At 71.1% G+C, this 55872-nt stretch carries 58 protein-coding genes, 1 pseudogene and 1 riboswitch (1 of these 60 only partly in view); of the genes and pseudogenes, 46 read left to right on the top strand and 13 right to left on the bottom strand.

Translation table 11 applies throughout. The annotated features are described in order from the left end of the window. From gnd to FK530_RS22235, 3 genes are all read left to right on the top strand, one after another. Positions 1-917, top strand: the 3' portion of a protein-coding gene (gene gnd, locus FK530_RS22245; protein WP_146489152.1) for an NADP-dependent phosphogluconate dehydrogenase. Its footprint begins 526 nt before the window's first position; 917 of the gene's 1443 nt are visible here — the last part of the coding sequence; the start codon falls outside the window, past its left edge; its stop codon occupies positions 915-917. Between the two features lie 140 nt (positions 918-1057). Then, positions 1058-1438, top strand: a complete 381-nt coding sequence (locus tag FK530_RS22240) for a hypothetical protein (protein WP_146489151.1) — start codon at positions 1058-1060, stop codon at positions 1436-1438. Next, positions 1429-2016, top strand: coding sequence for a DUF3558 domain-containing protein (locus tag FK530_RS22235; protein ID WP_146489150.1), 588 nt, complete (start codon positions 1429-1431; stop codon positions 2014-2016). The genes FK530_RS22240 and FK530_RS22235 overlap by 10 nt, the downstream gene beginning before the upstream one ends. A 7-nt stretch (positions 2017-2023) precedes the next feature. On the opposite strand, the gene FK530_RS22230 is transcribed toward FK530_RS22235, so the two are convergent. Then, positions 2024-2668, bottom strand: coding sequence for a TetR/AcrR family transcriptional regulator (locus FK530_RS22230; protein WP_146489149.1), 645 nt, complete (start codon positions 2666-2668; stop codon positions 2024-2026). 135 nt (positions 2669-2803) lie between these two features. On the opposite strand from FK530_RS22230, the gene FK530_RS22225 reads away from it, so the two are divergent. The 21 genes and pseudogenes from FK530_RS22225 (at position 2804) to FK530_RS22125 (ending at position 21329) form a co-directional block, all read left to right on the top strand. Further along, on the top strand, positions 2804-4348 hold the full coding sequence (locus FK530_RS22225) for an amino acid permease (RefSeq protein ID WP_146489148.1): 1545 nt from the start codon (positions 2804-2806) through the stop codon (positions 4346-4348). A 1-nt stretch (position 4349) separates the two neighbouring features. Beyond that, positions 4350-5192: an urea amidolyase associated protein UAAP1 gene (locus FK530_RS22220; RefSeq protein ID WP_146489147.1), complete on the top strand. Its 843-nt coding sequence runs from the start codon at positions 4350-4352 to the stop codon at positions 5190-5192. Positions 5193-5216: 24 nt separating this feature from the next. After that, positions 5217-5816: an urea amidolyase associated protein UAAP2 gene (locus tag FK530_RS22215; RefSeq protein ID WP_146489146.1), complete on the top strand. Its 600-nt coding sequence runs from the start codon at positions 5217-5219 to the stop codon at positions 5814-5816. After that, on the top strand, positions 5813-7804 hold the full coding sequence (locus tag FK530_RS22210) for a 5-oxoprolinase/urea amidolyase family protein (RefSeq protein WP_146489145.1): 1992 nt from the start codon (positions 5813-5815) through the stop codon (positions 7802-7804). Before FK530_RS22215 ends, FK530_RS22210 begins: the two co-directional genes overlap by 4 nt. Next, positions 7801-9447 (top strand): allophanate hydrolase, encoded by a 1647-nt coding sequence (gene atzF, locus FK530_RS22205; RefSeq protein WP_146489144.1) that lies wholly within the window; start codon positions 7801-7803, stop codon positions 9445-9447. Before FK530_RS22210 ends, atzF begins: the two co-directional genes overlap by 4 nt. Before the next feature lie 155 nt (positions 9448-9602). Continuing rightward, complete coding sequence (locus tag FK530_RS22200; RefSeq protein ID WP_231706753.1) at positions 9603-10628, top strand: Bug family tripartite tricarboxylate transporter substrate binding protein; 1026 nt, start codon at positions 9603-9605, stop codon at positions 10626-10628. Beyond that, entirely contained in the window at positions 10625-11137 is a 513-nt protein-coding gene (locus FK530_RS22195; RefSeq protein ID WP_146489143.1) for a tripartite tricarboxylate transporter TctB family protein, read from the top strand. Before FK530_RS22200 ends, FK530_RS22195 begins: the two co-directional genes overlap by 4 nt. Positions 11138-11139: 2 nt before the next feature. After that, positions 11140-12648 (top strand): tripartite tricarboxylate transporter permease, encoded by a 1509-nt coding sequence (locus tag FK530_RS22190; RefSeq protein ID WP_146489142.1) that lies wholly within the window; start codon positions 11140-11142, stop codon positions 12646-12648. Between the two features lie 2 nt (positions 12649-12650). Then, the gene (locus FK530_RS22185) at positions 12651-13013 is read left to right on the top strand and encodes a universal stress protein (RefSeq protein WP_146489141.1); all 363 of its coding nucleotides are present in this window, start codon (positions 12651-12653) and stop codon (positions 13011-13013) included. Positions 13014-13033: 20 nt separating this feature from the next. After that, a pseudogene (locus tag FK530_RS22180) lies at positions 13034-13177 on the top strand (hypothetical protein); the annotation flags it as partial. Positions 13178-13317: 140 nt separating this feature from the next. Continuing rightward, positions 13318-13695, top strand: a complete 378-nt coding sequence (locus FK530_RS22175) for a hypothetical protein (RefSeq protein WP_146437849.1) — start codon at positions 13318-13320, stop codon at positions 13693-13695. Positions 13696-13718: 23 nt separating this feature from the next. Next, the gene (locus FK530_RS22170) at positions 13719-14285 is read left to right on the top strand and encodes a DUF3558 domain-containing protein (RefSeq protein ID WP_231706752.1); all 567 of its coding nucleotides are present in this window, start codon (positions 13719-13721) and stop codon (positions 14283-14285) included. 239 nt (positions 14286-14524) lie between these two features. Continuing rightward, a complete protein-coding gene (locus FK530_RS22165; RefSeq protein ID WP_146489139.1) occupies positions 14525-14827 on the top strand; it encodes an urease subunit gamma in 303 nt (100 codons plus the stop codon). A 7-nt stretch (positions 14828-14834) separates the two neighbouring features. Next, positions 14835-15176, top strand: a complete 342-nt coding sequence (locus tag FK530_RS22160) for an urease subunit beta (RefSeq protein ID WP_146489138.1) — start codon at positions 14835-14837, stop codon at positions 15174-15176. Continuing rightward, positions 15173-16900: an urease subunit alpha gene (gene ureC / locus FK530_RS22155; protein WP_146489137.1), complete on the top strand. Its 1728-nt coding sequence runs from the start codon at positions 15173-15175 to the stop codon at positions 16898-16900. The genes FK530_RS22160 and ureC overlap by 4 nt, the downstream gene beginning before the upstream one ends. A 10-nt stretch (positions 16901-16910) precedes the next feature. After that, positions 16911-17396, top strand: a complete 486-nt coding sequence (ureE, locus tag FK530_RS22150) for an urease accessory protein UreE (RefSeq protein WP_146489136.1) — start codon at positions 16911-16913, stop codon at positions 17394-17396. Positions 17397-17542: 146 nt separating this feature from the next. Then, positions 17543-18151 carry an urease accessory protein UreF gene (locus FK530_RS22145; RefSeq protein WP_146489135.1) on the top strand — a complete coding sequence of 203 codons (609 nt, stop codon included), beginning with the start codon at positions 17543-17545 and terminating at the stop codon, positions 18149-18151. Between the two features lie 10 nt (positions 18152-18161). Further along, positions 18162-18773 (top strand): urease accessory protein UreG, encoded by a 612-nt coding sequence (ureG, locus tag FK530_RS22140; RefSeq protein ID WP_068524861.1) that lies wholly within the window; start codon positions 18162-18164, stop codon positions 18771-18773. Beyond that, positions 18770-19591, top strand: a complete 822-nt coding sequence (locus FK530_RS22135) for an urease accessory protein UreD (RefSeq protein WP_146489134.1) — start codon at positions 18770-18772, stop codon at positions 19589-19591. Before ureG ends, FK530_RS22135 begins: the two co-directional genes overlap by 4 nt. An 11-nt stretch (positions 19592-19602) precedes the next feature. After that, complete coding sequence (gene nicT, locus FK530_RS22130) at positions 19603-20733, top strand: Nickel transporter NicT (protein ID WP_146489133.1); 1131 nt, start codon at positions 19603-19605, stop codon at positions 20731-20733. A gap of 23 nt (positions 20734-20756) precedes the next feature. Next, positions 20757-21329, top strand: a complete 573-nt coding sequence (locus FK530_RS22125) for a GNAT family N-acetyltransferase (RefSeq protein ID WP_205124236.1) — start codon at positions 20757-20759, stop codon at positions 21327-21329. Between the two features lie 3 nt (positions 21330-21332). On the opposite strand, the gene FK530_RS22120 is transcribed toward FK530_RS22125, so the two are convergent. The 8 genes from FK530_RS22120 to FK530_RS22085 all read right to left on the bottom strand — a co-directional run bounded on the left by FK530_RS22120 (position 21333) and on the right by FK530_RS22085 (position 28932). Beyond that, positions 21333-22352, bottom strand: coding sequence for an LLM class flavin-dependent oxidoreductase (locus FK530_RS22120; RefSeq protein WP_146489131.1), 1020 nt, complete (start codon positions 22350-22352; stop codon positions 21333-21335). Continuing rightward, the gene (locus FK530_RS22115) at positions 22349-23086 is read right to left on the bottom strand and encodes a (2Fe-2S) ferredoxin domain-containing protein (RefSeq protein ID WP_146489130.1); all 738 of its coding nucleotides are present in this window, start codon (positions 23084-23086) and stop codon (positions 22349-22351) included. Before FK530_RS22115 ends, FK530_RS22120 begins: the two co-directional genes overlap by 4 nt. Next, positions 23083-24066: an ABC transporter substrate-binding protein gene (locus FK530_RS22110; RefSeq protein WP_158645173.1), complete on the bottom strand. Its 984-nt coding sequence runs from the start codon at positions 24064-24066 to the stop codon at positions 23083-23085. The genes FK530_RS22115 and FK530_RS22110 overlap by 4 nt, the downstream gene beginning before the upstream one ends. A gap of 44 nt (positions 24067-24110) precedes the next feature. Further along, positions 24111-24224: riboswitch (cobalamin riboswitch) on the bottom strand. Between the two features lie 29 nt (positions 24225-24253). Next, positions 24254-25729 (bottom strand): ATP-binding cassette domain-containing protein, encoded by a 1476-nt coding sequence (locus FK530_RS26790; protein WP_231706751.1) that lies wholly within the window; start codon positions 25727-25729, stop codon positions 24254-24256. Then, positions 25726-26517, bottom strand: a complete 792-nt coding sequence (locus tag FK530_RS22100; RefSeq protein ID WP_146489128.1) for a hypothetical protein — start codon at positions 26515-26517, stop codon at positions 25726-25728. Before FK530_RS22100 ends, FK530_RS26790 begins: the two co-directional genes overlap by 4 nt. Beyond that, the gene (locus tag FK530_RS22095) at positions 26514-27362 is read right to left on the bottom strand and encodes a hypothetical protein (RefSeq protein ID WP_146489127.1); all 849 of its coding nucleotides are present in this window, start codon (positions 27360-27362) and stop codon (positions 26514-26516) included. The genes FK530_RS22100 and FK530_RS22095 overlap by 4 nt, the downstream gene beginning before the upstream one ends. Then, on the bottom strand, positions 27359-28366 hold the full coding sequence (locus FK530_RS22090) for a hypothetical protein (protein ID WP_146489126.1): 1008 nt from the start codon (positions 28364-28366) through the stop codon (positions 27359-27361). The genes FK530_RS22095 and FK530_RS22090 overlap by 4 nt, the downstream gene beginning before the upstream one ends. After that, the gene (locus FK530_RS22085; protein ID WP_146489125.1) at positions 28336-28932 is read right to left on the bottom strand and encodes a hypothetical protein; all 597 of its coding nucleotides are present in this window, start codon (positions 28930-28932) and stop codon (positions 28336-28338) included. The genes FK530_RS22090 and FK530_RS22085 overlap by 31 nt, the downstream gene beginning before the upstream one ends. Positions 28933-29112: 180 nt before the next feature. Here FK530_RS22085 and FK530_RS22080 point away from each other — a divergent pair, with 180 nt between their 5' ends. Together FK530_RS22080 and ftsY are read left to right on the top strand one after the other, a co-directional pair. Further along, on the top strand, positions 29113-30375 hold the full coding sequence (locus FK530_RS22080) for an FAD-dependent oxidoreductase (protein ID WP_146489124.1): 1263 nt from the start codon (positions 29113-29115) through the stop codon (positions 30373-30375). A 24-nt stretch (positions 30376-30399) separates the two neighbouring features. Next, complete coding sequence (gene ftsY, locus FK530_RS22075) at positions 30400-31950, top strand: signal recognition particle-docking protein FtsY (RefSeq protein WP_146489123.1); 1551 nt, start codon at positions 30400-30402, stop codon at positions 31948-31950. 66 nt (positions 31951-32016) lie between these two features. On the opposite strand, the gene FK530_RS22070 is transcribed toward ftsY, so the two are convergent. Further along, positions 32017-32871: an alpha/beta hydrolase family protein gene (locus FK530_RS22070; protein ID WP_158645172.1), complete on the bottom strand. Its 855-nt coding sequence runs from the start codon at positions 32869-32871 to the stop codon at positions 32017-32019. Between the two features lie 120 nt (positions 32872-32991). On the opposite strand from FK530_RS22070, the gene FK530_RS22065 reads away from it, so the two are divergent. The 13 genes from FK530_RS22065 to FK530_RS22005 all read left to right on the top strand — a co-directional run bounded on the left by FK530_RS22065 (position 32992) and on the right by FK530_RS22005 (position 47869). Then, entirely contained in the window at positions 32992-34686 is a 1695-nt protein-coding gene (locus FK530_RS22065) for an AMP-binding protein (RefSeq protein WP_231706750.1), read from the top strand. Between the two features lie 26 nt (positions 34687-34712). Next, complete coding sequence (locus tag FK530_RS22060; RefSeq protein WP_146489121.1) at positions 34713-36248, top strand: FAD-dependent monooxygenase; 1536 nt, start codon at positions 34713-34715, stop codon at positions 36246-36248. 27 nt (positions 36249-36275) lie between these two features. Next, complete coding sequence (locus FK530_RS22055; protein WP_146489120.1) at positions 36276-36974, top strand: TetR/AcrR family transcriptional regulator; 699 nt, start codon at positions 36276-36278, stop codon at positions 36972-36974. A gap of 159 nt (positions 36975-37133) precedes the next feature. Beyond that, positions 37134-37898 (top strand): maleate cis-trans isomerase family protein, encoded by a 765-nt coding sequence (locus tag FK530_RS22050; RefSeq protein WP_146489119.1) that lies wholly within the window; start codon positions 37134-37136, stop codon positions 37896-37898. 32 nt (positions 37899-37930) lie between these two features. Continuing rightward, the gene (locus tag FK530_RS22045) at positions 37931-38563 is read left to right on the top strand and encodes a VOC family protein (protein WP_146489118.1); all 633 of its coding nucleotides are present in this window, start codon (positions 37931-37933) and stop codon (positions 38561-38563) included. Further along, positions 38560-38805, top strand: coding sequence for a hypothetical protein (locus tag FK530_RS22040; RefSeq protein ID WP_146489117.1), 246 nt, complete (start codon positions 38560-38562; stop codon positions 38803-38805). Before FK530_RS22045 ends, FK530_RS22040 begins: the two co-directional genes overlap by 4 nt. Next, positions 38802-40067 carry an alpha/beta fold hydrolase gene (locus FK530_RS22035; RefSeq protein WP_146489116.1) on the top strand — a complete coding sequence of 422 codons (1266 nt, stop codon included), beginning with the start codon at positions 38802-38804 and terminating at the stop codon, positions 40065-40067. Before FK530_RS22040 ends, FK530_RS22035 begins: the two co-directional genes overlap by 4 nt. Before the next feature lie 163 nt (positions 40068-40230). After that, the gene (locus tag FK530_RS22030; protein ID WP_146489115.1) at positions 40231-40740 is read left to right on the top strand and encodes an SRPBCC family protein; all 510 of its coding nucleotides are present in this window, start codon (positions 40231-40233) and stop codon (positions 40738-40740) included. A 152-nt stretch (positions 40741-40892) separates the two neighbouring features. Continuing rightward, entirely contained in the window at positions 40893-42221 is a 1329-nt protein-coding gene (locus FK530_RS22025) for an ammonium transporter (RefSeq protein WP_191834130.1), read from the top strand. Between the two features lie 52 nt (positions 42222-42273). Next, the gene (locus FK530_RS22020; RefSeq protein ID WP_068524879.1) at positions 42274-42612 is read left to right on the top strand and encodes a P-II family nitrogen regulator; all 339 of its coding nucleotides are present in this window, start codon (positions 42274-42276) and stop codon (positions 42610-42612) included. 9 nt (positions 42613-42621) lie between these two features. After that, on the top strand, positions 42622-45114 hold the full coding sequence (locus tag FK530_RS22015; RefSeq protein WP_146489114.1) for a [protein-PII] uridylyltransferase: 2493 nt from the start codon (positions 42622-42624) through the stop codon (positions 45112-45114). A 9-nt stretch (positions 45115-45123) separates the two neighbouring features. Beyond that, complete coding sequence (gene ffh / locus FK530_RS22010; protein WP_146489113.1) at positions 45124-46689, top strand: signal recognition particle protein; 1566 nt, start codon at positions 45124-45126, stop codon at positions 46687-46689. 91 nt (positions 46690-46780) lie between these two features. After that, positions 46781-47869 carry an amidohydrolase family protein gene (locus FK530_RS22005; RefSeq protein ID WP_191834129.1) on the top strand — a complete coding sequence of 363 codons (1089 nt, stop codon included), beginning with the start codon at positions 46781-46783 and terminating at the stop codon, positions 47867-47869. A gap of 3 nt (positions 47870-47872) precedes the next feature. Here the strand turns inward: FK530_RS22005 and FK530_RS22000 are convergent, their stop codons facing one another. From FK530_RS22000 to gad, 3 genes are all read right to left on the bottom strand, one after another. Continuing rightward, the gene (locus FK530_RS22000; protein ID WP_146489112.1) at positions 47873-48757 is read right to left on the bottom strand and encodes a MerR family transcriptional regulator; all 885 of its coding nucleotides are present in this window, start codon (positions 48755-48757) and stop codon (positions 47873-47875) included. A 33-nt stretch (positions 48758-48790) separates the two neighbouring features. Continuing rightward, the gene (locus tag FK530_RS21995; RefSeq protein WP_146489111.1) at positions 48791-50113 is read right to left on the bottom strand and encodes an acyltransferase; all 1323 of its coding nucleotides are present in this window, start codon (positions 50111-50113) and stop codon (positions 48791-48793) included. A 237-nt stretch (positions 50114-50350) separates the two neighbouring features. Further along, positions 50351-51733 carry a glutamate decarboxylase gene (gad, locus tag FK530_RS21990; protein ID WP_146489110.1) on the bottom strand — a complete coding sequence of 461 codons (1383 nt, stop codon included), beginning with the start codon at positions 51731-51733 and terminating at the stop codon, positions 50351-50353. Between the two features lie 226 nt (positions 51734-51959). Between gad and rpsP the strand changes: the two genes are divergently transcribed. The 7 genes from rpsP (at position 51960) to FK530_RS21955 (ending at position 55743) form a co-directional block, all read left to right on the top strand. Beyond that, complete coding sequence (rpsP, locus tag FK530_RS21985; RefSeq protein WP_146433055.1) at positions 51960-52427, top strand: 30S ribosomal protein S16; 468 nt, start codon at positions 51960-51962, stop codon at positions 52425-52427. Then, positions 52427-52675, top strand: coding sequence for an RNA-binding protein (locus FK530_RS21980; protein ID WP_146489109.1), 249 nt, complete (start codon positions 52427-52429; stop codon positions 52673-52675). Before rpsP ends, FK530_RS21980 begins: the two co-directional genes overlap by 1 nt. Positions 52676-52679: 4 nt before the next feature. After that, a complete protein-coding gene (rimM, locus tag FK530_RS21975) occupies positions 52680-53201 on the top strand; it encodes a ribosome maturation factor RimM (protein WP_146489108.1) in 522 nt (173 codons plus the stop codon). Between the two features lie 3 nt (positions 53202-53204). Further along, positions 53205-53906, top strand: a complete 702-nt coding sequence (gene trmD, locus FK530_RS21970) for a tRNA (guanosine(37)-N1)-methyltransferase TrmD (RefSeq protein ID WP_146489107.1) — start codon at positions 53205-53207, stop codon at positions 53904-53906. Between the two features lie 133 nt (positions 53907-54039). Then, on the top strand, positions 54040-55065 hold the full coding sequence (locus FK530_RS21965) for a HAMP domain-containing sensor histidine kinase (RefSeq protein WP_158645171.1): 1026 nt from the start codon (positions 54040-54042) through the stop codon (positions 55063-55065). A gap of 100 nt (positions 55066-55165) precedes the next feature. Next, positions 55166-55468, top strand: a complete 303-nt coding sequence (locus tag FK530_RS25975) for a YbaB/EbfC family nucleoid-associated protein (protein WP_158645170.1) — start codon at positions 55166-55168, stop codon at positions 55466-55468. Next, positions 55465-55743, top strand: coding sequence for a hypothetical protein (locus FK530_RS21955; protein WP_146489104.1), 279 nt, complete (start codon positions 55465-55467; stop codon positions 55741-55743). Before FK530_RS25975 ends, FK530_RS21955 begins: the two co-directional genes overlap by 4 nt. Positions 55744-55872: the final 129 nt, after the last annotated feature.

Here is a 55872-nt window from a genome sequence, read left to right as displayed (position 1 = left end):
ACGTGGGCACCGACGGCGCCGGCCACTTCGTCAAGATGATCCACAACGGCATCGAGTACGCCGATATGGAGCTCATCGGCGAGGCCTACGACCTGCTGCGCAACGTCGCCGGCTACACGCCCGCCCAGATCTCCGACCTCTTCGCCACGTGGAACGAGGGGCCGCTCAACAGCTACCTCATCGAGATCACCATCGACATCCTCAAGCACGTCGACGCGGAGACGGGCAAGCCCTTCGTCGATATCGTCACCGACCAGGCAGGCAGCAAGGGCACCGGCGTCTGGACCGTGCAGACCGCGCTCGACCTGGGCGTGCCGGTCGGCGGCGTCGCCGAGGCCGTCTTCGGCCGCGCCGTCTCGTCCAAGCGGAACCAGCGCGACGCGGTCCGCGCGCTCGGCATCGAGCGCCCCACCGCACCGCGGGTCGACGATTCCTTCGTCGACGACGTCGCCAAGGCCCTCTACGCCTCCAAGATCGTCGCCTACGCGCAGGGCTTCGACGCGATCATCGCCGGCGCGGAGAAGTACGGCTGGAACATCGACAAGGGCGCCGTCGCCAAGATCTGGCGCGGCGGTTGCATCATCCGCGCGCAGTTCCTCAACGTCCTCGCCGACGCCTACGAGACGAACCCGAACCTCGCGACCCTTCTCGAGGCCCCGTACTTCGCCCAGGCCATCCGCGACGGCGAGGATGCCTGGCGCCGCGTCGTCATCACCGCCACCCAGGCGGCCGTCCCGGTTCCGGGCTTCGCGACCGCCTTGAGCTACTTCGACTCGCTTAATGTCGATCGCCTGCCCGCCGCGCTCGTCCAGGGGCAGCGCGACTTCTTCGGCGCGCACACCTACAAGCGCGTCGACAAGCCGGGCACCTTCCACACGCTGTGGTCGGGTGACCGCAGCGAGGTCCAGACGGACTGAGCACGGACGACGTGAGGGGCGCGGCCGCCACGGTCGCGCCCCCTTCCGTGTTCGGTGAACGAGGGGGGAACCGATCGCCGAGCTGGTGCGTCCAATTGATGAGGGCGCGTGCTCTCCTGCCGGTGACGATCGGAGGAATCATGGGGAATCCTGACGCGGACAAGATTCGCCAGGAGGCGGAGCAGCGGATCGCCGACCGCCCGAACATGGTTCTCGATGGTGACCCAATCGAGGAACTGGCCAAGGCGCACGATCGCCACGCCGAACGGCTGAGAGTGGCGATCCGCTCGCTCGATCACGTTGGTCGCACCAACTATCTCGGGGACACGGTGGAGGGACGGGCGGCGACGTACAACATCGGGGTCGCAGTGCACGACCATGAAAACTCGGTGGTACAGAATTTCACGCGCGAGGTGCAAGAGGCGGAAGTCATCGCCGCTGCGTTGCGCCAGATCGCCAAGGATATCGGCGACACTGAGCTGGAGAACGCTGAGGGGATCGGAAAGGTCAGATGGCGCTGAAAGCGTTGGGCCTAGTCACGATCGCGATGCTGCTCTCCGCTTGCGCAGTGTCTGTCGAGGGGCAAGCAGTCCCTGAGGGGCGTGCTGCAGGCGTGAGCGCCCGCCCGCTGCCGTTCGTTCCGAAGTACAAGGAACGTACGAACGAGAGGAACAATGGGACCAGCTTCGAGCCGTGCACTGCATACTCCGCTGAAGAGATGCGTGCGTTGGGTGCGGATCCGGCGACTCTGCAAGACGTGATGATTTCGGACTCTCCGAACTATCGCGGTTGTCAGTGGCAATCGCCCGACCGCACGGGCTACTTCAGCCAGGAGTTGGGCAACGAAGTCTCGGTCGAGGTGTACAAGGCGAAGCAGAGCCGTCGCCCGTGGCAACGAGATCGAACCATCAGCGGGCGAACTGTAATTGTGACGACCGAGCGCGACAGCGGGTGTTTCGCCTCGTTCATGTCGGAGGGCGCGATTATCCATTCGGTGTTCCATGCGGACGGTAAGGATGCGAAGCCATCGCCTGGCTTGGTGGCCGAGTGCAACAAGGCGATCGAGTGGGCGACGCTGGCGATCTCGAAGGCGCCGTGACCGACGTCTACGCCAGCACCTGCTGAATCGCCCGGCAGATCGCGTCGACCAGGTCATCACCGTTAAGCCCGACGGCAACGTCGGACCGCAGGCCGATGACGGACTCCACGAGCCGGAACGGCAGGAGCACGCGCGGGTCGCTGTCGTCGCCCAGAACAGCAGCGGCCAGGGAACGGTAATGCGAGGCCAGCTCCGCCCGGTCGGCGCGGAACTCGGCGAACTCGTCGGCCGCCAGCTCGGGCAGGTGGTAGAGCGCGCCCAGGTTGTACTGCGCCGCCAGCAACTGGCCGGCGTCGGACCGGGCCAATTGCAGTAGCCGGTCGAGAGGCGCCCCGTCGGCGGCTACGACCGAGCGTGCGAGCGCGAGTGGCGCCTGCACCGTCGCCTCCAACAGCGCGGTCAGGATCTCGCCCTTGGTGGGGAAGTAGTGGTACAGCGAGGCCTGCCGGATGCCCACGGCCTCGGCGATCTGCCGCGTCGAGGTGGCCGCGTACCCACGCTGGGTGAACAGCTCGGCGGCGGCGTCGAGGATCTCGTCGACGGCCGTAGCGCCGGGCCGGCGCGGATCGTTCGCGCGCGGGCGCCCCCGCCTACCTGCGGTTTCCGCCCCGCCGCCGGCTCCACCGCCGCCCCCGCCGTTCGCCTCCGTCACAGCGGCCAGGCTACCCGCCACGAAACATGTTCGTAGCGCTGGTTTTCCCAGTCCTTACCGCGGGGCAATCCGGGTGACCCCGGAGAACGGTTTTCTATCAACTGACAGATAGAGCTCCGACAGGGAAGCCGCCGCATGACAACCACCCAACCCCGACACCATGATTCGGATGATCTGGCCCAGCTCGGCTACCAGCCGCAGCTGCGCCGCTCGCTCGGGACGTTCGCGTCGTTCGCCGCCGGGTTCTCCTTCGTGTCCATCCTCACCACCATCTTCCAGCTGTTCGGCCTGGGCTACTCGCTCGGCGGGGCCGCCTTCTTCTGGACCTGGCCCCTCGTCTACCTCGGCCAGTTCCTCGTGGCTCTGTGCTTCGCCGAGATGGCCGCCCGCTACCCGATCTCCGGCGCGATCTACCAGTGGTCGCGGCGCCTCGGCGGGGAGGTGATCGGCTGGTTCGGTGGCTGGTTCATGATCCTCGCGCAGATCGTCACCGCCGCGGCGGCCGCGATCGCGCTGCAGGTGGTCCTGCCCACCGTGTGGTCGGGCTTCCAGTTCATCGGCGACGACCCGTCCCTCACCAGCTCCAGCGGTGCGGCCAACGCCGTCCTGCTCGGCACGGTCCTCCTCATCGTCACCACCACGATCAACTGCATCGGCGTGCACTGGATGAGCCGCATCAACGCCATCGGCGTCACCTGCGAGCTCGTCGGCGTGGTCGCCGTCATCGGTGCCCTCGCGATGCACGCCCAGCGCGGGCCCCAGGTCGTCTTCGACACCTCCCACGCGACCACGACCGGCTCGGGCGGCTACCTCGGCGCGTTCATCGTCTCCGGTCTCATGGCCGCGTACGTCATGGTCGGCTTCGGCTCGGCGGGCGAGCTCGCCGAGGAGACCGTCAACCCCCGCCGGGTCGCCCCGCGTACCATCCGATTCGCGCTCACGGCCTCGGCGGTCGGCGGCGGCCTCATGCTGATCACCGCCCTCATGGCCGCGCCGACACTGGGGGAGGAGCTCGCCGCCGGCGGCCTGCCCTACGTCCTCCAGTCCGTCCTCGGCTCGTTCTGGGGCAAGGTCCTCCTGGCTGACGTCGCCGTGGCCGTGTTCATCTGCACCCTCGCGATCCAGACCGCGTGCAGCCGCCTCATCTTCTCCATGGCCCGCGATCACCGGCTCCCGTTCTCGGAGCAGCTCTCCCGCGTGAACCCGCGCACCCAGGCGCCGGTCGCCCCGGCAGTGCTCATCGGAATCCTCTGCGTCGCCGTCCTGCTGGTGAACGTCGGTAATCCCGCGATCTTCGCCACCCTTGCCAGCGTGTGCATCGTGCTCATCTACCTCGCCTACCTCTCGGTGACGGTGCCGATGCTCTACCAGCGGCTCCGCGGATGGCCGCACGGCGCCACCGTCCGCGACTCCGAGGGAAAGCCGGTCTTCACCCTGGGCCGCTGGGGCGTACCGATCAACGCCGCCGCCGTCCTCTACGGCGGAGCGATGGTGATCAACCTCGCCTGGCCGCGCGCCGAGATCTACGACCCCACCGGCCAATCCCCGCTGCTGCAGTGGGCCGGACCGATCACCATCGCGGTCGTCGTCATCGCGGGCATCGCCTGCTTCCCGCGCCGCGCACACCCGCGCCCCGTCGCCGCCGTCCTCCCGAACCTCCCCGCCACGAAAGGCATCTGACGTGACCGCCATCGCTGAGACCACCGCTACCACCCAGGGCGCCCGCGAGCACGCCCGCGCCCAGGCCGACACCCGCGTCGAAGGCATGCCGACGGTGCCCGCCACCGCCTGGCCCGACCCGCCCGCGGGCGTGCCCGCCGCCGCTCTCACCTGGGCGGAGACCGTCCCGGGCGGCCGCTACACGTCGAAGGTGCTGGCGCGCGGCACCCGAATCCGCCTGACCGACACCGTCGGCACCGCCTGCGCGAACGTCCTGCTCTGGCGCGCCGACGCCCCCTGGGAACGGCTCAACGTCGCCGACACCGTCAAGGTGCCGTGGCAGGCCTACCTCGGCGCGGGCCACCCGCTGCTCTCCGACCAGGGGCGCGTACTCGCCACCGTCGTCGCCGACGACTCCGGCCACCACGACGCCCTGTGCGGCACCACCACGCTCGCCACCAACACCGCCAAGTACGGCGCGGGGGAGGCGCATTCGGACAGCCCCGCCGGCCGGGAACTGCTCGTGCTCGCCGCCGCCAAGCACGGCCTCACGCCCACCGACGTCGCCCCGTCCGTCTCCTTCTTCCACGGCGTCACCGTGGAGGCCGACGGTGCCCTCGCCTCCATCGGCAGCGCGGGGGCGGGGAAGGCCGTGGAGCTGGTGCTGCACCTGCCGTGCATCGTCGCCGTCGCGAACACCGCCCACCCGCTCGACCCGTCGCCGACCTTCGACACCGGCCTCCTCGAAGTGCTGGCCTGGCGCGCCGACGACGATCTGGCCGCGCTCGTCGCCGACCCGGACGCCGACCCCGAATACCTCCGCGCCGTCGCCAATTCCGAAGACGCCCACCGCGCGGCGCACTGACCGCCAGCCCCAGAAGGAGCTCCCATGAACGCCACCGTCACCCCGCGGGCGCCCTGGTCGGGCATCGTCCCCGCCGGCCAGACCCTCACCATGACCGACCTGCACGGCAACCAGGCCGTCGACACCCTCTTCTACGGCGCGCACGACCACACCATCCGCTACAGCGCCCAGCAGACGATCCTCGGCCAGCGCAGCATCTTCCTCGGCACCGGAACCGTTATCCGCGATCAGGAGTCGCGCCCCATGATGACCATCGTCGACGACGAGGTCGGTCATCACGACACCCTCGGCGGCGCCTGTTCCCAGGAGTCCAACACGCTGCGCTACGGCCACCACACCAAACATCAGCACGCCTGCGTCGAGAACTTCCTCATCGAGGGCAGCCGGCACGGCCTCGGCAAGCGCGACCTGGTGGGCAACGTCAACTTCTACATGTACGTCCCCGTCGACCCCGACGGCACACTAGGCATCGTCGACGGCCTCTCCGCTCCGGGGAAGAAAGTGGTGCTGCGCGCCGAGATCGACACCCTGGTGCTGATCTCCAACTGCCCGCAGATCAACAACCCCTGCAACGGCTTCGACCCCACCGCCGTCGAGCTCGAGATCTCGGAGGCCGCCGCATGACCACCCTCACCGTCGTCCGCCCCGGCCCGATGACCACCGTGCAGGACTGGCCCGGCCGCGCCGGCTACTGGTCGATCGGGGTCCCGCCGTCGGGCCCGATGGACGACCTCTCCTTCCGCCTCGCCAACCTGGCCGTCGGCAACGACGAGGGTGCACCGGGGTTCGAGTGCACCCTCGGCGGCCTCGCCGTCACCGTCGATGAGGCCACCACTGTCGCGGTCACGGGCGCGCCTGTTGCGGTGACCGTCGACGGGACGCCCGTCCCCACCTGGTGCCCGGTCGAACTCCACTCCGGCCAGCAACTCGCCATCGGCACCACCGGATCGCTCGGCATGCGCGTCTACCTCGCTGTCCGCGGCGGCGTGGTGGTGCCCGACTATCTGGGCAGCGCCGCCACGTTCACGCTGGGTAGGTTCGGCGGCCACGACGGCCGGACCCTCGCCGCCGGCGACGAAATGCCCGTCGGCACCGGCGCTGTCGCCGCCCCGCGCCGCATCCTCGACGACGAGGTGCCCGCGTTCACCAGCCAGTGGCAGCTCGCCGTCACCGTCGGGCCGCACTCCGCGCCCGAGTACTTCACCGACGCCGACATCGCGACCCTGTACGACACCGCCTACGAGGTGCACTTCAACTCCGACCGCACCGGCGTCCGGCTCATCGGGCCCAAGCCCGAGTGGGCCCGCCCCGACGGCGGCGAGGCCGGCCTGCACCCGTCGAACATCCACGACAACGCCTACTCCGTGGGCGCACTCGACTTCACCGGCGACACCCCGATCCTGCTCGGCCCCGACGGTCCTAGCCTGGGCGGTTTCGTCTGCCCCGTCACGGTGACCACGGCCGACCGCTGGAAGCTGGGGCAGCTGCGCCCCGGCGACGCCGTGCGATTCGTTCCCCTGCGTGCGGCCGCGGCGGCCTCGCCCGGCACTGTCGGAACGGCCCGCCGTGCGAACCTGCCCGTCGTGCTGTCCGCCGGGGGAGACTCCGACGACGGCGTCCTCGCCCGGTCGATGACCGCGGACGGCGAGACCACCATCACCTACCGCCGGTCGGGTGACGACAACATCCTCGTCGAGTACGGCGCCATGACGCTCGACCTGGAGTCCCGTGCCCGCGTCCACGCGCTCGAGCAAAGGCTCCGGGCGGAGTCGCCGCGCGGCCTGATCGACCTCACCGCCGGCGTACGCAGCCTGCAGGTGAAGTTCGACCCGACCGCGCTGGGGCAGCCCGCGGCCCTCGACTGGATCCGCGAGGCGGAGTCGCAGCTCCCCGCCGCCGACGACATGATCGTCCCCAGCCGCACCGTCTCCCTGCCGCTGTCCTGGGACGACCCCAGTACGCGCGAGGCGATCGAGCGCTACGTCCTCGGCGTCCGCGGCGACGCCCCGTGGTGCCCCTGGAACATCGAGTTCATCCGCCGCATGAACGGCCTCGGCTCGGTCGAGGACGTGCAGCGGATCGTCTTCGACGCCTCGTACCTCGTGCTCGGCCTCGGGGACGTGTACCTCGGTGCGCCCGTGGCGGTCCCGCTCGACCCGCGCCACCGGCTGGTGACCACCAAGTACAACCCGGCCCGCACCTGGACGCCGGAGAACGCCGTCGGCATCGGCGGCGCCTACCTGTGCATCTACGGCATGGAAGGGCCCGGTGGCTACCAGTTCGTCGGTCGCACCACGCAGGTGTGGAACCACCGGCACCCCCTTACGGCAGGTGGCTTCGAGCCCGAACATCCCTGGCTGCTGCGGCACTTCGACCGGATCAGCTGGTACCCCGTGAGCACCGAGGAGCTCGCGGACCTGCGCGCCGACACGGCCGCCGGCCGCGGTTCGGTGGACATCACGCCCGGATCCTTCTCGCTCTCCGCGCACCGTGCGTTCCTCGCCCGCGAGGCCGACGACATCGCCCGGGTGCGGTCCGCAATGGAGATCGCCCGCGCCGAGGAGCGCGGCCGCTGGGCGGCCGCCGGCGAGTTCACGAGGAGCGCAGCATGACCCGCATCGCCGACATCTACCGGCGCATCGCCGCCGACGATCGCTGCGAGGTCTTCCTCGCCCTGCGGCCGGAGCCCGAGGTCGCCGCCGAGTACGTGGAGTCCCTGGCTGCGGGCGGGCCGCTCGCGGGCCTGGTCCTGGCGGTCAAGGACAACGTCGACGTGGCCGGCCTCCCGACCACCGCCGCCTGCCCCGGCTACGCCTACCGTCCCGTGGCCGACGCCGCCGCCGTCGCAGCCCTGCGCGCCGCCGGCGCGGTGGTGATCGGCAAGACGAACCTCGACCAGTTCGCCACCGGCCTCGTCGGCACCCGGAGCCCCTACGGCGCGGTGCGCGACTCCCGGCGACCCGACCGCATCTCCGGCGGATCGAGCTCGGGCTCCGCCGTCGCCGTGGCCCTCGACTACGCCGACATCGCGATCGGCACCGATACCGCGGGGTCGGGCCGCGTGCCCGCCGGGCTGCAGGGCATTGTCGGCATCAAGCCGACGATCGGCGCCGTCAGCACCGACGGGGTCGTGCCCGCGTGTGCGTCGTACGACTGCGTCACGGTCTTCGCCCGCGACCTCGTCACGGCCGGCCGCGCGATGGCGGTCATGGGCACGACGGGCACCCGCCGCTGGGCTGCGGACACCCCGTTCGCCGCCGCGTCCGACGCGGCGCTCGCGATCCCCGCCGAGCTCCCCGCTCTGCCGGCCGCCTGGCGCGAGGCCTTCGACGGTGCCGTCGCCCGCGCCGAGGCGGCCGGGCTGCGGGTCAAGCCCGTCGACGTCTCCGAGCTGCTCGCCGCCGCGAAGCTCCTCTACGACGGTGCCCTGGTCGCCGAGCGGTACAGCGCGGTGGGGGAGTTCGTCATCGCGGCGGGCGACGAGGCGGGCCTCGACCCGACGGTGGCCGGCATCGTCGGCGCCGCGGGCGACGTTCCCGCGCACCGTCTGGCCTCCGACCACGCCGAGCTCCGCGCCGTCGCCGCACGGGCCGCGGCGCTCTTCGAGGACTTCGTCGGCCTGATGGTGCCCACCGCGCCGCGGCACCCGACGCTCGCCGAGGTGGCGGCCGACCCGGTCGGGGTGAACGCGGAGATGGGGACGTACACCAACTTCTGCAACCTCCTCGACCTGTGCGGCGTCGCCGTCCCGGCCGGGGAGACCGCCGACGGCGCGCAGTTCGGGATCACGTTGCTCGCGCCCGCCGGACACGACGGACTCGCGTTCGAGCTCGCGGCGCGAATCACGGGCGTGCCGTCCGTGACGCCGTGGAACCTCGATCTCGCCGGTGCAGTGGACCTGGCGGTCTTCGGGGCGCACCTGCGCAACCAGCCGCTCGAGCATGAGCTGACGTCGCTCGGCGCATACTGGGCGGGGGAGATCCGGACGGCCGATGAATATCGGCTGGTCGCACTGGCGACGACGCCGCCCAAGCCCGGCCTCGTCCACGACACCGAACACGGCCGCGGCATTCGCGGCGAGCTCTGGCGACTCCCACCCGCCGCGCTGGGGACGTTCCTCGCCCGGCTGCCCGCGCCCATGACCCTCGGGTCCGTGAATCTCGACGACGGCCGGGCCGTGGTGGGGTTCGGCTGTCAGGCCTCGGCGCTGAGCGACGCCCGCGACCTCGACGTGGAGTACTGGCTCGACCGTTGATCGGAATCGACTGCGGGTCAACGAGGAGATCTGCCCACGAAGTTCTGCGCTTTTCGCGCATTCTGCTCTTTACCTGGATTTTCCATTCGAGTCAGACGGTGTTGGCACGGCGATAATCTGGCGGCCTCATCAGCTCGACGATGGAGGTCAGGGTCGTGACGGACAGCTCCGACGAAGCAGGGCCGGCGGAAGCGCCACCGGGAGAACGCAGCATGCTCGCTCTGGCGATCTACGCCGTCGTCGCGATCGTGGTGATTTCCCTGGCGGTCTTCTTCTCCTTCCAACGCGGCGGCCTCTCCGCCGACATCCGCAACAAGGCGACGCTGATCGCCCCCGCGGGCGCGGGTGGCGGCTGGGACCTCGTGATGCGCGAGGCGCAGGCGATCATGCGGGAGCAGAAGATCGCCACCAACATCCAGGTCGTCAACGTGCCCGGCGCGGCCGGCACCATCGGCCTCTCCCGCCTGCACTCGATGCCGGGCCGCGCCGACGTCGTGATGGTCGGCGGAACCGGCCTCGTCGCGGGCGTCCAGCAGACCAAGTCCGCCGTGACCATGACCGACGTGACGCCGATCGCGCGGATCTTCGAGGAGTACGACGTTCTCGTCGTCCCCGCGAATTCACCCTACAAGTCCGTCGATGACCTCGTCGCGGCGTGGAAGAGCAACCCGCACTCGATCCCGTTCACCGGCGGCGGCAGCTTCGACCAGCTCGTCATGGCCCAATTCGCCAAGGCCGCCGGGATCGACCCGAAGAACACCACCTACATCCCCAAGGCCGGCGGCGGCGAGGTGGCGCAGGCGCTCGTGACCGGCACCGCGAAGGCCGCCTTCTCGGGCTACGCCGACCTCATCGACCAGATCCAGTCCGGGCGCCTGAGGGGCCTCGCCATGGCCGCGAAGGAGCCGATCGACGGCGTGGACTTCCCGACGCTCCGCCAGCTCGGGTACGACGTGACGCTCGCCAACTGGCGCGCACTGTTCGGCCCGCCCGGCATCTCCCCGTCGGACGTGAAGAACATCCGCGATGTCTTCGACGAGGCCATGCGCACCCGGGACTGGGCCGATGCGGAGCACACCAACAAGTGGACGCGCGCCTGGCTCGAGGGCCCTGACCTGACCACCTTCATCGCCGACGAGGACCGCGTCATCGCCGGCCTGTACAAGGAGCTGGGCAAATGACTGCGCAGGTAGAAGAGCCGCACGCCGCGGCCCCGGGCACGGGGAACGGTCTCGGTGCGCTCGTCGTCCCGGCGATCCTCGCGATCGCCAGCACGCTGGTGGTGATCGGCAACCTCACCATGGACGTGCAGTCCGACGACAGCCCCGGACCGACCTTCTTCCCGTGGTTGCTCGCGATCGTCGGCTACGCGCTGGCCGCCGCGCTCGCGGTGCACTTCGTCCGCAACCCGGACGAGTCGGCGCGCTCGGAGACGAGGTTCCGCACCTACACCGATTGGGCGGCCGCAGGCTGGCTCATCGGTGGACTCGTCGCCTTCGCGGTGCTCCTCGACGTCCTCGGCTGGATCCTCGCCGCCGCGCTCCTGTTCTGGTGCGTCACGCGGGCGTTCAACAGCAAGCGGCCCCTCTTCGATGTTTCCGCCGGGCTGCTGCTGTCCAGCCTCGTCTTCCTGATCTTCGGCGTCCTGCTGGACGTCCCGCTCCCGTCCGGAATCCTGGGAGGGCTGTGACCATGGAACAGTTCGGACTACTGCTCGACGGGTTCGGCGGCGCATTGTCGCCCGAGAACCTCATGTGGGTCGTCATCGGCTGTCTCATCGGCACCGCGGTGGGCGTGCTGCCCGGCCTCGGCTCCTCGATGGCGGTGGCGCTGCTGCTCCCGATGACCTTCGCGCTCAACCCGACCGCCGCCTTCATCCTGTTCTCGGGCGTCTACTTCGGAGGCTTGTTCGGCGACTCGACGATGGCGATCCTCATGAACACGCCGGGGCAGGCCTCGTCGATCGCGTCGACCTTCGAGGGCCACCAGATGGCGAAGAACGGCAAGGCGCCCCAGGCGCTCGCCATCGCCGCGATCGGCGCCTTCATCGGCGGCATGATCGCCTCGATCCTCGTGGTCTTCCTCGCGCCGTTCATGGCGGAGCTCTCCACGAAGTTCGGCCCGGCCGAGTACTTCGCCCTCTCGCTCCTGGCTTTCGGCGCGATCTCCTCGGTGGTCTCCGAATCGGTACTCAAGGGGCTCGCCTCACTCGTGATGGGCCTGATGTTCGCGACCGTCGGCATCGACCAGATCTCCGGCACCGAGCGATTCACGTTCGGCTCGGCGAACCTCTTCGACGGGATCTCGCTGGTGATCGTCGCGGTCGGCATGCTGGCCCTCGGCGAGATCATCATCGTCGCCTCGCGGATTCGCCGCGATCCGGCCCCGAAGGCACTCGGCGCCAAGGCCGGCCGCGCCTGGCTCTCCAAGGCGGAGTTCAAGGAGGCGCTCCCGGCGTGGGGTCGTGGCACCGCGATCGGCCTGCCCTTCGGCGTGATCCCGGTCGGCGGCTCCGAGGTCCCGACCTTCCTCGCCTACGACGTCGAACGGCGACTGGACCGCCGCCGGAAGTTCCCGATGTTCGGCAAGGGCGCCCCGCGCGGCCTCGCCGCCCCCGAGGCCGCGGGCAACTCGACCACCGGCATGGCGATGGGGGCGCTGCTCTCGCTGGGCCTCCCGGTCTCGGCGACCGCGGCGATCATGCTCGCCGCCTTCCGCCAGTACGGCCTCCAGCCGGGGCCGCTGCTGTTCGACAACTCGCCGGATCTGGTGTGGGCACTACTCGCCAGCTTCTTCATAGCGATGGTCGTGCTGCTCATCATCAACCTGCCCTTCGCGCAGTTGTGGGCGAAGCTCCTCCTGATCCCGGCTCCGTACCTGTACGGCAGCATCGTGGTCTTCTGCGGGCTCGGCATCTACGCGACCTCGCCGACGACGTTCGACCTGCTGCTGTTCCTCGCGATCGGTCTCCTGGCCTTCGTCTTCAAGCGCTACGACATCCCCATCGCGCCGCTGCTCATCGGCATGGTGCTGGGCCCGCTCGCCGAGACCAGCCTGCGGGACGCCCTGCTCTCGTCCGACGGCGACTACTCCGTCCTCGTCTCCTCGCCGATCTCGATCACCCTCTACGGCCTGCTGATCGCCGTGCTCCTCGTCAAGGCGCGCCAGGTCGTCACCGCCCGCACCGGAAAGGACATCTGACCATGACGATTCTCGTCGCCCACTCGACCACTCCCGAGAGCGCCGCCGCATTGGAGGCCGCCTATCGCGAAGCGGAGCGCAGGCCCGGGGAGCCCATCGTCGTCTTCCTGCTCGACGGTGACGCCCCGGACGTCTCGGAGGCCACCGCACGCGGCCTCACCGTCAGCATCGAACGACCGAAGGAGTTCGAGAAGGACCCGGTGGGCGGCGTCGTCGACGCCGCTACCGCCGTGGACGCCTCCGTCCTGGTGATCGGCATCAAGCACCGCACCGCGACCGGCAAGCTGCTGTTCGGCTCGTCGGCGCAGCGGATCCTGCTCGACGCCACATGCCCCGTGCTGGCGGTGAAGGTCGCCCAGGGGTAGCCGGCGACAGCTAGTTCGACGTGCGCAGTTGCCGATCGCCTGTAGCCGCGCTCGTCCAGGGACAGCGTGACTTCTTCGGCGCGCACACCTACAAGCGCGTCGACAAGTCGGGCACGTTCCACACGCTGTGGTCGGGTGACCGCAGCGAGGTCCAGACGGACTGAGCACGAACGACGTGAGGGGCGCGACCGCCACGGTCGCGCCCCTTCGTCGCTCTCGGCGAAGTTCCGGGAACCGATCACCCAGCTGGTGCGTCCAATGATTGAGGGCGCTTGCACGCCTGCCGGTGACGATCGGAGGAATCGTGAGCAATCCCGACGCGGACAAGATTCGCGAGGAGGCGGTGCAGCGTATCGCCGATCGGCCGAACATGGTGCTCAAGGGCGATCCGATCGAGGAGCTCGCGAAGGCGCATGAGCGCCATGCAGCGAGGCTCAAACAACTGATGGTGACTCTCCGTGACGTTTGCCGAACCAACTACTTGGGTGACACGATTGAAGGGCGTGCGGCGACCTACAACCTGGGCGTGGCCGTGCATGACCACGAGCACTCCGTGGTCCAGAACTTTCAGCGAGAGGCAGCTGAGGCGCTGAGTATCGCCGCTGCTCTGAGGCAGATTGCTAAGGACATCGGAGACACAGAGCTCGCTAGCGCCGAGGGGATCATGGTTCGATGGGAGTAGCCCGCGAGCTCCGACTTGTCCTGATGGCGCTGTTGCTTTCCGGCTGCGCTGTCGCGGTGGAGGGCGAGGCGGTAGTCGAAGAAAGTGTGGTGAAGCGATCGGTGCTCGCACCGGCGCAGCCACTGCCATTCACGCCTCAACACGCGGGTCGGACCAACGAACGGAACGATGGGACAAGCTTCGAGCCCTGCACGGCGTATACGGATGAGGAGATGCGCAATCTCGGCGCGGAGCCACGCACGTTGAAGGACGCAGCTATTTCGGTCTCGCCGAACTACCGAGGCTGTCACTGGCAGTCAGGCGACGGCATCGCATCGTTCAGTCAGACGCTCGGAAACGAGAAGTCGCTAGACGCGTATAAGGCCAAGCAGAGCTACCGCCCGTGGCAGCCTGATCGCGTGATCAATGGTCGTCGAGTGATCGTGACGACGGAGGACCGTGATGGTTGCTTCGCGTCGTTCATGTCTGAGAAGGCGATTGTCCACTCCGCCTACTCTGTTGCCGTGTTCGGCACGCCGTCGCCGGGCCTCGTCTCGGAGTGCAACAAGGCTATCGAGTGGGCGACGCTGGCGATCTCGAAGGCGCCGTGACCAGCCTCTGCGCGATCACCCGCTGACTTGCCCGATCGATCCGCGTTCACTACCGAGCCGGCCGTCGCTGGCCGGCGACAGACGGCACCGTCGAACCACGGGACGATCGGGTGCGACAGTCGGCACCCCGACGTCGATGTCGCCCCAGCAGGACAGTGCGTTAACTTCGTGTTTCGAGCCTGTTGCGCCTGACGATCTGGCTTGACGGCCGCCGGGGCAAGGGATTTGCATGAATCCTCATGCACCTCTTGCCCCGCGAGCAGGACAAACTGCTCATCGTCGTCGCCGCCGATCTGGCGCGCCGCCGCCAGGCCCGTGGGCTCAAGCTGAACCATCCCGAGGCGATCGCGATCATCACGTACGAGCTGGTCGAGGGCGCCCGGGACGGTCGCAGCGTCGCGGATCTCATGGCTTACGGGGCCACCGTCCTCACCCGCGACGATGTCATGGAGGGCGTGCCCGAGATGATCCACGACGTGCAGGTCGAAGCCACCTTCCCCGACGGCACCAAGCTCGTCACCGTCCACCACCCGATTCGGTAGGCGCATCGTGATCCCCGGAGAACTCCGCCTCGCCGCCACGCCGATCCTGTGCAACGACGGCCGGCCCACGCGCACCGTCCGCGTCGTCAACACCGGCGACCGCCCCATCCAGGTGGGCTCGCACTTCCACTTCGCCGAGGTCAACCGCGCCCTCGACTTCGACCGCGCCGAGGCGTACGGGCACCGCCTGGACATCCCGTCCGGGACCGCCGTCCGGTTCGAGCCCGGCGACGGCAAGACGGTGCGGCTCGTCGCCCTCGCCGGCGCCCGCGAGGTCCACGGCCTGGCCAACCGCGTCAACGGCCCGCTCGACGGTGCCGAGAACGCCGGGAACAGGGGAGTGCAGTGAGCTTCGAACTGAGCCGCCGCGAGTACTCCGACCTCTACGGACCCACCGTGGGCGACGCCGTCCGGCTCGCCGACACCGAGCTCTTCGCCGTCGTCGAGAAGGACCTCACGGTCCACGGCGAGGAGGTCGTCTTCGGCGGCGGCAAGGTGATCCGCGACGGCATGGGCGAGAACGGCGTGCTCACGCGCGAGGGCTCCGACGATGCCGGGCCGATCCCCGACACCGTCATCACGAACGCCCTGATCATCGACCACACCGGCATCGTCAAAGCCGACGTGGCGCTCCGCGACGGCCACATCCTGAAGATCGGCAAGGCGGGCAACCCGCAGATCTCCGACGGCATCACCATCACCATCGGCGCCGCGACCGAGATCATCGCGGGGGAGGGGCGCATCCTCACCGCCGGCGGGATCGACACGCACATCCACTTCATCAGCGCCCAGCAGATCGACACCGCCCTCAACTCGGGCGTCACCACGATGATCGGCGGCGGCACCGGCCCGGCCGCGGGCACCAACGCCACCACCGTGACGCCGGGGCCGTGGCACATCGCGCGCATGCTGCAGGCGCTCGACGGGGTGCCGATGAACATCGGGCTCCTCGGCAAGGGACACGCGGGCGCCACCGAACCACTCGCGGAGCAGATCCGCGCAGGAGCGATCGGTCTCAAGGTGCACGAGGACTGGGGCTCGACCACGGCGTCGATCGACAACTCGCTGCGCGTGGCCGACGAGTACGACGTGCAGGTCGCGATCCACACCGACACCCTCAACGAGTGCGGCTTCCTCGAGGACACGGTGGCCGCGATCGACGGGCGCGTGATCCACACTTTCCACACGGAGGGTGCGGGCGGCGGCCACGCCCCCGACATCATCGCCATCGCGGGACATCCGAACGTGCTTCCCGCGTCGACGAATCCGACGCTGCCCTTCACCGAGAACACCATCGTCGAGCACCTCGACATGCTCATGGTGTGCCACCACCTCAACGCCGACATCCCCGAGGACGTGGCCTTCGCGGATTCCCGGATCCGCCCCGAGACCATCGCCGCCGAGGGGGTGCTGCACGACATGGGCATCATTTCCATCACCTCGTCCGACTCCCAGGCCATGGGCCGCGTCGGCGAGGTGATCACCCGCACCTGGCAGCTCGCGGACTCCATGAAGCGTCAGCGCGGCCCCCTGGACGGGGATCCCGACGGTGGCGACAACGCCCGGATCAAGCGGTACGTCGCCAAGTACACGATCAATCCCGCTCTCGCGCAGGGCATCGCCGAGTACGTGGGCAGCGTCGAGGAGGGCAAGTTCGCCGACCTCGTGCTGTGGAACCCCGCCTTCTTCGGCGTCAAGCCCGACCTGGTGCTCAAGGGCGGCCAGATCGCCACCGCTCTCATGGGCGACGCCAACGCCTCGATCCCGACGCCCCAGCCGCGCACCATGCGACCGCAGTTCGGGTCGATGGGGTCCGCCGTGCACGACGCCGCGATCACCTTCCTCTCCACCGCGGCGGTCGAATCCGGCGTCGCCGCCGAGCTCGGGCTGCGCAAGCGCACCCTGCCGGTCCGGGGGATCCGCACGCTCCGCAAGAAGGACCTGCCGCACAACGGCGCGACGCCCGACATCACCGTCGACCCCGAGACCTACGTCGTCGCCGTCGACGGGACGCCGGTCCGCTCCGAACCCGCCTCGTCCCTGCCCATGACCCAGCGCTACTTCCTGTTCTGAGAGGCGAGAGATGATCATCGAGACCGTTCTCGGCAACCTCGCCGACCTCGACCCCGCCGACCGGGCGGGGCTGCACCTGGAGCGCGTGCCCCTCGCCGGCGCCGACCTCGTCAAGCGGATCCAGCGGGTGCGGACCGACCACGACCGGGAGATCGGGCTGCGGCTCGCCGCCCCCGCCGGCCCGGACGGCGACCTGCGCGACGGCGACATCCTGCACCGCGACGAGAAGAACATCATCGCCGTCCAGGTGCTCGCGACCGACGTTCTGGTGATCGCCCCGCGCACCGTCACCGAGATGGGACGCACCGCACACGGGCTCGGCAACCGGCACCTGCAGGCGCAGTTCTTCGACGCCGACTCCGAGTACGGCGCCGAGGTCATGGTGGTGCAGTACGACCACACCGTCGAGGACTACCTCGCCCACCACGGCGTGCCGTACGACCGCCAGGACCGCGTCCTACCCACGCCCTTCCGGCACGCGGAGCACACGCATTGAACACTGTTTCTGTCAGGGAAAGCCCAGGTCGCGCCGTACCGAAACAGTGTTCAATCGGGGCGGGGGCGTCGCCGGGATACCTGCTCCCGCTGCTGCAGCTGAGCGATTCCGCCCTGCCGACGGGGGCCTTCAGCCACTCCTTCGGCATGGAGTCCTACCTCGCCGACGGCGCGATCACCGATGAGCACACGTTCGCAGCGTGGTTGCGGGCCTACGTCGCCCGCCAACTCGCGTACACGGACGGCCTCGCGATCCGCATGGTCTACGACGCCCTGCACCTCGGCGACCTCGACGCGGTATGGCGGCTCGACCGCCTCCTCGCCGCGCTGACCCTGCCCGAACAGGTGCGTACCGCCGCGGCGACGATCGGGCGGCGCACCGCCGAGGTCGGTGCCGTGGTGACGCCCGAGTCCTTCCTCGGCGACTACCTCGCCGAGCTGGACGCGGGCCGCTGCCACGGCCACCCCGCGGTCGCCTTCGCCCTGTTCGCCCACGCGGTGGACGCCCCGCCGGCCGCCGCGATCGAGGCGCACCTCTTCGCGGCTGTCACCTCGCTGACGCAGAACGCCGTGCGCGCCATCCCCATCGGGCAGACCGCGGGCCAGCGGGTGCAGCGCGCGATGCACGAGGTGGTGGCCGACGCCGTCGCCACCGCGATGACCCTGACCGACGACGACCTGGGCGCCGCATCGCCGGGCCTGGAGATCGCCCAGATGCGGCACAGGCGCCAGCGCGCGCGGATGTTCATGAGCTAGGAGGAATTCCATGACGACGATCCGGATCGGTGTCGGCGGCCCCGTGGGCGCCGGCAAGACGCAACTCGTGGAGCGCATCACCCGCCACCTCGCCGACGAGGTGTCGATGGCCGCCATCACCAACGACATCTACACCACCGAGGACGCGAAGATCTTGGCGCGCAACAGCGTCCTGCCCGGCGACCGCATCGTCGGTATCGAGACCGGCGGCTGCCCGCACACGGCGATCCGCGAGGACACGTCGATGAACGAGGCCGCGGTGACCCGCCTCGTCGCCGCGCACCCCGATCTGCAGATCGTCTTCATCGAGAGCGGCGGCGACAACCTCTCCGCCACGTTCAGCCCCGAGCTCGTGGACTTCTCGATCTACCTCATCGATGTGGCCCAGGGCGAGGAGATCCCGCGCAAGGCCGGCCAGGGCATGATCAAGTCGGACCTGTTCGTGATCAACAAGACCGACCTCGCGCCGTACGTGGGCGCGGACCTGTCCGTCATGGCCGCCGACTCCAAGGTCTTCCGCGGCGACCGTCCGTTCTGCATGACCAACCTCAAGACCGACGAGGGCCTGGACGGCGTGCTGGAGTGGATCCGCCGCGACGTCCTCATGCTCGACCTCGCGTGAGTGGACTCACCGGCGAACTGGCCCTGACCCTCGCGCCGCGGGGTCGGCGCACCGTCGCCGTGGCACAGCGGCACGCGGGCACCCTGCAGACCCTGCGCCCCATGTACCTTGACGATTCCGGGCAGGTCACCTACCACGTGGTGAACCCCGGCGGCGGCTGCTTGCGCGGCGACACGTACGCGATCGACCTCGAGTTGGAGGCTGACGCCCACGCCGTGGTGACCACGCAATCGGCGACCAAGGTGTACCGCACGCCCGACGGAGCCGCCGCGCAAGACATGCGGATCCGGCTGGGGCCGCACAGTGTCCTCGAGTACGTCCCGGACGCACTGATCCTCTACCGCGAGGCCACCTATCGGCAGACCTGCACCGTCGCGATGGACGAGTCCGCGTCGCTGGTCCTGGCGGAGATCGTGACGCCCGGTTGGTCGCCTGACGGTGCGCGGTTCCGCTACGACGAGTTGCGGATGCGGACGGAGATCCATCGCGGCGGCACCCTGTTCGCGGTGGACAACCTGCTCATCGAGCCGGGCCGGGCAGACCCGTCGGGGATCGGCTTCCTCGACGGGCACACCCACGTCGGCTCGTTGACCGCGGTCGATCCGCGGATCGACGACGCCCTGCTCGACGAGGTGCACGCGCTGACCGGGACCGTCGATGGCGTCCGGAGTGGGCTCACCGCGCTCGCCGGCCCCGGGTTCGTGCTCCGCTGCCTCGGCGACGACACCGCCGAGCTCGCCGGCCTGTTCGACGCCGTCATCGCGCTGCTCCGGTCCCGATGGACCGGACAGGCGCCCCTGAACCTGCGAAAGTACTGAAGGTGGAATCCATGACGAAGCCGAGCACCGCGCAGCGCCTGCGGACGGCGTGGTCCGCACTGGGCCCGGGCGACCGGCGATCGCTGTTCGGCATGACCGCGACGGTGGTCGCGCTGCACGTGGTGGGCTTCGGCGCCCTCGTCCTGCTGATCGCGCCCGGGCACTACCGGATCGGCGACGGCGGCGAGTTCACCATCGGCATCGGGCTGCTCGCCTACACCTTCGGCCTGCGGCACGCCTTCGACGCCGACCACATCGCCGCGATCGACAACACCACCCGCAAGCTGCTCGCCGATCGGGGGAGCCGGATCGCCGCAGGCGAGTGCAACCCGCGGCGGCCGCTGTCGGTGGGCTTCTGGTTCTCGCTCGGACACTCGACGGTCGTCTTCGGCCTCGCCGCCCTCCTCGCGCTGGGCGTGCGCGCCCTCGTCGGGCCCGTGGAGGACGAGAACTCGACGATGCAGACGGTGCTCGGCTTCATCGGCACCTCGGTGTCCGGCGTCTTCCTGTGGATCCTCGGGATCATCAACTTGGTGGTGCTCATCGGCATCGTGAAGGTGTTCCGCGACATGCGCTCGGGGCACTACGACGAGGCCGAACTCGAGGACCGGCTGAACAAGCGCGGCCTCATGAACCGTCTGCTGCGCGGGGTGTCCGGCTCGGTCCGCAAGCCCTGGCACATCTATCCCGTCGGTGTGCTGTTCGGCCTCGGCTTCGACACCGCGACCGAGGTGGGCCTCCTGGTGCTCGCGGGCGGCATGGCCGCGTTCACCCTGCCCTTCTACTGTATCCTCGTGCTGCCGATCTTGTTCGCGGCGGGGATGTCGCTCCTGGACACCATCGACGGTGTCTTCATGAACGCCGCGTACGGCTGGGCGTTCGCGAAGCCGGTGCGGAAGGTGTACTACAACATCACGATCACCTCGCTGTCCGTCGCCGTCGCGCTCGCGATCGGCACCGTCGAACTGCTGGGGGTACTCGCCGAGCGGGCGCACGTCGACTCCGGGCCGCTCGGCTGGATCGCGTCGATCAATCTGGACTATGCGGGGTTCGTGATCGTGGGCCTGTTCGTCGCGGTATGGGCCGTGGCACTGCTGATCTGGCGCTACGGACGGATCGAGGACCGCTGGACCGCGCGCTGAGCTAGCGTATCCGCGTGACCGGTATCGAGGTGCGCGCGGCGGACGTCTTCGAGGACGTGAGGCAGATCCTGGGGCCGAAGAAGGAGACCTCCAGCAACTGCTTCTGCCTCTCGTACCGCATCGGCTCCGTGGAGAATCAGACGCTGCGCGGGCCCGCGCGATTCGACCGGGTCCGGGGCCTCTGCGCGGAGGACCCGCCGCCCGGCGTCGTCGCCTACGACGGTGCCGACCCCGTCGGCTGGGCGGCGATCCATCCGCGGTCGGACACCAGCTTCGCAAAGAACCGTCGCATCCCGCACGTCGAGGGACACGAGGACCCGTGGTCGTTGTGGTGCGTGCGAGTGCGCCCCGGTCACCGCAAGCAGGGGATCAGTCATCACCTTGTCGCCGGGGCCGTGGAGTTCGCCCGGTCCCACGGCGCCTCCGTGGTGGAGGCGTACCCCGTGGACAACCAGGGCGCCAAGGTCGATCTGACGATGGCCTACGTCGGCACCCGCGCCCTGTTCGAGCGCGCGGGCTTCGAGTACGTCATGGACACCACGTCGGTGCTGAACGGCTTCACGCGGGTGCTGATGCGCTACCGGATCGCCGCGTAGGCGTCAGCGCCAGCCGAGGGCCGGGGCCACATCCTTGACCAGCGACTCGAGCAGGCGGGTGTTGTACTCCACGCCCAGCTGATTGGGCACCGTCACCAGCACGGTGTCGGCCTCGGCGATGCCCTCGTCGTCGCGCAGCTGCTCGACGAGCTCGTCCGGTTCGCCCGCGTAGGTGCGGCCGAAGACGGCGCGGAAGTCGTCGATCACGCCGAATTGGTCGTCGCTGGAGCGCTCGTGGCCGAAGTAGGCGCGGCTCTCGTCATCGATGATCGGCATGATGCTGCGGCTCACGGAGACCCGTGGCTCGTGATCGTGCCCCGCCTCGGTCCAGGCCGCGCGGAACTTCCGGATCTGGTTCGCCTGCTGCACGTGGAAGGGCTCGCCCGACTCGTCCGTCTTGAGCGTCGAGCTCATGAGGTTCATGCCGAGCTTGGCGGCCCACTCCGCGGTCGCGTCGGACGCGGCGCCCCACCAGATCCGGTCCCGCAGCGTGGGGGAGTGCGGCTCCACGCGCAGCAGCCCCGGCGGGTTGGGGAACATCGGGCGCGGGTTCGGCTGCGCGAAGCCGCCGCCCTCGAGCACCGTGAGCAGCACCTCGGTGTGCTCGCGGCCCATGTCGGCGTCGGTCTTCCCCTCGGACGGCTGGTAGCCGAAGTACTTGTAGCCCTCGATCACCTGCTCGGGCGATCCCCGGCTCACGCCGAGCTGGAGCCGTTCGCCCGCAATGAGATCGGCGGCGCCCGCGTCCTCCGCCATGTACAGCGGGTTCTCGTAGCGCATGTCGATCACGCCGGTGCCGATCTCGATCCGCGAGGTCCGCGCGCCGATCGCGGCGAGCAGCGGGAACGGGGAGCCCAGCTGCCGCGCGAAGTGGTGCACGCGGAAGTAGGCGCCGTCGGCGCCCACCTCCTCGGCCGCCACCGCGAGATCGATCGACTGGTGCAGGACATCGGCCGCAGTACGCGTCCGCGAGCCGGGCGAGTCGGACCAGTGGCCGAAAGACAGGAAGCCGATCTTCTTCATGGCCGCTTCAACTCCGGACTGCGGTCCGAATATTCCTCGGGTCGCCGCGTCGGGGAACGGCGCCGGGGCAGGGCCAGTCGAGGGGAGGGCTCTTCGCGGACCAGGTGTGCGTCGACCAGCCCGGGAACGTCGTCGACGGTGACCCGTCCGTACCAGGCGTCGTCCGGCTGTACCGTGACGACGGGTGCGTGATTGCACGGGAACTGACAGCCCGTGACCGTGATGAGTGCATCGTCGTCACCGAGCCCGGTGCGGCGCAGCTCGTCGCCGAACGCCGAGGTCAGTGTGGACGCCCCGAGCGCGGAGCAGCGCGGGCCGCGGCAGATCAGCACCTGGTGGCGGTGCTGCGGCACGTCCTCCCACGCGGGGGAATGCAGCGGGGCGGCATCGTCCGTCATCGGCGACCCACCCGCGGCGATCGCGGCGGCGAGCAGCCCGGCATCGGGCGCGGCCAAAAGCTGCGGCGAGAGCCGGACGGTCGGCGCACCGTCGTAGCCCCGGAGCCAGTGCGCGGCCACCCGGCGCAGCCACGACCGCCTGGGTCCCGGTTGCGCCCACCCCGTGCCGATCAGCAGCATGTCCGAGGCGCCGCGATCCGCGACCGCCGTCAGGACGTCGACGAGCGCCGGGTCGTGGACCTGCAGGAAGGCGGGAACCGCCTCGGCGCCGTCGGCGAGCGCGGCGAGTTCGTCGGGATCCACGCCCGCGGACATGCCGACGAGAATCGCGGTCACGGGAGCGCCCGGATGCCGTCGGCGACGCGACGCGCACCGTCGAGCAACCGCACGCCGGAGGTGGTCTCCGAGAAGGGGATCACGACGAACCGGTTCTCGCGGACCGCACGCAGCTGGCTCAGCGCGGGGTCCTTGCGCGCCTGGTCGATCCGCTCCTGCGCCGGGTGGCCGGCAGCATCCGCCACCACGATGACGTCGGGGTCCGTGCCGACGACGTTCTCCAGCGAGACCTCGGCCCAATTGCCCGGGAGGTGTGCGAAGACGTTCACGCCGCCGACCGACTCGATCAGCAGCTGCGGCGTGCCCTTACCCGCGCCGACGTTCAACCCGGCTTGCGCGCCGAAGTCCCACCACAGGATCCGCTGGCCGCGCGCGGCGCCCGTGAGCGCGGGACTTCGCAGCTCGGCCTTCTGCTCGTCGATCAGCTTCTGCGCCGCGGCGTCGGTCCCGAACGCCGTGCCCGCCGCGGTGAGCTCGTCCCAGACCAGGTCCCACGACGCGCGTTCGGGCTTGCGCGCGCAGCCCGCCGGGGCGAGCAACGTCGCAATGCCCTGCCCCTGCAGCCGTGCGCGATCCCCGGCGTTCTTCTCACTGAATGCCGAGTTGTACGAGCCGTAGACCAGGTCGGGCCGCACCGACAGCATCTTCTCCTGCGTCGGGTACTTCGCCGCGAGCACCGGGACCTTCGCGTAGTCCGCCGCGAATCGCGCTGCGACGGCGTCATCGAGGTAGGCGGTGCCCACCATCCGGTCGGCGACGCCGAGTGCGAGCGCCACCTCGGTCGCGCCCTGATTCATCGTCACGATCCGTCGCGGTTCGGCCCTCACCTCGGAGGCGAAGTCGCAGGTGGTGACGCGCACGGGGAAGCGCTCGGAGGCACTCGCGGCAGTCGGATTCGACGGTGCCGTGCCGCACCCCGCGACGAGGGCGGTCGCAGTGATGGGGAGGGCGAGGCAGGAGAGGAGGGTACGGGGCCGCATGGCAGGGACTCGTTTCGTCGGCCTCCCCGTGCGCGGGGGCGGCGATGGACACATCCGAGTCGGCCGGGTATCGGACTCGGGGCGTCACCACCCCACACCGTTGCGCGCCAGTCCCGGAATCCCACCGGGTTCCCCGGACCGAATCGGACTCCGACGTTAGCAGGCGGCACGGCGGCCGACGGCGGCGTCAGGCCCGGCGTTCCCGGACCGCGGCGATCGCGCTGAGGGCGACCGCCCATGCGGCGAGCATCGCCAGCGCGACCCACGGCGACCACGTCACCGTCTGCGCGGGGACGCCGATCGTCGCGAACTGGGCGCTGGTCGCGGGCAGCCACGCCGCCAGCGCACGACCGAAGGGCAGCGCGGGCACCGCGATCGCCTCCACCAGGAACCACCAGCCGAGCACGACGCCGACCGCCGCCGTGGTGGACGGGACGAGATGCCCGACCGCGAGCCCCAGCATCCCCAGGAGGGCACCGGCGACCGGGACGCTGATGAGGAGGTGCAGTGTCTGGGAACCGGGGGCCGGGAGGCCGGTGACGAGTGCGATCGCGACGGCCAGAACCGCGCTCAACAGCCCGGTCGCGGCGCCCGATACGCCGACCACCAGCGACTTCGCGCCGTAGCCGAGCAACGGCCGGGGCAGCAGGATCCGCGTCAGCGCCAGGGTGCCGTGCTCGCGGTCGAGGCCGATCAGCACGGCCCCGGCCACCGCGAGGAGCGCGCCGCCGACGAGCCCAGCACCGTACGCCGCGGTGGTCACCGACGCGTCGCGGAAGACCGCCGCGAAGACGCCCACCACCACGGCGACCGCGACGGAGATGCCGAGCGCGCCGCCGAGTGCCGCCCGGAATCCGCGGGAGGTCAACGCCTTCCGGGTCTCCGCGGCGACGGACCGTCGAACGACCCCGGGCGGCCGCGCGGGGGCCTCTGCGCGCACAGGAGCGTCGCCGCCATCGTCGTCCGTGAGCCGGAAGTAGAGCTCCTCGAGCCCGGAACGGCCCGGCGGCGCGGGCTCGACGAGTTCGGCGAGCGGTGCGTCCGCGACCACCCGCCCCTGGTGCAGCGCGACGATCCGATCGGCGGTCTGCTCGAGCTCGCTCAGCAGGTGCGACGACAGGAGGACCGTCCGTCCGCCGTCGGCGAGGGCGCGCAGCGTACGGCGGATCCACGCGATGGCCTCGGGATCGAGGCCGTTGACGGGCTCGTCGAGGACGATGACCGGCGGGTCACCGAGGACGGCACCCGCGATCGCGAGGCGCTGCCGCATGCCCAACGAGAATCCGCCGACGGGCCTGTCGGCCACGTCCTGCAGGCCGACCAGTGCCAGCGCCGCCTCGACGCGGTCGTCCGGCAGGCCGATCGCCGCCGCCATCCACCGCAGGTGCTCGTGTGCGGTCCGCGTCGGCGACGCCCATCCGGCGTCGAGCAGGACACCGATCGCGGTGCCGGGGTTCGGAAGATCCCCGTAGTGCCGGCCGTCGATCGTCACCGTCCCGGCAGAGGGCGTCTCCAGCCCCGCGATGAGCCGAAGAGTGGTCGACTTTCCCGCGCCGTTCGGTCCGATCAGTCCCGTGACCTCGCCCGACGGTGCGGTGAAGGACACGTCGTCGACGGCCACCGCCCCGCCGTAGCGGACCGTGACCCCGGAGAGTTCGATCACCGCGGCTTCGCGGCGACGATCGTGCCGGGCTTCGGTGTGGCTTTCGCGGAAGGCTTCACGGGCGTTGCGGTTTTCGCGGGCGCGCCGCCCTTGCCGCTCGCGGCGAGCTCGCCGAGCGCGGCCAATCCGCCGGTGGCGATGGGCGACCACTTGCCGGTCTGCAGGCCGATGAGCACCTGGTCCTCCCACGCCACGAGGCACGCGGCGGCGGGGGTGGCGGCGAGCTCCTGGAGGGCGGGCGCGAGGTCGTCGCCGGCCCTGGTCAGGGCCTCGATGACCTTGGGCCGGTACTGCGCGTAGAGGGGCTTGATCGCGTCGTAGACGGCCTGTTCGGCGGCGTTGAGCGCGCCGACGGGGCCCGCGAGCGCGGGCTGGGACTGCTCGATCACGGGCTTGATCGCGGCCAGAAAGGGGCCGAGCAGGCTGAGAATCGGGTCGTAGGCCTGGCCGGCGGCGAAGGCCTCGTCGGTGAAGGCTCCTGCCGCGGGCGCCAGCAGGATGAGCGAGGCCAGTCCGCCCTTCTCCCGCGGCTTCGGCCAGCCGAGCGGGCACTGGATGTCGGCCGGGTTCACGCCCGGCGTGACGGTGGATACCGCCCCGGTCGGCTGCGCCGGCGACGCCACCGGCCCGGTCGGCTTCGCAGCAGCGGACGGAGGCGCGGTCGAACTGCCCGGCGCCGGTGCCGGCTTCGGAGTCGGGGCCGCCGTCGCGGTGCCCGCGACGGGGACCGCGACCACAAGGGCGGCGGCGGCGACGGTGCGAGCGAGCGCGCGCGGAATGCGAGTCATGAGGCCTTCTTCGGTGCGGAGGAATCGGGGGACGCGGGCACACCGGCGGCGGTGGGCGGGAGGCCGGGCTCGAAGACGCCCTCGAGGTGCCAGACGCCGGTGAAGTCGTTGAACGGCCCGCCCTGGATGTGGCTGGTCCAGTCGAGCGTGAAGCGCCGGGTGGCGGGGTCGAAGGTGCCCGTCGCGGTGGGGCCGGTGGACTTCGCGGCGGCGGGCTGCGCGAGCCAACGTTGGGAGACGACGTCCCACGCCTTCGCCACCTGCTCCTGGCCGGCCGCGGCGGCGGCGGTGCGGGGCAACGGTTTCGGCGCGCCCTGGTTGAACTCCTGGTTGTTCCACGACGCGGCCCAGGCGGAGACGTCCGCGGTCAGCCGCGTGCCGGTGCGTGTCACGGAGGGCGTCGGGAGGGGCGCGCGGGTCTGCGGGTCGACGGCATTGGTGGAGATCCCGAACAGCACGTCGAAGAACTTCGTCGGCGTGATCACCGAGCCGGAGAGCGAGTCGCCGTTGCGGAAGCCCGGTCTCGCCTCGGACTGGTAGGCGCCGGTACGCAGGCCGCCCGCGGTGCCGGGAGCCAGAGCGGTGACCCGGCCCTCGTCGATCGCCGAGTTGGCGTTGTTGACGAAGGGCCCGTCGGCCGTGCCGCCGACGATCGCCATCTTGAAGTAGGTGCCGGTCGGCTTCCCGTCGGCGAATCCGCCCGGCGTGAACCGGAAGAGCCCGACGAGTTGCTCGGGCGTCTCCGGCTGCGACGGAGCGGGCGAACCACAGGCTGCGGCCGCCGCCGCGATCACCGCGACGAGCGCCGTTGCGATGGTGCGTCGTGGAGTCGGGAGCGCGGTCATGGGAGGGCCTTTCGTCGGGTCCCGGCGGCGATCACGCCCGCCACGGCGACGCCGAGGGTGAGTTCCGCCCACGGCAGGACGGCGAAGGTTCCGCCGGGTGTCGGGACGGCGGCGTTGGTGGATGCCAGGCGCCGGTAGTCGGGGAGGTTGTCGTTGATGGCGCCGGTGAGCGACGCGAGGTCGGAGGACACCGTCTGCCAGGAGGCGGTGAAGGCGCGGATCTCCGGCGTGCGGCGGACCGCCGTGCCGCGATCGATCTCCCCGACGGCGCCGACCAGGGAGAGGAAGTCGTGCTGGAGGCGTACCACCTGCTGCTCGGTCATGATCGGCGCGAACCGGTCGATCACGCGTCCCGCCGATCCGGCGCCGCCCACCAGTCCGGAGGCGAAGGGATGCACCAGCAGGACGACGGCGCAGACCGCCGCGGCCGCGGTCGCCCACCGACGCGGGGACGCCGACCGTGAGCGCACCAGCACCGCGCCCGCGACCGCCAGCACGATCCCGAGGAGCAGAAGCAGTTGGGGGAGCGTGCCGAGCCCGCGGATCCCGGCGAGGGCGTCGACGTCGGGCTTCGCCGCGCGCGCCGATGCGAGCAGTTCGCGGGCGTTGCTCTCGACGGCACCCGATCCGCTCGCGTAGTCGGCGGTGCGCGGAGCCCGGGCGAGGTGTCCCGCAGCGGATTCCGCGCGGGTGGCGGCCCCGAACCGGGCGATCGCGTCGACGTCACCGTCGAGTCGGGCGAGCGATTCGGGCGTCAGGTGCGGGGCGAAGGCGTCGAGCATCTTCGTCGCGCCGGCGGTGGTAGTGGGCAGGCCGCCCGCCACCGCGCCGAGTGCTAGGGCGAGACCGGCGATGAGCAGGAGCCACGCGGGACCGCGTCGCGCGGGCTCCGTCGCACCGGTGCGCGGCGGCGCGACGGCGCGGAGCCCCGGGACACCGCCGAGAAGCGTTCCCGCCGGGCTCGCCGGAACCGCTACTTGCTGTACGTACCGGTGAGATGCCACAAGCCGGTGAAGTTGTTGAACGGCCCGCCGACGATCTGGCTGGTCCACGTGATGCTGTAGCTGGAGCCGTTGATCGAGCCCGTGATGCGGCTGGTCTTGCCGGGGAGGCCGCCGCCCGGCTTCGGCGCGCCCTGGTTGAAGACCTGCCCGTTCCACGCGACGCCGAACGCGGAGAGGTCGCCGGACAGCGAGGAGCCGTTGCGCGTGATCGTCGGGACCGACGTCTTCGAGCCGGTCTGCGGGTCGGTGGCCTTGGTCGACGTGACGAAGTCGGAGCCGAAGAAGGTGCGCGCCGAGGTGACCTGCCCCTGGTACGAGCCCGAGGTCAGCGACCCGGACAGGGGAGTGATGGTCTTGTCCGCGTTGGTCGAGTTGCCGTTCGCGAGGAAAGGGCCGGAGGTGGTGCCGCTGGGCAGGATCATCCGGAAGTAGGAACCCGAGTCGATCGAGAACGTGCCCGTGAGGGTGTCGGCGTTCGCAGCGGGAGCGGCGACGACGCCGGCCGCGGCTGCTGCGGCCGTGGCGACCGCGGCGACGAGTGTCCGGCGGGGAAGAGTGGTGCGCATGGGGCGATCTCGCTTTCGGTCGAGGTGAAGGAGCCCGATGGAAGCTGAACGCTAGTTGCGGTCGTACGGCCCGCGAAGAGTTCCGATCACCGCGATCCGGGATCCGTGATCTCGGCCGCACGGGCGGTTCCGTGCCGCGAGGTCTTGCCGGAACGCGGTCGCCGGCGTAGATTTCAACACATGATGAATACCGAGTGCGTCGTGGTGGGCGGGGGTCCCGCGGGCATGGTCCTCGGTCTGCTCCTCGCGCGCCGCGGGGTACGAGTCACGGTGCTGGAGAAGCACTCCGACTTCCTCCGCGACTTCCGCGGCGACACCGTGCACGCCTCGACCCTGGCGCTCCTCGACGAGCTCGGACTGGGGGAGCGGTTCGCCGCGATGCCGCACCGCGACGTCGAGCGGATGGCGGTCCGGCTCGATGCGGGTGAGGCGCAGATCGCCGACTTCCGCCGGTTGCCCGGAGCGCACAAGCACATCGCCTTCGCTCCGCAGTGGGACCTACTCGACCTCCTCGCCGCCGCGGCCGTCGAGGAGCCCACGTTCACTCTCGTGCGGAACGCCGAGGTGACCGGCCTCCTTCGGGAGCGCGGTGCCGTGGCCGGGGTGCGCTACCGCGACCGGGAGACCGGTGAGGCGCACACCCTCGGCGCGGCGCTGACCGTCGCCTGTGACGGACGTTCGTCCGCCGTGCGCGCCGCTGCGGGGCTCGCGCCGCGCCGCTTCGGAGTCCCCATGGACGTGGTGTGGTTCCGGCTGCCCCGCGAGCGCACCGACCCCGACGGCGTCTTCGGGCGCCTGAGCGCCGGGCGGTTCGCGATCACCATCGACCGCGGTGACTACTGGCAGTGCGCCTACGTCATCCCCAAGGGGCGCGACGCGGCGCTCCGGTCCGCCGGGATCGAGGGCTTCCGCCGCGACGTGGCCGCGCTGCTGCCGTGGACGGCCGACCGGCTCGATTCGCTCGCCTCGCTCGACGACGTCAAGCTGCTCGACGTCGAGCTCAACCGGCTGCGTCGCTGGTACGCCGGCGGCCTGCTCCTCCTCGGCGACGCCGCGCACGCCATGTCGCCCGTCGGCGGCGTCGGGATCAACCTGGCCGTCGCCGACGCGGTGGCCGCCGCCCGCATCGTCGGCCCCGCCCTGCGGTCCGATGGGGCCGTTCCGCCCCGGCTGCTCCGGAGAGTCCAGCGGCGACGGTGGCTGCCGACCGCCCTGATCCAGGGAGTGCAGCGTGGGATCCACCGCGCGATCCTCGCGCGGGCCCTCACCGCGACCCCGGCCCGCGCACCCGCCGCACCGCGCCTTCCGCAGGCGCTCCGCGTGCTGCGACGATTCCCCGCGCTGCAGGGCGTGACCGCCCGGATGGTTGCGATCGGGCCCCTGCCCGAGCATGCGCCGCCGTGGGCCCGCCGCCCCGCCGCGCGCAGCGCCGCCGGTGGCTGAGCGGCCGTTGACTACAGTCGAGGCGTGAGCACTTCCACCATCGCGATCCTCATCGCCGTCGTCGCCGTCCTCGTGATCCTGGTGGCTCTGGCCACCGGCTTCTACCTGAACAAGCGCCGCCGGGTGTCGCTGAAGGACGAGACTCCGGAGCCGAAGAGCCTCGACAAGTCGGGCGGTTACAAGGCCGGCGGCGGCTTCATCTTCAGCGAGGGAACACGCGAGGCCGAGCCCGTGCCGCTGGTGCCGAAGGCGCCCTCCGCCCCGACGTCGGTGCCCGCGCCCGATGCCGCACCGTCGCTCGAGGACCTTCGGGAGACGCCCGAGCAGGCGGCCGCCGAGGCCGCGCAGGCGCAGGCCGACGCGCGCCTCGCCGAGGCCGAGGACGTCGATCCCGGGATCGCGAACGTCGCCCCGGAGGCTCCCACCGAGATCGAACACATCGAGGACGCGGCCGCGTCCGCCGCCCCTGAGGCGCCGCCCGCGCCCGATGCTTCCGCGGTGCCCGAGACGGCGGCCACGCCGGAGGCCCCCACCGAGACGCCTGCGCGGGTCGAGCCCGCCGCTCCGGAGGCGCCTGCCCCGGCGGAAGCTCCCGCCCCGGCGGAGGCTCCCGCGGAGGCGGCGGCACCGTCGGCGCCCGAGCTGGACGACATCGCGCCGACGGCGGGCCGCCTGGACCGGCTCAAGGGCCGGCTCGCGCGCTCGCAGTCGACGGTGGGCGCGTCGCTGCTCGGCCTGCTGGGCGCGGGCGACCTGGACGAGGAGTCCTGGGAGGAGATCGAGGACACCCTGCTCCTGGCGGACCTCGGCACTCCCACGACCATGGCCGTGGTCGAGAAGCTGCGCGACCGGATCGCGACGCAGGGCGTCTCCAGCGCCGCCGAGGCGCGTGCGCTCCTGCGTCAGGTGCTGATCGAGGAGCTGCACCCCGAGTACGACCGGAGCATCAAGGCCCTGCCGCACGCGGGAGCACCGTCGGTGCTGCTGGTCGTCGGGGTCAACGGCACCGGCAAGACCACCACCACCGGCAAGCTGGCGCGCGTTCTGGTCGCCGACGGCCGTCGGGTGCTCCTGGGCGCCGCGGACACCTTCCGTGCCGCCGCGGCCGATCAGCTGCAGACCTGGGGTGAGCGGGTCGGGGCCGAGGTGGTGCGCGGCAAGGAGGGCGCCGACCCCGCCGCCGTCGCCTTCGACGCCGTCGCCAAGGGCACCGAGGAGGGCGTCGACGTGGTCCTCATCGACACCGCCGGCCGCCTGCACACCAAGACGGGCCTCATGGACGAGTTGGACAAGGTCAAGCGCGTCGTCGAGAAGAAGGCCAAGGTCGACGAGGTGCTGCTGGTCCTCGATGCCACCATCGGCCAGAACGGCCTCGCGCAGGCGAAGGTCTTCGCCGAGGTCGTGGAGATCACCGGCGTCGTACTCACCAAGCTGGACGGCACCGCCAAGGGCGGCATCGTGTACGCCGTGCAGCACGAGCTGGGGGTGCCGGTGAAGCTCGTCGGCCTCGGCGAGGGCGCCGACGATCTGGCGCCGTTCGAGCCGGCCGCGTTCGTCGACGCCCTGCTGGGCTAGATCCTTCTCACGCCTGTGCACCGCGGATCCGCGTGATCCGCGGTGCACAGGCGTCCTGGCGATCGATCAGGCGATGGCCTGCTCGACGAAGGAGAGCTGGCTCAGCACGTAGGCGCGGGCCAGGTGGTGCAGTTCGATGGAGTGTCCGACGCCCGTCATCAGAGTGGTGGCGAAGGGCGCGGCGGTGAAGTGTCGCGCGACGGCGGCCATCGCCTCGTCGTCGGCGCGCCAGATGTGGTCGTGCTCGGCGAAGGTGAGACGCACCTGGACGGTGACGGCTGCGCCGACGGTGGGGAGCCGGTCGGCCCAGTCGACGACGTCGTAGAGCTCGGGCATCGGCATGGGGCGCAACAGTTCCCCATCGCGCGCGATCGCGGACGCGGGGTAGGTGCCCTCCGGGCCCAGCATGACGCCGGCGTGCGCCTCGGGCGGCAGCGCGATCGACGGGGCGTCGCCGCGCAGCCCGCCCCACATCTCGCGGATGCCGGGCTGCCACAGCTCGCCGAGGCCGCTGACCTCGATGCCGCGCGGGGTGCTCGACGACGCTGCGACGAGCAGCGCGAGCATGCCGCCGATCGAGTGGCCCACGAGCACGACCGGTAGGTCGAGGCTCGCGGCCAGGCCGTCCATCGCGGCGGTGAGGATCTTCGCCTGCTCGTCGAAGCCCAGCCGGTCTGCGGCGACATCGGCGCTGCCGCCGTAGCCCGGGCGGTCCACGGCGACCACGGTGTAGCCGAGGACGGGCGCGATGGTGAGCAGCGAATCGTCGCTGACCTGGAAGTACTCGGAGTCGTAGGTGCCGCCGTGCACGGCGAGGATCAGGGCGCGCGAGGTGCCAACGGGCCGGGCGATGCGGGCGGCGAGTGAGACGCCGTCGGCGACGAGGGTGATCGATTCCACGGGGGCGGTGGCGGTGGTCATGGTGAGGTCTCCTTGTGCGGGTGAGGCAAGAGTACGTCGATGGCGAGATTTCAACATCGATGTCAAGAAAACTCCGCGAACCCCTTGCTTGTCAACAATCATGTTGATAATTTGACTTCTATGTCAGAGACGATTGCGGTGATGCAGATGACCAGCCCCTTCCAGGAACCAGGCCTCGTTCCCTATCCGGACGATGTCGTGCTGCGGTACCGGGCCGACGGCCTGTGGCGCGGGGCGGCGCTCCCGGACGAACTCCGCGCCGCCGCCGGTGTGTTCGCCGAGCGGACCGCCCTGATCACGCCCGAGGTCCGGTGGACCTACGCGGAGCTGTTCGACCGCGCGGACCGGTTCGCTCGCGGCGTCCTCGCCGGCACCGACCTCGCGCCCGGCGAGCCGATCATGTTCCAGATGGGCAACGTCGCGGAGACGGTCGTCGCCTACCTCGGCGCGCTCATCGCCGGGCTGCGTCCCGTCTGCACCCTGCCGCAGCACGGCGTCCGCGAGATCGGCCTGCTCGCCGAGCATGTCGGCGCGCGGGCCACCGTCGTCCAGGGCGACTACGGAAAGGGGGAGACCATCGCCGTCGCTTCCGCCCTGCATGCCGACGGTGCCCTCCCTGTCGTCATCGTCGCTCGCGGCGCCGCGATCGGCGCGACCCCGACTTTCGAGGACCTCCTCGCGGCGGGCGCCACGGCACCGGCGGCGCCTGCTGTCGATCCCGAGCAGATCGCGCTGTTCCAGCTCTCCGGCGGCACCACCGGCCTGCCGAAGGTCGCGCCCCGGCTGCATGAGGAGTACGTGCACAACGCCCGCGCCTGGGCGCGTGCGCTGGGATGGGGCACCGAGACCCGGATCCTGTACCCGCTGCCGGTGATGCACAACGCCGGCATCGCGCTCGCCCTGCAGCCGGCGCTGCTCAGCGGATCCACGGTGGTCCTCGCGCCCACGCCGAAGATCCCGGAACTGCTCGATCTCATCGAGGCGGAGCGCCCGACGGTGCTGCCGCTCATGCCGCCCGCCCTCGTGGTGCGCCTGCTCGAGGAACCGCGCAGCGCCACTGCGGACCTGTCCAGCGTCGTGGATCTCATCGTGGGCGGGCAGGCCCTCCCCGAGGAGGTCTCAGAGCGGCTGCGCGACGAGCTGGGCATCCCGGTGCGGCAGATGTTCGGCATGGCGGAGGGGATGTTCCTGGTCACGCCCGACGGCGCCGGCGAGGACGTCCGGCACCACAGCGTGGGCGCCCCGGTCTCGCCCGCCGACGAGGTACGGATCGCCGAGATCGGCGGCGACGCCGAGGTTCCCGTCGGCGAGATCGGCGAGTTCTGCGCCCGCGGGCCGTACACGATCCGCGGCTACTACCGCGCCGAACAGCACAACCGGGACGCCTTCAGCGCCGACGGCTTCTACCGCACCGGCGATCTCGCTCGCGCCCACGTGATCGACGGCGTCACCGTCTACTCGATCGAGGGGCGGATCAAGGACGTCATCAACCGCGGCGTCGAGAAGATCCATGCGGAGGAGGTCGAGGAGGTGCTGCTGCGGCACCCGGACATCGTCAGCGCGGCGCTCGTCGCCATGCCCGACCCGGTACTGGGGGAGAAGGCCTGCGCGTACCTCATCGTCGAGGACGGGCGCCCCGCGCCGACGGTCACGACGATCGGCGAGTTCCTCACCGCGCAGGGCCTCGCCGGCTACAAGCGCCCCGAGCGGATCGAGGTCGTCGACCAGTTCCCCCTCTCCAACGTGGGGAAGGTCTCCAAGAAGGACCTGCGCGAGCGGGTCGCCGAAGCACTGCGCGCCGAGTCCGCGCGTTGACCGACACGAACACGAGGAAGACGATCATGAGCAACAGGACGGTAGCGATCATCGGCGGCGGGCCCGCCGGACTGGCCGCGGCGCGGCTGATCAAGCTCGGCGACCCCCAAGCGCGGGTCACGGTGTACGAGCGGTCGGACGCCAGCGGCGAGACCTTCGGATTCGGTGTGGGGCTGACGGAGTCGACCATGTCCAACATGGCCGCCGCCGACCCGGTCACCGCGGACCGGCTGCGCGAGGCCAGTCACGACGGGCACAGCCTGGTGCTGCGCACCGGCGACCGCCAGGTCGAGTTGCACGGCGCGCGGAACCTCGCGATCGGCCGCGCCGTGCTCCTCGAGGTGCTCACCAAGTCGGCACTCGAAGTGGGCGTGGACATCCGGCTCGGCGCGAAGACCGGGATCGATGACATCGCGGCCGACGTGATCATCGCCGCCGACGGCGCCCGCAGCGCCGTCCGGGAGCGCTTCGCCGCCGAGCTGGGCGCTTCCGTCAGCTACGGCAGCCTCCACTTCATGTGGTGTGGCACCGATTTCGCGGTCGACGACGCGAACTTCACGTGGCGCACCCGGGGCGACGCGACCTTCGTGGTTCACGCCTACCCGTACGCCGACGACCGCAGCACCTTCCTCATCGAGACCGACGACCACTCCTTCCGCGCGGCGGGCCTGGACCGGTTCGCCGACGAGACGCCCGTCGGCGAGTCCGACGAGCGCAGCCTCGCGCTGCTCGAGGACGTCTTCATCGAGGAGCTCGGCGGGCGCAAGCTGCTCGCCAACCGCACCCGGTGGGCGCAGTTCCCGACCGTCTCGCTGGACCGGTGGTCGACCGGCAACGTGGTGCTCATCGGCGACGCCGCGCACACCGCGCACTACACCATCGGGTCCGGCACCAAGCTGGCGCTCGAGGACGCCATCGCCCTGGCCCGCGCGCTGTCCGAGCACGCCGACACCGCGGAGGCCTTCGCCGCCTACGAGGCGGCCCGGCGCCCGTACGTGAGCCGGTTCAAGCACCTCGCCGCCCGGTCCCAGAACTGGTGGTCCAGCTTCCGTGAGCGCACCGTGGAGGCGCCCGAGCGGATCGCGCTGTCGTACATGACCCGCGCCGGCAACCTGGGTCTCGGGCACTACGCCGCCGAATACCCGCAGGTCGCCGCCGCCGCGCTGCGCGACCTGGGGGAGGCGCCCGTGGCGGCGCCCGGCACCGTCGACGACTGGGTATTGAGCCGTCCGCTCGCCACCGAGGCGCTGTCCGCGCCCGGGAGGGAACTGCCGGCCGGCGGGCTCGACGGTGCCGACGCCGTCCGCGCCGAGTGGTCGGGCGGAGAGGTGTGGGGTCCCGCGCACGACGACCTCGTCGCCGAGCTGCGCGGCGCCGACGCGCCGCTCGTGGTGCTGGGCGGACCGTCGGGCCCGACCGACGTGGGCGCCCGGATCGACCTGGCCGAGCGGGTGCGATGGGCCGGCAAGGTTGTCGTCGTCGAGGTACCGGCGGCGCTGCGGTCCGAGGGGGCCGCGGCGGTGGGCGCGGGCCGGGCGGACGCCGTCGTCACCACGGCGTGAGCCGGAGGCGTGCGTACACTGCGACCCATGGCGACGGCGGAACGCACGGGTAGAGCGAGCGGACAGCGACGGCGCGATCTGGTGATCGGCGACGTGCTCGACGCGGCCACGGACCTGTTCGCCGCCAAGGGCTACGACGCCACCAGCCTGCAGGACATCGCCGACGCCGTCGGGGTGTCGCGGCCCGCGCTCTACCACTACATCGGCAGCAAGGAGGACCTGCTGGTGATGCTGGTGGAGCGGGTCTCGCAGGCGCTCGCCGACGTCTTCGCCGAGCTCAGCGCCCGCGCCGACCTCGAGCCCACTGAGAAGCTGACCATCCTCACCGAGCAGCTCGTGCGACAGCGCGCCGAGCACCCGAGCCAGTTCCGCATCCTCGACCGCTCCGAGATGATGCTGCCGAAGGAGGCGGGGGAGGACCACGCCGCCGCGCGCCGCCGCGTGCTGCGCGAGGTGGTCGCGATCATCGAGGAGGGCATCAAGGCGGGTCAGTTCACGCCCGTGGACCCCCGCACCGCCGCGCTGAGCCTGCTCGGCATGTGCAACTGGGTGGCGTGGTGGGCAAAGCCCGCTAACGGCGTGGAGGTGCAGGCCATCGTCGACACCATCAGTGCCCTCGCCCGACAGATGCTCTGCGTCCCGCAGGTCGACGGTGCCGTGGCCGGCCCGGCCGATCTGCTCGCCGAGATCCGCAGCCGTCTGGACCGGCTCGAACCCCTGATCTGAGAGCATCTTCCGCGCGCGTCACGCCCGCTCCGCCTCCCGGCGGGGCGGGCGTCGTCGTTGTGTCGTGACATCGTCGTCACGAACCTGACATTAGTGTTGACATTTGAACGGTGACGTCGAATACTGGGGAGGAAGGCGAAACCCCATCGGAGGAGAACCATGAGCGCCAAGCCCATTCGGATCGGACTGGTCGTCCCCAGCTCGAACGTCACCGTCGAGACCGAGATGCCGCTCATCCTGGCCCGGCATCCGGAGCAGGACTTCACCTTCCACTCGAGCCGGATGCGCATGAAGAAGGTCTCGCCCGAGCAGCTCGCCGCGATGAACGCGCAGCGCGAGCGGTGCGTCATCGAGCTCGGTGACGCCGGTGTCGACGCGATGCTCTACGCCTGCCTCGTCGCCATCATGTCCACCGGCCTCGGCGAGCACCACAAGGTCGAACTGTCGATCGCCGAGCAGCTCGCCTCCGGCGGCAGCGAGGCGTCGGTGCTCTCCAGCGCCGGTGCCCTGGTGGACGCCCTCGCGGACATGGGGGCGAAGCGGATCGCCGTCGTCACCCCGTACCTGCGCCCGCTCGCCGAACAGGTGATGGCCTACCTCGAGCACGAGGGACTGACGGTGACCGACTGGCGCGCCCTCGAGGTGGCCGACAACGCCGAGGTCGGCTGCATCCCCGGCGACCGGGTCATGGAGGCCGCCCGCAGCATGGACCTGAGCGGCGTGGACGCGCTCGTCCTCTCCGCCTGCGTGCAGATGCCGTCGCTCGACCTGGTCCAGGCCGCCGAGGACGAGTTCGGCGTGCCCGTCATCACCGCCGCCACCGCCGGTGCGTACCGCATCCTGCGGGCGGTGGGTGCCACCGTCGACATCCCCGGCGCCGGCTCGCTGCTGCGGGCCGACGCCCCGGCCACCGTCGACGCCTAGAACCCGAACCCGTCCCCGAAAGGAGCACCGCCATGACCGAGAACACCGAGCACCGCGTGCAGGGCGTCGACCACGCCGCCTTCCCCACCTTCGACCCCGTGGGCACCGTGCGGTTCTACAACGGCGTGCTGAAATTCCCCATCGTCCACTCGATCTGCGCCGCCGGCTGGGGCCCCGAGGATCACCCGGACTTCATCCACTTCTTCTTCGACATCGGCAACGGCGACCGGATGGCTTTCTTCTACTACTTCGGCCTCGAGCCGATCGGCGATCCGAGCGCCCCCGGCGACTCCTGGGCACGGCTGCCGCAGGGCACGCCCGGCTACTTCGTCAACTCGCGCCACCTCGCGATCCACGTGGAGAGCGAGGAGGACCTGCTCGAATACCGCCGCCGCCTGGACGATTCCGCGTGGCCCTGCGAGATGCAGGTGATGCACGAGACCATCGAGTCGATCTATACGCACGACCCCAACGGCTACATGATCGAGATCACCCGGGCTCTGCGCCCGGTGACACCGCAGGAGGATCTCGACGCCGCGCTCACCATCGAGGCGCTGTGCGACGTGGTCGGCGGCGGCGCACCGTCGATGGACGCGCTGCTGGTCCGGAAGGCCGAGCTGATCGTCGAGCGCGCCGAGGCGTGGGAGAAGGAGGCCGTGCGATGAGCCGCATGTACGTCCTGGACGTCCCGGAGAACGAGGGCGTCGTGAAGGTCGCGGGCGCCGAGCCCGACGTCGACATCGAGAAGGTGGGTCCGTACTTCCGGATCACCCGGCCCGAGGAGATCGTCATCGATCGGCGCGCCACCGGTTGCCGGCACGCCGTCTGGTACAGCTCCCTCGCGGGCCTCGAGGACTCGCGCGTCGCGCAGCACGACAAGGACGCCCTGCGGGTGGTGGACCGATGACCACCGCCGAGCGCACGACCGCGACCGCGGGCGTCGGCGCGGGCCGGTACCTCGACGCCGAGGCGGTGCCCGAGGGCACCGTCGCGACGCCGGTCGAGCTCACCACGGTTGACGGGGCCAAGGTGGCCGGCGTGCTGCGCACCGTGCCCGGGGCCACGGCCGTCGCCTTCCTCATGCACCCCCGCCAGGACTTCACCCACCACGTGCTCGTGCCCGAGTTCCTGCGGCGTGGCGTCGCGGTGTGGACGCAGGGCAGTCGCACCCAGGGCAACGACCTGACGCTGCTGCACGAGCAGGCGCTGCTCGACATGGCGGCGGGGCATGTGTACCTGCGGGAACAGGGCTTCGAGACAGTGATCGCCGTCGGCCACTCCGGCGGCGGGGCGCTGGCCGCCTTCTACGTCGAGCAGGCGAGCCTGCCGGCTCAGGAGCGGCTCGCCGGCACTCCCGGCGGGAAGCCGGTGGCACTGCGGAAGGCCGTGATGCCGCTGCCCGACCATGCGGTGTTCATGGCGCCGCATCCCGGCCAGGGGGAGCTGCTGCTGCGGATGATCGACCCGTCGGTGGCGGACGAGGCCGACCCGCTGTCCGTGGTGCCGGAGCTGGACCCGTTCAGCCCCGCCAACGGCTACCGGCCGGCTCCCGAGGCGTCGTCCTACCCGCCGGAGTTCGTGGAGCGGTACCGCGCGGCGCAGCGCGCGCGGGTGGAGCGGCTCGACGCCGTGGCCCGGGAGCGGGTCGCGACGGCGCGGGAGGCGCAGCAGCGGTTCAAGGAGAGCGGCGATCCGGCGGACCGTCGGGCCGCGCTGGCCACCGAGTTCGTCACGGTCCACCGCACCGACGCCGACCTGCGCTGCATGGACCCGTCGCTCGACCCCAACGACCGGCCGTACGGCTCGCTGTTCGGCTCGCGGCCGGACCTCACGGACTACGGCGTCGTCGGCTTCGGCCGGCTCACCACCCCAGAGGCGTGGCTGTCGACCTGGTCCGGGCTGAGCAGCCGCGCCGGCTTCCTGCGCTGCGCGCCCGCGGTGAGCATGCCGACGCTGTTCATCGAGATCACCGGCGACCAGGCGTGCTTCCCCGACGACGCCCGCGCCATGGTCGCCGCCATGGGGACCGACGACGTGAAGCACGTGCGCGTGCGGGGCAAGCATTTCGGTGCCGCCCTGACCGAGGGTGAGCCCACGGCGGCGGCCCTGGCGGGCGACGAGATCGAGCGCTGGCTGACGGCCCGCGGAATCGGAGACGCCGCCCACTAGCGATGCTCCTCACGATGTCGACTTCTGCGGCCTCGGACCGCCTCTCCGGGCATACGCACTGCCGCAGAGCTCGACATCGTGAGATTGCTCCGGCTCGGATGTCGAAATCGGGCCCGGCCGTTCGACGAGGAGGTGAAGGACTCCTCACCGAAAGGCCGACATCATGCCCAGCACCGATCAGCGCACCGACTACCTCACCGCCACCACCACGATCGACGCCCCACCCGAGGCGGTGTTCGACGCGCTCACCGACGTCCGGGAGTGGTGGAGCCGGAACCTCATCGGGCACAGCGCCGACCTGGACGACGAGTTCGTCTTCACCGACGACGTCCGGTACCCGGGCAAGACCGCGCGCGCGAAGACCGGTATCCGGTTCTGCCGATTCCAACTCACCGAGGTGCAGCCGCCGCATCGGCTGGTGTGGCACGCGGTCGACGCCGAGCTCACCTTCATCGACGACCATCGGGAGTGGACCGGCACCGACGTGGTCTTCGAGGTCACATCCGGACCCGCGGGCACCGACCTGCGCTTGACCCACGTGGGCCTCACGGCGGAGTCCGAGTGCTTCGAGGCCTGCTCGCGCGGGTGGAGCTTCTTCGTGACCACCAGCATCCCCGCCCTCGTGACCACCGGCGTCGGCGCGCCGATCGCGCGCTACACCGACGTGCGGTAGCGGCACCGTCGGAAACACGCGCGTAACCGTACGGCGCGAAGCCGGGCGCACCGGTTACACACGGGCAACACGAGCGCCTCCGCCGGGAAACGGTCACGGCAGAAGCTGTTCTCACTCGCGCCGCAACGGTGGCGCGCCCGAGGAGGTTTCCCGTGCTCTTGGCTTCTGTGCCCGACGAACTGTTCGGCAAAGTCGACTCCGGCACCACCGCGTGGATGCTGATGTCCGCGGCGTTGGTGCTGCTCATGACGCCCGCTCTCGCGTTCTTCTACGGCGGGCTCTCCCGCCAGAAGAGCGTGCTCAACATGATGATGATGTCGATCGGGTCGCTGGGCCTGGTCTCCGTGATCTACGTGCTGTGGGGCTACTCGACGTCCTTCTCCGGGGAGGGCAACTACCTCGGGCTCTTCGACAACCCGTTCAAGTACTTCGGGCTCGACCAGCTGATGGAGACGAAGACCTCGGGTGAGGACACCCTGGTGGTGCTCAACGCCGCGGGCAGCGGCCTCCCGGCGATCGTCTTCGCCGGGTTCCAGTTGACGTTCGCGGTGATCACCGTCGCTCTGATCTCCGGCGCCCTCGCCGAGCGCGTGAAGTTCGGCACGTGGCTGCTCTTCACGGGCATCTGGACCACCATCGTCTACCTGCCGCTCGCCCACATGGTGTGGGGCGGCGGCCTGCTGTCGAACGCGGAGGGCGGCATCGCCGCGAAGCTCTTCGGCACCACCGACGGCAAGGCCACCGTGGCCCCCATCGACTTCGCCGGCGGCACGGTGGTGCACATTAATGCGGGCATCGCGGGCCTGGTCCTGGCGATCATCGTCGGCAAGCGCCTGGGCTTCGGCAACCAGTCCTACCGCCCGCACAACATCCCCTTCGTGATGCTCGGTGCGGCGCTGCTGTGGTTCGGATGGTTCGGCTTCAACGCCGGATCCGCGCTCGGCGCGAACGCCACTGCCGGCCTGGCCTGGGTGAACACGACCGCCGCCACGGCCGCCGCGATGCTCGGCTGGCTCGCCGTGGAGAAGTTCCGTGACGGACACGCCACGACGGTGGGCGCCGCGTCGGGCGTCGTCGCCGGCCTGGTCGCCATCACCCCGGCCTGCGCGAACGTGACACCCGTGGGCGCCATCGTCCTGGGCGTCGTCGCCGGTATCGCCGCTGCTTTCGGTGTGGGGCTGAAGTCCAAGTTCGGCTTCGACGATTCGCTCGACGTGGTCGGCGTGCACCTGGTGGCCGGGCTCATCGGCACCGTCGCGCTCGGCTTCCTCGCCAAGGACACCGGCCTGTTCTACGGCGGCGACTACAAGCAGCTGGTGGTGCAGATCGTGATCGCGGCCGTCGCCCTGGCGTTCACGGCCGTCCTCACGGCGGTCATCGCCTTCGCGCTCAAGCCGCTCGGCTGGCGCGTCGACAAGGAGGAAGAGGCCGACGGCATCGACAACTCCGAGCACGCCGAGACGGCTTACGACCTGGTCTGAGGCGACCGGATCTAAGCTGAATCCACTACCGACTTACGCGAAGGAAACTCTTATGAAGCTGGTCACCGCGATTGTCAAGCCCTTCACGCTCGAGGACGTGAAGGCGGGTCTCGAGCAGGCCGGGATCCTCGGTATGACCGTCAGCGAGGTACAGGGCTACGGGCGGCAGAAGGGCCACACCGAGGTGTACCGCGGCGCCGAGTACTCCGTGGACTTCGTGCCGAAGGTCCGCATCGAGGTCGTCGTCGACGACGCCGTCGTGGACAGCGTGGTCGACGTGATCGTCGAGGGCGCCCGCACCGGCAAGATCGGTGACGGCAAGGTCTGGGTCACGCCCGTCGAGTCCGTCGTGCGCGTGCGCACCGGCGAGCGCGGCAACGAGGCCCTGTAGGAGACGCCGATGACGGTGCCGGAGAGGGTGAGCGTGCCGGGCACGGAGAGCGGGACGCCCGAGAGCGAGAGCGCGGGCCACGGCGGCGCGAAGGAACTGGTCGCCGCGCGCACCCGTCTGCTCGACCGCGCGGCGGGCCCGCACCGCCTCGACCCCGCCGCCCTGCGCGGCGCCCTCGCCGACCTCGCCGAGGTGTGGCTCACCACGCACGGCGCCGCCGCCGGCATCGGCCCGGACAGCGGGCTCGCCCTCGTGGCCGTTGGAGGGCTGGGGCGGCGGGAGTTGCTGCCCCACAGTGACTTCGATCTGCTTCTCGTGCACGACGATGGGCTCGACCCGGCGCGCGTGACCGCGGTCGCCGAGAGCATCTGGTACCCGCTGTGGGACGCCCACATCAAGCTCGATCACAGCGTCCGCACGGTGCCCGAGGCCGTCCGCGTCGCGGAGTCGGATCTCACGGCCGCGCTCGGGCTGCTCGACGCCCGGCACATCGTGGGCGACGAGGAGATCACGAATCTGCTCATCAGCGGCGTACGGCGGCAGTGGCGCGCCGACATCCGCTCCCGCGTGGACGACCTCGTCGAGCAGGCCCGCGAGCGGTGGCGCCGCTCGGGCGAGATCGCGCACCGCGCCGAGCCCGACCTCAAGAACGGCCGCGGCGGGATGCGCGACGTCCAACTGCTCCAGGCGCTCTCCCTCGCCCAGCTCACCGACGGGATCCCGACCCCGTCGGCCAGCCCGAGCGGGACCACCGGGAACGACCTGGCCGCGGCGTACGCGCGGCTGCTCGACGTGCGGACCGAGCTGCATCGCATCTCCGGCCGCGCGCGGGACCAGGTACGCGCGCAGGAGGCCGATGAGATCGGGGCCGCGCTCCGGCTGGGCGACCGGTTCGACCTGGCCCGCACCATCAGCGACAGCGGGCGCACGGTGGCGTACGCCGTGGACGTGGGCATCCGCACCGCGCAGAACGCCCTGCCGCGCCGCGGCTTCTCCCGGCTGCGCCGCCCACCCGTCCGGCGGCCTCTCGCGGAGGGCGTCGTCGAGCACGCGGGAGAGGTCACCCTCGCCCGCGACGCCCGGCCGGACCGGGACACGGGCCTCACGATCCGCGTCGCCGCGGCGGCGGCTGCGTCCGGGCTGCCCATGTCGGCGTCGACGCTCGCTCGGCTCGCCGAGGTGACGCCCGCCCCGCGCAGCCCGTGGCCCGCGGAGACCGTCGCCGACCTGCTCGCGCTGCTCGGCTCCGGCCGCAGCGCCGTCCCCGTCATCGAGGCCCTCGACCGCACCGGCCTGTGGGGCCGTCTGCTGCCCGAGTGGGGCGCCGTCCGCGATCTTCCCCCGCGCGACGCCGTGCACACCTGGACCGTCGACCGGCACCTCGTCGAGACGGTCGCGCACGCCGCCAACCGCGCCACGGACGTCGCCCGCCCTGACCTGCTCGTCCTCGGCGCCCTCCTGCACGACCTCGGCAAGGGCCGCGGGGGCGATCACAGCGTGATCGGCGCCGAACTCGCCGAGGCCATCGCCGCCCGCCTCGGGCTGCCCGCCGCCGACACCGCGTTGCTCGCGGCGATGGTGCGGCACCACCTGCTGCTGCCGGCCGTCGCCACCCGCCGGGACCTGGACGATCCCGCGACGATCGAGATGGTCGCGGAGAAGCTCGGGCACGACCCCGTCCTGCTGGAGCTGCTGCACGCACTCGCCGAGGCCGATTCCCTCGCGACCGGCCCGGGTGTCTGGGGCGACTGGAAGTCGCGCCTCATCGGTGAGCTCGTCCGCCGCACCGCCCGCGTGCTGGACGGCGCGCCCGCGCCGCAGCCGGGGCCCGTCCCGGAGGAGGTGGCCGCGCTGGCCGCCGCCGGGGGGACGCACGTCCGGATCACGCCGGTGCCCGCGCTGGGACCGCACACCTTCACCGTGGCCGTCGTCGGGCCCGACCGGCGCGGTGTGCTCGCCCGGATGGCCGCGGTGCTCGCTCTCGCGGGCCTGCGGGTGCACAGCGCGTCCGTGGCCGGCGTGGGGGAGTCCGCGGTCAACACCTTCGTCGTGGTCCCCACCTTCGGCGACCCGCCCGACCCCGCGCTGGTCCGGCAGCGGCTGCTCGCCGCTCTCGACGGCGCCGACGTGCTCGCGGAGCTCCGCCGCCGCGAACGCGCCGCGACGGCCCCCGTCGACGGGAGCGCCGCCGCACCGCCCCTGCGGGTGGCGGCGCCGCCCCGGCTGCGCTGGTTCGACGGTGCGCCCGGCACCGTCGTCCTCGAGGTCCGCGCCGGAGACACCCCCGGCCTGCTCGCGCGGGTCGCCGGAGCGCTCGACGAGACCGGGATCGACGTGCGGTGGGCGAAGGTGGCCACGCTCGGCGCGACCGCCGTCGACGTCTTCTGCCTGAGCGTCCCCGGCGATGAGACCGCGCTACGGGCGAGCGCCGAGAGCGCGGTCCTGGCCGTTCTGCCGGAGGCCGCGCCGCCTGCGCCACCGGAGGACGAACCGACCCGATAGTCTGGAGCAATGTTCGAATCCCTCTCCGATCGGCTCACAGGCGCGCTCAAGGACCTGCGCGGCAAGGGCCGGCTGACCGATGCCGACATCGACTCGACGGCCCGCGAGATCAGGCTCGCGCTGCTCGAGGCCGATGTCGCGCTGCCCGTGGTGCGCGCCTTCGTCGCCCGGGTCAAGGAGCGGGCCAAGGGCCACGAGGTCTCGGCCGCGCTCAACCCGGCCCAGCAGATCGTCAAGATCGTCAACGAGGAACTCGTCGGGATTCTCGGCGGCGAGACCCGGCGGCTGAACCTGGCGAAGACCCCGCCGACCGTGATCATGCTCGCGGGTCTGCAGGGCGCCGGTAAGACCACGCTCGCCGGAAAGCTCGCCAACTTTCTCAAGAAGCAGGGCCACACGCCCATGCTGGTGGCCTGCGACCTGCAGCGTCCCGGCGCCGTCGACCAGCTCAAGATCGTCGGCGAGCGCGCCGGCGTGCCCACCTTCGCCCCGCACCCCGGCACCTCCGTCGGCGGCGAGGGCGCCCTCGGGGTGAGCGCGGCCGATCCCGTCGAGGTCGCGCGCGGCGGCATCGCCGAGGCGAGGGCGAAGCAGCACGACGTCGTCATCGTCGACACCGCCGGCCGCCTCGGCATCGACGAGGAGCTGATGGGCCAGGCCCGAGCGATCCGCGACGCCGTGAACCCCGACGAGGTGCTGTTCGTCCTCGACGCCATGATCGGCCAGGACGCGGTGACCACCGCGCAGGCCTTCGCCGACGGCGTCGACTTCACCGGCGTCGTGCTCACCAAGCTCGACGGCGACGCCCGCGGCGGCGCCGCGCTCTCGGTCCGCGAGATCACCGGCAAGCCGATCCTGTTCGCGTCCACCGGCGAGAAGCTCGACGATTTCGACGTCTTCCACCCGGACCGAATGAGCTCGCGGATCCTCGGTATGGGCGACGTGCTCTCGCTCATCGAGCAGGCCGAGCAGCACATGGATCAGCAGAAGGCGGAGGAGGCGGCCGCCAAGATCACTTCCGGCGAGCTGACCCTCGAGGACTTCCTCGACCAGATGCTGATGATCCGGAAGATGGGCCCCATCGGGAACCTGCTGGGCATGCTGCCCGGCGCGGGCCAGATGAAGGACGCCCTCGCGGCCGTCGACGACAGCCAGCTCGACCGCATCCAGGCCATCATCCGCGGCATGACGCCCGCCGAGCGCTCCGATCCGAAGATCATCAACGCCTCCCGTCGCCTGCGCATCGCCAAGGGCTCCGGCGTCACCGTCACCGACGTGAACCAGCTCGTCGACCGATTCTTCGAGGCGCGCAAGATGATGTCGCAGATGGCCGGCTTCGGCGGGGGCGGCGGTCCCAAGCGCCTGTCCAAGCGGAAGCAGAAGGGCAAGCAGGGCAAGAAGAACAACCGCGCCCGCCAGACCGGTCCGGCGGCGCCCCGGATGGGTGGCGGGTTCCCGGGCATGCCCGCCGGGATGGACTTGTCGGGCATGCCCAAGGGCCTCGACCAGTTGCCCCCGGGACTCGAGGGCATCGACATGGCCGCGCTCGAGGAGCAGCTCCGCAAGAAGCGGTAAGGCGTCGAGGGATCGGCAGAATTCTCGTTCGCGGCGGGGATATCGATCGTGACGTCGAAATCGCCCGGTTTCACGACGTAGGGTTGCCCGGGTGAGCGATCTGCACTTCTCCGGCGTCGTCCTGCCCGGTGGCGAGGGCGAATTCTGGGTGTCCGACGGTGCGGTGCACCTCGCCGATCCGGGGACGGCGGGCCCACGCACCGAACTGGCGGGCTTCGCGGTGCCCGGCTACGTCGACGCGCATTGCCACGTCGGCATCGTGGAGGACGGCGAACCCGACCTGGTGCGCGGCCGCGCGCTGGCGCTGGAGGACGTCGCCGTCGGTGTCACCGTGATCCGCGAGCCCGGTTCCGACCTCGACACGTCGCCCCTGGACGGGCAGCCCGGGCTGCCGCGCTTCGTGCGCATGGGCCGACACATCGCGCTGGTCAAGCGGTACACCCGCGGGCTCGGCGAGCAGCTCGACGACCCGTCGCAGCTCGTCGACGCCGTCCGGCGCCGCGCCGCCGAGGGACACCCGTGGATCAAACTCGTGGGGGACTGGATCGACCGGTCGGTCGGCGATCTGACGCCGCTGTGGCCGGACGACGTGCTCGCCGAGGCCGTCGCCGTGGCCCACGACGCGGGCGCCAGGATCACCGCGCACGTCTTCGGCGAGGACGCCCTCCCGGGCCTGTTGGCCGCGGGCGTCGACGCGATCGAGCACGGCTCCGGCCTCACGGCCGACACCATCGAGACCATGGTGGAGAAGGGGATCGGGCTCGTGCCCACCATGATCCAGATCGAGAACTTCCCGTCCATCGCCGCGCCCGCCGCGGAGAAGTTCCCCACGTACCACCGCCACATGTCGGCGCTGTACGACCGCCGGAAGGCCACCTTCCGCGCGGCCTGGGAGGCGGGCGTCGCGATGTACGCGGGCACCGACGCCGGCGGCTTCAACGTGCACGGCGCCCTGCCCCGCGAGATCGAGGCGCTCGCCGCGGTCATGCCGCCGGAGGAGGCCATCGCGGCCGCGTCCTGGCGGGCCCGGCATTGGCTCGGTTTCGCCGGCATCGACGACGGTGCCCCCGCCGACCTGGTGATCTACGACGAGGACCCGCGCATCGCGCTCGCCCACGGGGGCCTGCCGACACCGTCGGCCGTGGTGGTCCGGGGCGCGCTCGCCGACCTGCGGCGGTAGCCGCTAGGCGTGCGCGCGGAGCGCGGCGATGAGCCACTCCGCCGCCGGCACCATCGCCGGGCGCCGCGGCCAGCCGTTCAGCACGCCCAGCAGCGTCCAGTAGCGCTCCACCCGGGCGTCGGTGAAGGTCGCCATCTGCTCCGCCATCGCGGCCCGGTCCGTTCCCCCGGGGAGCAGGGTGTCGAGCAGCGCCGCCGCCTCCGACGACGCCGGGTCCGTTCCGCCCTCAGCGGCCGCGCGTGCGGCCTCGAGATCGACCATCACCGCCGGCTCGGTCGCCGCCGCACCGGTCACCGCCATCTCCCGGGCACGGGCCCGGAAGCCCGCGTCCGCGACGAGCTCCGCCAGCTCGATCCACGCGTCCACCTGAGCGGGCGAGGGATCGTCGGGCAGCTCGGCGGGCATCGACCGCATGCCGTTCGCGATGTGTGCGCCGGGGGCGTCCGGGGCGATGTCGGCGAAGGCCTCGTCGACGAACGCGTCGATGACCCGCTGGCGCTCCGCCGCGGACAGGTTCGCCATCTCGTGCATGATTCTCAACTCCTCGGTCGTGCTGTTCCTGGTGGCGACCGACCGCAGCACCGCCCGCCGGATCCGCAGGGTCCGGATCTCGGCATCGAGGGCCTTCGCGTGGGCGTCGGCCACCGCGGCGAGGCCGACCCGCTCGGCGAGGACGGCGCGCACCGTCTTCACGTCGAGGCCCAGCGCGCGCAGGGTCCGGACCAGCTCGAGCCGCGCCACCGATTCCACGTCGTACAGCCGGTAGCCGGCCGCGCTGCGGACGGTGGGGACGAGGCCCTCGTCGGACCAGAACCGGATCGTCTTCACCGACGCGCCGGTCCGGGCCGCGACGTCGCCGATGGAGAACAGTGCGCTGTCGTCGGTCACGGGATCAGCCTGCGGTCTCCAGCGGCGGGAGAGTCAAGAAACGCTGGTCCTGGCGATGCCGGCGAGGCTCCGGTCCACGGGCTCGGGGAGTACGGGCTCCGCCGGTGCGGGCACAGCGGCTTCCGCGCGGGGGCGCGTCCGCCCGGCCGGGGCGCTCGCGCGACGGCCCCGATCGACCGGGCGCGGGCGGCCCACCCACCACTGCGCCTTCGGCGCGCGGCTGAGCACCTCGACGATGCCGAGAGTGATCGCGAGCGTGAGCGCGTACGCCACGGCGGTGCCGAACGGCGAGGGGAGCACGGTCGTGAGCCAGGGCGCACCGTCGGCGGTGCGGGGCAGCAGGAGGGTGGACAGGACCATCACGTGCACGAGGAAGACGCCGAAGGAGCGCTTCGCGCCGTAGGACGCGAAGCGGGTGAGCCGCGGCAGTCGATGTCGGTTGCGGGCGAGCAGCAGACCCACGGTGTACACCGCCGCCACCAACACGACGTACAGCACGAAGTTCGCGGGCTGGAAGACCGCCGACGCCACGATCGGCGCCGTCTCGTCGTTCAGGCGGACCCGGTACAAGACCTGTGCCGCCAGGGCGGTCAGCGCCGCGGCCGCGAAGACCAGCGGAGCGTGCCGCAGCAGGACACCCTCGATCCGCTCCCGGTGGAAGGCTGCGATGACGCCGAGCAGGATGAAGAACTGGTACGGCACGAACGTGGCGTACAGGTGCCAGAAGTTCTCGCCCCACCAGCCGGTCGTCGGGTTCCAGTACGTGGCCGCGACGTAGATGCCCACCTGCAGGACGGCGCTGACGGCGAGGATCGGGGCGTGGAACCGGCGGGTCCGCTCGACGAACGCGAAGATCAACGGGAACAGCAGGTAGATCTGCAGGGTGACGAAGATGAAGTACAGCTGATAGCCGTTGGTCCCGCCCCACTTGAGGCTGTTCCAGAAGTCGCCCAGCTGTCCCGGGATCAGACCCGCGTTGCCGCCGACCACCATGTCGTACGCCCAGTAGGCGAACGCCCACAGCACGAAGGGGGTGATCACCAGGGTGAGCCGCTTGCGCCAGAACCGCACCGGGCTCAGGCGTGCGCCCCGCTCCACGATGCCGTAGGCCAGCACGAGTCCCGTCAGCGCGAAGAACGCGTTGCGGGTGAAGTGCAGGTTCATCGCGATCGCGTTGGTGACGGTGCCGTTGACCTCGTCGTTGGTGTTGGTCAGCGTGTGGATGAAGACCACGAGCAGGAACGTGATCGTGCGGACGAAGTCCAACTGGTAGAGGTAGCCGCCGCGGGAACGGGCGACCCCGGCGGCTCCGGCGGTCGCCGGAGACGGGGTGGTGCGGTCCAGGTGCGTGGCCATGTGTCTGAGTCTGTGGTCCGATCCTGCGAGGTGGCTGTATGCGGCCTGGCAGTGGTCTACACCGGGCTGACGGTGCACCGCTCAGGCGACGACAGGTTGAGTTTACCCGCCGGTAACCATTGCTTTCGCAACATCGACACCGAAGTGGCGCGTGTCACGCGGCGCTGACCGTGCTCGTCACCGAGCCTAACCGCCACACGGGCCCCACGGCGGGAGCCGCTTGTCCGGGCCACGCCGCTAGTAGTGGAAAGCGACCCGCGGTTCGCGCGGCGCGTCCGGGCGGCCCAGCCGGTTCAGGGTGGCGATGAGGTCGTCGCGCAGCTTGCCCGCGAGGTCGCCCGAGAAGCCCTCGCGCACCACGATGCGGAGCACCGTGACCTCCTGTGCGTCGGCCGGCATCGTGTACGCGGGGACCTGCCAGCCGTACGCGCGCAGATCGTGCGAGACGTCGAAGGCGGTGAACGGAGCGTCGTCGTCGATCGTCAGGGTCACCACGGGCAGTGCCGAACCGTCGGTGACCACGTGCAGGTGCTCCACTGCACCGAGTTCCTTCGCGAGCCACCTCGCCGTGCCGCGCAGCGCCCGCATGACTTTCGTGTAGCCGTCGCGGCCCAACCGGACGAAGTTGTAGTACTGCCCGATGATCTGCGCGCCCGGGCGCGAGAAGTTGAGCGTGAAGGTCGGCATGTCGCCGCCGAGATAGTTGACTCGGAAGACCAGTTCCTCGTCCAGCGCCGCGCGATCCCGGAAGACGACGAAGCCGATACCCGGGTAGGTGAGGCCGTACTTGTGCCCCGAGGCGTTGATCGACGCGACCCGGGGCAGCCGGAAGTCCCAGACGAGGTCGGGATCGAGGAACGGGGCCACGAAACCCCCGCTCGCGGCGTCGACGTGCACCGGGACGTCCGGGCCGCCCTGCGCCGCCAGGTCGTCGAGGGTCGCGCACACCCCGGCGACGTCCTCGTACTCGCCCGTGAAGGTGGTGCCCAGGATGGTGACCGCACCGATGGTGTTCTCATCGACGGCGGCGCGCACCTGCTCGGGCGTGATCACGTAGCGGCCGGGTTCGATCGGCAGGTAGACGGGCTCGACGTCGAAGTACCGGCAGAACTTCTCCCACACCACCTGGACGTTCGCACCCAGCACGAGCTTGGGGGCGCTCGCGTCGAGGCCCCGGGCCGTGCGGGCCTTGCGCCAGCGCCACTTGAGGGCGAGCCCGGCCAGCATGACGGCCTCGGAGGAGCCGATCGTCGAGGTGCCCGTGGCCGATGCCGGGTCGGCCGGGTCCAGGCCCGGCGCATGGAAGAGGTCCGCCACGATCGCGACCGTCCGCGCGTCGATCGCCGACGTGGCCGGATACTCGTCGTGGTCGATGGCGTTCTTGTCGAAGGACTCCGCCATCAGTGCCTGCCCCTGCGGCTCCATCCACGTGGTGACGAAGGTCGCGAGGTTCATGCGCGACTGGCCGTCGAGCATCAGCTCGTCGTGGATGAAGCGGTACGCCTCGGACGGCGTGGTCTCCGTATCGGCGAGCCGGGCGCGGGGGAGCGGATCCGTCCCGAGGCGGCTCGCGTAGGCGGGGATGAGAACGGCGTCGTCGTCGAGGGGATTCGTGCTCATGGCCGAACGCTACCGCCGCCCGCCGGGGGCGGCAGGCCGAGCGAGCAGGCGGCCGTGCTCCGGCGATTTCGTGCGGCCCGCGCGACATGGCAGAATGGATCGCTGCTGACCGGCAGCGGCTGAGATACCGCCCGGCGGTCACGCAACCAGACGGCAAAACCGGGTGCGTTCATCCTGACGCATCGCTGAATTGCACACGTGACTACGAACGAAGGAACCACAGCACATGGCTGTCAAGATCAAGCTCACGCGGCTCGGCAAGATCCGCAACCCCCAGTACCGCGTCGTCATCGCCGACTCGCGCACCCGCCGCAACGGCCGCGCGATCGAGTCGATCGGCAAGTACCACCCCAAGGAGGAGCCGTCGCTCATCCAGATCGACTCGGAGCGCGTGCAGTACTGGCTGGGTGTCGGCGCGCAGCCGACCGAGCCGGTTCTCGCTCTCCTGAAGATCACCGGCGACTGGCAGAAGTTCAAGGGTCTCCCCGGCGCCGAGGGCACCCTGAAGACCGCCGCTGAGAAGCCGTCCAAGCTGGACCTCTTCAACGCCGCGCTCGCCGAGGCCGACAAGGAGCCCGCCGCGGCCGCCACCACGCCCAAGAAGAAGGCGGAGAAGAAGGCCGACGAGGCCCCCGCCGAGGCTGCTGAGGCTCCCGCCGAGGCCGCCGCCGAGGCTCCGGCCGAGGGCGAGTAATGAGCGCCGTCGTCGCCGACGCCGTCGAGCACCTCGTGCGCGGCATCGTGTCGAACCCGGAGGACGTCCGCGTCGACCTCATCACCGGCCGTCGCGGCCGTGTCATCGAGGTCCACGTCAACCCGGACGACCTGGGCAAGGTCATCGGCCGCAGCGGCCGGACCGCCACCGCCCTGCGTACCCTCGTCACCGGCATCGGCGGCAAGGGCATCCGGATCGACGTCGTCGACACCGATCGGGTCCGCTGACCCGATGGAGCTCGTGATCGGCCGTGTCGCCAAGTCGCACGGCATCCGCGGCGAGATCGTCGTGGAGGTGCGCACCGATTCACCCGAGCTCCGCTTCGCGGACGGCGCCGTCCTCACCGGCCGGCGCCCCCGCGAGACGCGCACGCAGAACTACACCGTGGCAGCCTCCCGGAATCATTCCGGGAGGCTGCTGGTGCGTCTGGAGGGCGTGAACGACCGCACCGCCGCCGACGACCTGCGCGGCACCCTCTTCCTCATCGACTCCGCCGACGTCGCGCCGAGCGAGGACCCCGACGAGTTCTACGACCACGAGCTCGAGGGGCTCGCCGTGCGCACGATCGCCGGCGAGGACGTCGGGACGATCGCCGAGGTGCTGCACGCGCCCGGTGGCGAACTGCTGTCGGTGAAGGCGCCCGACGGCCGCGAGATCCTCATCCCGTTCGTCACCGCCATCGTGCCCGAGATCGACATCGCCGGCGGTTTCGTCCTCGTGGACGCCCCCGAAGGCCTCCTCGACCCGGAGTAGCGCATGCGCATCGACGTGGTCACCATCTTCCCCGAGTACCTCGCGCCGCTGCGGCAGGCGCTGCTGGGCAAGGCCGTCGACAAGGGGCTCCTCGAGTTCGGCGTGCACGATCTGCGCGACTGGACCCACGACGTGCACAAGGCCGTCGACGACTCGCCCTACGGCGGCGGGCCCGGCATGGTCATGAAGCCCACGGTCTGGGGGCCCGCGCTCGACGAGGTCTGCCCCGACGACGCCCTGCTCGTGGTGCCCACGCCCGCGGGTGTCCCGTTCACCCAGGCCATGGCGCACGAGTGGGCCCGCGAGGAGCACATCGTCTTCGCCTGCGGCAGGTACGAGGGCATCGACCAGCGCGTCTTCGACGACGCCGCCCGCCGCGTGCGCGTCGTCGAGGTGTCCATCGGCGACTACGTGCTCATCGGCGGCGAGGTCGCCGTGCTCGTCATGGTCGAGGCCTTCGGCCGGCTCATCCCCGGCGTGCTGGGCAACAAGCTCAGCCACCAGGACGATTCCTTCTCCGACGGTGCCGGCGGCCTCCTCGAGGGGCCCTCGTACACGCGCCCGGAGACCTGGCGCGAGCTCACCGTCCCCCCGGTCCTGCTCTCGGGCGACCACGCCAAGGTCGCGCAGTGGCGCCGCGAGCAGTCCCTCGCGCGGACGGCGGACCGTCGGCCGGACCTGCTGCCGCCCGGCGCTGCCGGCTAGTCCGCCACGCCGCACGCCGACGGTGCGATCAGCGCCGGGAAGGCGTCCCCGGTCGGTATCGTCAACCCGGGGAACGGTGCCGACGCGATCGCACCGCCGCGGACGTGGCGATCGGCGCCCGGGAGGAGGACGAGTGGCTGGGACCCCGGTGCCGCGCACGTCCGTCGGGGTGCGTACCCGCCTGTCACTGCTCGCTGCGGCGGTGGTCGTGCCCGTCGTCGCCGTCGCGGGGACGCTCCTGTGGCTCACCGGCGGCGTCGCGGACCGCCCGGCGGTCGCGGTGCTCGGGGTCGCGCTCCTGGCGGGCCTGCTCGGCGGCCTGATCGCGTGGATCACCGCCGACCGCGTGTTGCGCCGGGTGGGCGCGCTGGAGCGGCGATTCGGCTCGCTCGCCGACGGCGATCCGCGGCTGCGCGTCGACGAACCCGGGGGCGAGGACGAACTCGCCCGGCTCGCCCGAACCCTCAACGACGCCCTCGACCGGCGCCAGCGCGGTGCGGAGCGCCGCCTCGACTTCGTGGGCGACGCCGCGGACGCCCTGCGCGGCCCATTGGCCACGGTGCGAGCGGGCCTGTCCGCCGCGACCCGGCCGGGCGGGCCCGACCCCGCGCACGCCGTCCAGCGGGGCCTCGCCGACGCGGAACGCCTGCAGGCCACCGCCGCCGACGTGCTGCTCCTCGCGCGCCTCCGCGCCGGCGAGCGGCCGCGCCGGGAGATCCTCCCGTGGTTCGAGGTGATGACCGACGTCCGCGTCCCGGCCGCGGTCGCCTTCTCCGTCGACGGCGACCTCGCGACCCTGGTGCTCGGCGCCCGTACCCATCTGGCCGTGCTGATGCAGTACCTCGTCGACGAGGCCGCCCGCCACGCGGAATCGGCCGTCGCTCTGCGCATCGCCACGTTCGACGACGCCGTCGTCCTCCGCGTCGACGACGACGGCCCGCCCATCTCCGCCGCCGAGCGCGAGCGGGCCTTCGCGCCGTTCGCGGACCCCGACCGCGGGCGCCCCGATGGCACCGGGCTCGCGCTGGTCATCATCGACGAGATCGTGCGCGCGCACGGCGGTTCGGTGCGCATCGAGGACTCGCCGCGAGGCGGATCGCGCCTGCGTGTCGAACTGCCCGCGGTGGCGGCCGACACCCTGCCGGACTGGGAGGCGTGACCGAGCGGACGGGAGTTCGCGCCGAACCCGCACCTCCGGGCCGGGCACACGGCATGATGATCCCAACGGGCGTGGGGGCGCCCGCGGAATCGGGGGATTCATGACTGAGATCGGCGACGCCGCCGCACTGCTCGCCGACGTCCAACGCCGCGAGGCGGAGCTCGCGCGGCTCGACGAGGAGTTCCGGACGGCCCGCGTGACGGCGCGGTCGCAGGACCGGACGGTCACCGTCACCGTCGACGTGCGCGGGCACGTCGTCGACGTCGACCTGGCGCCGGGAGCCCCGCGCGCCCATCCACCGGAACGGCTGGGGCCCTTGATCGTCGAGCTCGCTGCCCGCGCGGCGGGCAGCCTGCGCGAGCACTACGAGCGGCGCGCCGAACTGACCCGGGTGCCGCGATGATCTTCGAACTCGACCCGGATGCCTGGGAGCGGCAGGCGCGCACCGTCGACGCGCTGGCGGACGCCCTGCCCGCCCCGGAACCTCTTCCGCTGCCCGAGGATCGGTACGCCCGCGCCCTCGGGGACGTGCCCGCCGCGTCCGACGCCGCGGCGCGGGAGCTGCACGCCGCCGCCGTCGCCGAGCTGCGGGTACTCGCCGCAGGCATCCGGCGGCGAGCGCACCGCGCGGCCGGGACCGATCGCGCCGCGGCCGAATCGATCGAGGCCGTCCGGTGACCGCGCCCGCGTTCTGGCCGCAGGAGCCGGGCCCGTACGTCCCTGCGGGCGACGCCTACCTCGCCGCGCACGACACGGCCCGCCGCATCGCCGCGGGCCTCGGATTCGACCCGCCGGCGGGCGCGCTCA

The organism is Tsukamurella conjunctivitidis (assembly GCF_007858475.1).
Lineage (GTDB): Bacteria > Actinomycetota > Actinomycetes > Mycobacteriales > Mycobacteriaceae > Tsukamurella > Tsukamurella conjunctivitidis.
Note: the sequence above shows the minus strand (reverse complement) of the source record. Positions and strands in the feature narration are given on the sequence as shown.

Excerpts from the sequence above, each read along its gene's own strand:
- FK530_RS22040 (WP_146489117.1), top strand. The coding sequence starts at position 38,560 with ATGAGCCGCATGTACGTCCTGGACGTCCCGGAGAACGAGGGCGTCGTG.
- FK530_RS22065 (WP_231706750.1), top strand. The coding sequence starts at position 32,992 with ATGTCAGAGACGATTGCGGTGATGCAGATGACCAGCCCCTTCCAGGAA.
- FK530_RS22015 (WP_146489114.1), top strand. The coding sequence starts at position 42,622 with ATGACGGTGCCGGAGAGGGTGAGCGTGCCGGGCACGGAGAGCGGGACG.
- gad (WP_146489110.1), bottom strand. The coding sequence starts at position 51,733 with ATGAGCACGAATCCCCTCGACGACGACGCCGTTCTCATCCCCGCCTAC.
- FK530_RS22085 (WP_146489125.1), bottom strand. The coding sequence starts at position 28,932 with ATGCGCACCACTCTTCCCCGCCGGACACTCGTCGCCGCGGTCGCCACG.
- FK530_RS22050 (WP_146489119.1), top strand. The coding sequence starts at position 37,134 with ATGAGCGCCAAGCCCATTCGGATCGGACTGGTCGTCCCCAGCTCGAAC.
- FK530_RS22045 (WP_146489118.1), top strand. The coding sequence starts at position 37,931 with ATGACCGAGAACACCGAGCACCGCGTGCAGGGCGTCGACCACGCCGCC.
- FK530_RS22060 (WP_146489121.1), top strand. The coding sequence starts at position 34,713 with ATGAGCAACAGGACGGTAGCGATCATCGGCGGCGGGCCCGCCGGACTG.
- ffh (WP_146489113.1), top strand. The coding sequence starts at position 45,124 with ATGTTCGAATCCCTCTCCGATCGGCTCACAGGCGCGCTCAAGGACCTG.
- FK530_RS22145 (WP_146489135.1), top strand. The coding sequence starts at position 17,543 with ATGGAGTCCTACCTCGCCGACGGCGCGATCACCGATGAGCACACGTTC.
- FK530_RS22190 (WP_146489142.1), top strand. The coding sequence starts at position 11,140 with ATGGAACAGTTCGGACTACTGCTCGACGGGTTCGGCGGCGCATTGTCG.
- FK530_RS21980 (WP_146489109.1), top strand. The coding sequence starts at position 52,427 with ATGAGCGCCGTCGTCGCCGACGCCGTCGAGCACCTCGTGCGCGGCATC.
- FK530_RS22195 (WP_146489143.1), top strand. The coding sequence starts at position 10,625 with ATGACTGCGCAGGTAGAAGAGCCGCACGCCGCGGCCCCGGGCACGGGG.
- FK530_RS22215 (WP_146489146.1), top strand. The coding sequence starts at position 5,217 with ATGAACGCCACCGTCACCCCGCGGGCGCCCTGGTCGGGCATCGTCCCC.
- FK530_RS21995 (WP_146489111.1), bottom strand. The coding sequence starts at position 50,113 with ATGGCCACGCACCTGGACCGCACCACCCCGTCTCCGGCGACCGCCGGA.
- FK530_RS22080 (WP_146489124.1), top strand. The coding sequence starts at position 29,113 with ATGATGAATACCGAGTGCGTCGTGGTGGGCGGGGGTCCCGCGGGCATG.
- FK530_RS22070 (WP_158645172.1), bottom strand. The coding sequence starts at position 32,871 with ATGACCACCGCCACCGCCCCCGTGGAATCGATCACCCTCGTCGCCGAC.
- FK530_RS22030 (WP_146489115.1), top strand. The coding sequence starts at position 40,231 with ATGCCCAGCACCGATCAGCGCACCGACTACCTCACCGCCACCACCACG.
- FK530_RS22120 (WP_146489131.1), bottom strand. The coding sequence starts at position 22,352 with ATGAAGAAGATCGGCTTCCTGTCTTTCGGCCACTGGTCCGACTCGCCC.
- FK530_RS22225 (WP_146489148.1), top strand. The coding sequence starts at position 2,804 with ATGACAACCACCCAACCCCGACACCATGATTCGGATGATCTGGCCCAG.
- FK530_RS22020 (WP_068524879.1), top strand. The coding sequence starts at position 42,274 with ATGAAGCTGGTCACCGCGATTGTCAAGCCCTTCACGCTCGAGGACGTG.
- nicT (WP_146489133.1), top strand. The coding sequence starts at position 19,603 with ATGACGAAGCCGAGCACCGCGCAGCGCCTGCGGACGGCGTGGTCCGCA.
- FK530_RS22095 (WP_146489127.1), bottom strand. The coding sequence starts at position 27,362 with ATGACCGCGCTCCCGACTCCACGACGCACCATCGCAACGGCGCTCGTC.
- FK530_RS22235 (WP_146489150.1), top strand. The coding sequence starts at position 1,429 with ATGGCGCTGAAAGCGTTGGGCCTAGTCACGATCGCGATGCTGCTCTCC.
- FK530_RS22240 (WP_146489151.1), top strand. The coding sequence starts at position 1,058 with ATGGGGAATCCTGACGCGGACAAGATTCGCCAGGAGGCGGAGCAGCGG.
- FK530_RS25975 (WP_158645170.1), top strand. The coding sequence starts at position 55,166 with ATGACTGAGATCGGCGACGCCGCCGCACTGCTCGCCGACGTCCAACGC.
- ureG (WP_068524861.1), top strand. The coding sequence starts at position 18,162 with ATGACGACGATCCGGATCGGTGTCGGCGGCCCCGTGGGCGCCGGCAAG.
- atzF (WP_146489144.1), top strand. The coding sequence starts at position 7,801 with ATGACCCGCATCGCCGACATCTACCGGCGCATCGCCGCCGACGATCGC.
- FK530_RS22055 (WP_146489120.1), top strand. The coding sequence starts at position 36,276 with ATGGCGACGGCGGAACGCACGGGTAGAGCGAGCGGACAGCGACGGCGC.
- FK530_RS22165 (WP_146489139.1), top strand. The coding sequence starts at position 14,525 with ATGCACCTCTTGCCCCGCGAGCAGGACAAACTGCTCATCGTCGTCGCC.
- FK530_RS21955 (WP_146489104.1), top strand. The coding sequence starts at position 55,465 with ATGATCTTCGAACTCGACCCGGATGCCTGGGAGCGGCAGGCGCGCACC.
- rpsP (WP_146433055.1), top strand. The coding sequence starts at position 51,960 with ATGGCTGTCAAGATCAAGCTCACGCGGCTCGGCAAGATCCGCAACCCC.
- FK530_RS22035 (WP_146489116.1), top strand. The coding sequence starts at position 38,802 with ATGACCACCGCCGAGCGCACGACCGCGACCGCGGGCGTCGGCGCGGGC.
- rimM (WP_146489108.1), top strand. The coding sequence starts at position 52,680 with ATGGAGCTCGTGATCGGCCGTGTCGCCAAGTCGCACGGCATCCGCGGC.
- FK530_RS22170 (WP_231706752.1), top strand. The coding sequence starts at position 13,719 with ATGGCGCTGTTGCTTTCCGGCTGCGCTGTCGCGGTGGAGGGCGAGGCG.
- ureE (WP_146489136.1), top strand. The coding sequence starts at position 16,911 with ATGATCATCGAGACCGTTCTCGGCAACCTCGCCGACCTCGACCCCGCC.
- trmD (WP_146489107.1), top strand. The coding sequence starts at position 53,205 with ATGCGCATCGACGTGGTCACCATCTTCCCCGAGTACCTCGCGCCGCTG.
- FK530_RS22110 (WP_158645173.1), bottom strand. The coding sequence starts at position 24,066 with ATGCGGCCCCGTACCCTCCTCTCCTGCCTCGCCCTCCCCATCACTGCG.
- FK530_RS22210 (WP_146489145.1), top strand. The coding sequence starts at position 5,813 with ATGACCACCCTCACCGTCGTCCGCCCCGGCCCGATGACCACCGTGCAG.
- FK530_RS22100 (WP_146489128.1), bottom strand. The coding sequence starts at position 26,517 with ATGACTCGCATTCCGCGCGCGCTCGCTCGCACCGTCGCCGCCGCCGCC.
- FK530_RS22185 (WP_146489141.1), top strand. The coding sequence starts at position 12,651 with ATGACGATTCTCGTCGCCCACTCGACCACTCCCGAGAGCGCCGCCGCA.